Raw genomic sequence first — 57,671 nt, 5'->3', positions numbered from 1 at the left:
GCGGGGGTCATCGGGTCGTCGGCGAACTGGGTGCGGTACAGCTCGGCGTAGCGGCCGTCGGCGTTGAGGAGGTCGGCGTGGGTGCCGCGTTCGATGATGCGGCCGTCTTCCAGGACGAGGATCTGGTCGGCGGCGCGGATGGTCGAGAGGCGGTGGGCGATCACCAGGGCGGTGCGGCCGGTGAGGGCCTCGGTGAGGGCTTCCTGGACGGCGGCTTCGGAGGTGGAGTCCAGGGAGGCGGTCGCCTCGTCGAGGATCACCACGCGCGGCTGCTTGAGCAGCAGGCGGGCGATGGTGAGGCGTTGGCGTTCGCCGCCGGAGAGGCGGTAGCCGCGTTCGCCGACGACGGTGTCGAGGCCGTCGGTGAGCGAGTCGACCAGGTCGCCGAGGCGGGCGCGGTGCAGGGCGTCCCAGAGTTCGTCTTCGGTGGCCTCGGGGCGGGCGAGCAGCAGGTTGGCGCGGATGGTGTCGTGGAACAGGTGCCCGTCCTGGGTGACCAGGCCGACGGCGCGCTGGATCGACTCGGTGGTGAGCTCACGCACGTCGGTGCCGTTGAGCCGGACCGCTCCGGAGTCGACGTCGTAGAGTCGCGAAACCAGTTGGGCGATGGTCGATTTGCCCGCACCCGAGGAACCGACGAGCGCGACCAGCTGGCCGGGTTCGGCACGCAGCGACACATCGTGGAGCACCTCCACCCCGCCGCGGGTGTCGAGCGTGGCGACGTCCTCTAGCGAGGCGAGCGACACCTTGTCGGCCGACGGGTACCCGAAGTGCACGCCGTCCAGTTCCACCGAGACCGGGCCGTCGGGCACCGCGACGGCGCCGGGCGCGTCCTCGATCAGCGGCTTCAGATCCAGCACCTCGAACACGCGCTCGAAGCTCACCAGCGCCGACATGATCTCGAGCCGGGCACTCGCCAGCGCGGTGAGCGGGGTGTAAAGCCTGGTCAGCAGCAGCGACAGCGCGACGACCGACCCCGCGTCGAGGCTGCCTGCCAGCGCGTACCAACCGCCGAGACCGTAGACCAGGGCCAGCGCCAGCGCCGACACGAGCGTGAGCGAGGTGACGAACGTGGTCTGCAGCATCGCCGTGCGCACCCCGATATCGCGCACCCGGGTGGCCCGGACCGTGAATTCCGCCGATTCCTGCTGCGGCCTGCCGAACAGCTTCACCAGGGTGGCGCCGGGCGCGGAGAACCGCTCGGTCATCTGGGTGCTCATGGCCGCGTTGAGCTGGGCGGCCTCGCGCTGCATCTCCGCGAGCCGATTACCCGCGCGCCGGGCCGGGATGACGAACACCGGAAGCAGCACGAGCGCCAGCAGCGTGATCTGCCAGGAGATGCTGAGCATCACCGCGAGGGTGAGCAGCAGCGTCACCAGGTTGGTGATCACGCCGGACAAGGTGTCGCTGAACGCGCGCTGCGCCCCGATCACATCGGAGTTCAGCCTGCTCACCAGCGCACCGGTCCTGGTCCGGGTGAAGAACGCCACCGGCATCTTCTGCACATGGTCGAACACGGCGGTCCGCAGATCGAGGATCAGCCCCTCACCGATCCGCGCCGACAACCACCGGATCACCAACCCGAGCCCCGCGTCGACGATCGCCAACCCCGCGATGGCGAGCGCCAGAATCACCACCGTGCGCGGCGCCGACCCATTGACGATGTCGTTGACCACCTTGCCCGCCAGCACCGGCGTAGCGACACCGAGCACGGCGGCGACCACGCTGAGCAGCAGGAACGCCGAAATCCGGCGCCGATGCGCCTGCGCGAACCGCAGGATCCGGCGCGCGGTGGCCATGCTGAACGGCCGCTCCTCCTCCGGCGCGTTCATCCGCCGATACATCTGGCTGTAGGCCACGGACTCGATACTCATGTGTGCTCTCCCTCGGCTCCCCGCCCAGTCAACTCGTGCCCACCGACAGTAGAACCTCAAGTTAGGTTGAGAGCAAGCCGAAATTCGGGCCTGCCCACCTGGCCGGGTGGTGGCTTGTGGGCGGGTGGTCACCCGGGCCGAGGTGGGCACCGGGAATAGGCTGGACGGGTGACGAGGCGCGTGGATGCGGAGCGGGCGGCCGATGCCTTGCGAGCGCGGGTCGGCTGTGTGGTCGATGTGTCTTCGCGCAGACTGGCCGAGTACTCCTCCGACGCCTCCAACTATCGCGTCCGGCCCACCATGGTCGTTTTCCCGCGCGGCGACGACGATGTAGCGGCCACGCTCGAATTCGCGCGTGAGAACGGCCTGTCCGTGACCCCACGTGGGGCGGGCACCTCCGTCGCCGGAAACGCGATCGGCCCCGGGATCGTCGTCGATTTCAGCCGCCATATGAATGCTGTCCGTGCGGTCGACGTGGAGTCCGCAACCGCTCGGGTTCAACCGGGTCTCGTACTCTCCGACCTCCAAGCCCACCTGCGCCCGCACGGCCTGCGCTTCGGTCCCGATCCCTCCACCCAGGACCGCTGCACCCTCGGCGGCATGATCGGCAACAACGCCTGCGGCCCCCACGCCCTGGCCTGGGGCCGAACCTCCGACACGGTCCGTGGACTGCGCATTCTCGACGGAACGGCCACCGAGCGGCGCTTCGGCACCGTCCCTGCGCGGTCGCGCGCGGACGGCCGATTGCTCGACAGCGGCCTCCGAACAACTTCTCCGCCAGGTCTTTCCGCGATACCGGGCCTGGCGGAATTCACCCGCGACAACCTCGCAGTGCTGCGAACAGAACTCGGTCGGTTCGACAGGCAAGCCTCGGGATACAGCCTGGAACACCTCTTGCCGGAACGAGGTTCGTCGATAGCGAAGGCTTTCGTAGGCTCAGAAGGAACGTGCGGCGTGCTGCTCGAGGCCGAAGTCGCGCTTGCTCCCCTGCCGGATGCGACCGTCCTCACCGTGCTCGGCTACCCCGATATCGCCTCGGCAGCAGACGATATCGCGGCCGTCATGCAGTGCGCACCGATCGCGGTGGAGGGTATCGATGCCGGTCTGGTCGACGTCGTGCGCACCCACCGCGGCACGGTCCCCGACCTCCCACGCGGCCGCGGCTGGCTGTTCGTCGAAACAGCAGGCGCCACACCCGCCGAAGCCTTGGCGGTCGCCCGGCAGCTCGTCAGGGAAGCTCACGCCGACGACCACCGCATAATCACGGATGCCGCTGAGACGAAAGCACTCTGGCGAATTCGGGCCGACGGTGCGGGCCTCGCCGGCCGCTCCCCCGACGGCAAGCCGGCCTGGCCTGGTTGGGAGGACGCCGCAGTCCCGCCGGAAAATCTCGGCACCTACCTGCGCGAATTCGCGTCGCTCACCGCAGAATACGACGTATCCGGGCTCCTCTACGGCCACCTCGGCGACGGCTGCATCCACGTCCGCCTCGACTTCCCCATCGCCGACGCCCCACAGCGCTTCCGCTCGTTCCTCTTCGACGCGACGCATCTGGTTGTGCGCCACGGTGGTTCACTGTCCGGCGAACACGGTGACGGCCGCGCCCGCTCCGAACTGCTCGAGGTCATGTACACACCGGCCGCACGCAGAGCCTTCGCCGGCTTCAAATCCCTGTTCGACCCGGACGGCATCCTGAACCCGGGCGTGCTGGTCGCCCCACGCCCCGTCGACACCGACCTGCGCGTAGCCGGTCTGGTCCCGGTCCGGGCCCATGGCTTCGCCCTCCGCAACGACAACGGCGATTTATCCACAGCTGTGCACAGATGTGTAGGAATCGGCAAGTGCCGAGCCGACACCGGTGCATCGGGTGGCTTCATGTGCCCGTCGTACTTGGCGACCGGCGACGAAAAGGACACCACACGTGGCCGCGCTCGGGTCCTCCAAGAAGTGGTCCGTGGGGAACTGGACTGGCGCGCAAAGGAAGTCGAGGAATCCCTCGACCTGTGCCTGTCGTGCAAGGCCTGTTCCTCGGATTGCCCGGCAGGCGTCGACATGGCCACCTACAAATCCGAAACCCTCTACCGCCGCTACCGCCGCCGCCCGCGCCCTGTGGATCATTATGTGCTCGGCCAACTCCCTCGCTGGCTCACCCTGGCCCAACGTGCCCCGCGCATGGTCAACACCCTCGCAGGCGCAACCTTCCTGCGTCGAATCGGAATGCGTCTGTCCCGCATAGACACTCGCCGCGAGATGCCCACGCTGGCGCCGAAGTCGTTCCGTCGAATGTGGACGGCGCTCGGCGGAAACCAGCGCACCGAGCCACTATCGAGTGCGCACCTTCCCTTCGCACAGCTCGCGATCGACCGTGAACATGCCACTCAGCCGGGTGAACGCGGCACCGTCATGCTCTGGATCGACACCTTCACCGACACCTTCGACCCCGAAAACGCGCTGGCCGCAACAGAACTCCTCGAACGACTCGGCTACCGGGTCGTCATCCCCACCACCCGCGTCTGCTGTGGCCTCACCTGGATCAGCACCGGCCAGCTCGACGGCGCCCGCACCCGCCTGCGCGCCACCGTCGACGCCCTTGCCGCCCACGTGGCCGAGGGCGGCAAGGTGGTCGGGCTGGAACCGTCCTGCACCGCCACCCTGCGCGCCGACCTCCCCGAGTTGCTCCCCGAGGACCCACGCGCCGCCCGGGTGGCCGCATCGGTCCGCACGCTCGCCGAATTCCTCCTCGAGCACCCCGACTGGCGACCACCGGCCCGCGCGGACACGGTCGTCGTCCAGCCGCACTGCCACCAGCACGCCGTCGGCGGCTTCACCGCCGAACGGACCATCCTCGCGGCGATGGGCGTGACGGTCCGGGAACTGGCCGGTTGCTGCGGGCTCGCCGGAAACTTCGGCATGCAGCAAGGCCACTACGACGTCTCCGTAGCGGTCGCGAACAACGCTCTGCTCCCGGCGCTGGAAACCCTGGCACCGGACGCGGTCTTCCTGGCCGACGGCTTCTCCTGCCGCACCCAGGCCGCCCAGCTGGCCCGCAGACCCGGCCTGCATCTGGCCAGGTACCTGCTGGAACGGTGACCGGGCTCAGCTGCCGAAGGGCAGGGTCCCCGGCGGGATCTGATACCCGGAGCTGCCTGCGAAGATATTGCCCCATGCGGCGAGCAGCCAGTTGAGCGCGTCCGTGATCATCCGTTGCCTCCTGTGACGAGGGGATGCCGACTGTTTGCCGACGAGGGTTTCATCGTCGCGAATGTGGTCGGTATTACGAAATGGCGTCGCCGGGGGAGAAGGGCGCACAATGGGTCGGTGCGTGACCAGACCCTGAACCCGGACCTGGCCGGGCTGTCGCGGACGGTCCGGTCGAGCAGGCCCTTCGACGTGGGGCTCACGGTGGCGCCCCTGCGCCGGGGAATGGGCGATCCCTGCCATCGCACCGACCCGGACGGCTCGCACTGGCATGCCTCGCGCCTGCCCAGCGGCCCGGTCACCTACCGGCTCACCCAGGACGGCCGTGACGGCGTGCACGCACGCGCCTGGGGCCCCGGTGCCGAGGAGTTCCTCAGCGGCCTGGACCGCATGCTGTGCCTCGAGGAGAACGTCGAGGATTTCGCCCCCGAGCATCCCAAGCTGGTCGAGGCGCACCGCCGCGTCCCCGGCCTGCGGATGCTGCGCACCGGCCAGGTGCTCGAATCGCTGATCCCGGCGATTCTCGAACAGAAGGTGCACACCAAGTCCTCCTTCGCGGCGTACCGCACGCTGGTACGCGAGTTCGGCACCAAGGCCCCCGGTCCCGGTGACCTGATGATCGCGCCGGATGCCGACACCTGGCGGCGGATCCCTTCGTGGAAATTCCATCGCGCCAATGTGGGCCCACAGCGCGCGCAGACGATCGTGCGCGCCGCCCGCGTGGCCGACGCCATCGAACGCACCGCCTGCCTCGACCCGCGGGAAGCGGCGACCCGGCTGCGCAGCATCCCCGGCATCGGCGTGTGGACCGTCGCCGAGACCGCACAGCGCGCGTTCGGTGACGCCGACGCCCTCTCCGTCGGCGACTACCACCTGGCCGCCACCGTCGGCTGGAGCCTGCTCGGGCGCCCCATCGACGACGACGCCATGGTCGCCTACCTGGAACCTCTTCGCCCACACCGGTATCGGGCCGTGCGTCTGCTCATGCTCAGCGGCCAGGCCCACAAACCGAAATTCGGCCCGCGCACTCCGATCACCGATCACCGCGCCCGCTGATCGATCGGGCCCAATTCACTGCACGGAACCCACGGGAGAGTGCAGGATTCCCCACAGCGCGAATCGAAGGAGCACGGCTGTGGCCACTGCATCTAACCGAACTCCGGCGGCGTCTACGCTGCCGCGCCGTCAACTCGGCCGCCATCTGCGTGAATGGCGGACCAAGGCGGGCCTGACCATCGCCGAGGCGGCCAAACGCATGGAATGGGGCGCGAGCACCCTGCAACGCCTGGAAAAGGGCCACGCCGACCGCATCCGCACCATCGATATCAACGAACTCTGCCGCATCTACGGCGTTCCGCGCGAGGTCACCGACGGATTGGCCGGCCTGGCTCAGCAGGCCGCCGTCAAGAGTTGGTGGCACGCATACGGCGATCTCATTCCCGAGAACTTCGACATCTACATCGGATTGGAGGCCTCCGCCCGCACCCTGCGCACCTATCAATCCGAGCTCGTCCCCGGTCTGCTGCAGACCGCGAGCTATGTGCGCACACTGAATCAGCTTGCCTGCCCGAAAGATTCACCCGCCGAACTCGAACGGCGCGTGTCGCTGCGCATGCAACGCCAGACCTTGATCGGGCGCGAACACGAACCGGCCGAACTCGATGTCGTTGTGCACGAGTCGGTCTTGCATCGCGTCGTCGGTAATGCCAAGGTGATGGCTGCGCAGTTGCGCCATCTTGCCGATTTCGGTACCCGGGGCAATGTCGCACTGCGTATTCTGCCGTTTGCCGCCGGTGTTCCACTCGGAGTCTCCACCGGACCTTTCACGGTTCTCGAGTTCGGCACCGATGGCAGCGGTAAACCGGTCGAACCACCGGTGGTGTACGCCGAAGGCTTTACCGGCGACCTCTACCTGGAACGACGCACGGATGTCACACGGTACGACCGGGCTCACGAGTGCCTCCGGCGCCATGCGCTGGATTGTCAACCGAGTAGAGACCTGCTCCGGCGGGTCGCGAAGGAGTATGTGGCATGAGTTTCGATCTCGTCGACGCACACTGGTTCAAGAGCACCCGCAGCAGCGCGAACAAAGATTGCGTGGAAGTTGCCTTTCTGTTCGGCGGGCACGTCGGCGTGCGTGACAGCAAGAATCCGGCCGGGCCCGCGCTGGTCTTCGACGGACCGAGCTGGGACGCCTTCACCCGCAGCATCGACACCGGGGTACTGGCGTGAACACCAAACGCGATATCGATCTCACCGGGGCCACCTGGCAGCGCGCAGGCGACGGTGACGACGCGAGCGTCGAGGTGGCGATGCTCGACGAGGGCAACGTAGCCCTGCGTGACGGCAAGAACCCGGACGGCCCGGTGCTCATTTTCACCCCGAGCGAATGGGCGGCGTTCACGGCGGGCGTACACGACGGTGAGTTCGACCGCCCGTAACGTTTGCCGAATGCCCCCGGTGGGTAATCCTTCTCCATGGACCGAGGGTTGAAGAAAACTGCACCCCGGTACCGGAGGCTGGCGCCTGAGGACGGGGTGGAACGCCTGATCGTGATCCTGCTTTTCGCGGTATCGGCGATCGGAATCTACACACTCACCGGATCGTTGCTCGCGGCGCTGTTCATCGGATTACTGGTCGGATCGGTAGCGGTAGGGACCGTGGCTGTCTTGTAGCGGACAGCCACGGTCTCACCGCCGGAACAATTTATTGCCGAGCCAGACAATCGGATCGTATTTACGGTCGACCACCCGTTCCTTGAGCGGAATCAACGCATTGTCGGTGATCTTGATGTGTTCCGGGCACACCTCGGTGCAGCATTTGGTGATATTGCAATAGCCGAGACCCGCGTTCTCCTGGGCGAGTTCGCGCCGGTCGGCGGTGTCGAGCGGGTGCATCTCCAGTTCCGCGATGCGCATCAGGTAGCGCGGCCCGGCGAATTCCTGCTTGTTCTCCTCGTGGTCGCGCACCACGTGACAGGTGTTCTGGCACAGGAAACATTCAATGCACTTGCGGAACTCCTGCGAGCGCTCCACGTCGACCTGTTTCATCCGGTACTCGCCCGGCGCCAGCTCCGGCGGCGCGAAAGACGGTATCTCCCTGGCTTTCTCGTAGTTGAACGACACGTCGGTGACGAGATCCTTGACCACCGGGAAGGTGCGCATCGGGGTCACCGTGATGACCTCGTCGGGAGCGAACGTCGACATGCGGGTCATGCACAGCAGCCGTGGCCGCCCGTTCACCTCCGCCGAACACGAACCGCACTTGCCCGCCTTGCAATTCCAGCGCACCGCCAGGTCGGGGGTCTGAGTGGCCTGCAGGCGGTGGATGATGTCGAGCACCACCTCGCCCTCGTTCACCGCGACGGTGTAGTCCTGCAGGTCGCCGCCGTCGATGTCACCGCGCCAGACCCGGAAACGAGCGTCGTATCCCATGGTCACGCCTTTCCTTCGGCCGCCGGGTGGGCCGCCAATTCTTGCTCGGTGTAGTACTTTTCGAGCTCGGAGAATTCGAACAGGGCCAGCAGGTCCTCGCGCATGGGAGTCTGTTCCTTGCGGGTGACGGTGACGCCGGGAACCAGTCCGTCCGAGCGCGCCGGGTCGAGGGCGCAGACCAGCAGCGAATTGCGCCAGGTCGGATCCATGCCCGGGTGGTCGTCGCGGGTGTGTCCACCTCGGCTCTCGGTGCGCAACAGCGCCGCCTGGGCAACGCATTCGCTGACCAGCAGCATGTTGGCCAAGTCGAGCGCCAGGTGCCAGCCGGGGTTGAAGTGCCGGTTGCCCACCACGGTGACCCGCGCGTACCGGGCGCGCAGGTCGGCCAGTTTGTCGATGGCCTCGCGCACCTCGTGCTCCTTGCGGATGATGCCGACGAGGTCGTTCATCGTCTCCTGCAGCTCGGCGTGCAGGGTGTAGGGGTTTTCGCCTGCCCCGTCCGTCGGCGGATCGAACGGTGCGAGAGCGGTTTTCGCCGCCGACTCGACGTCGGCGTCGGTGGGTGTGGGGCGCTCGGTCAGCCCGCCGACGTAGGCCGCGGCGCCGAGACCGGCCCTTCTGCCGAACACCAGCAGGTCCGACAAGGAATTCCCGCCCAGTCGATTGGAACCGTGCATGCCGCCGGAACACTCACCGGCCGCGAACAATCCGGGCACCACGGCCGCACCGGTGTCTGGATCGACCTCGATGCCGCCCATCACGTAGTGGCAGGTCGGGCCGACCTCCATCGGTTCGGCGGTGATGTCCACATCGGCCAGTTCCTTGAACTGGTGATGCATCGACGGCAACCGCCGCACGATCTCCTCGGCGGGCATCCGGGACGCGATATCCAGGTACACCCCACCGTGCTCGGTGCCGCGCCCCGCCTTCACCTCTTCGTTGATCGCGCGTGCCACTTCGTCGCGGGGGAGCAGGTCGGGGGTGCGGCGCGCGGAGTCGTTGTCGCGCAACCACTGATCGGCCTCGTCCTCGGTCTCGGCGTATTGGCCCTTGAACACCGGCGGGATGTAGTCGAACATGAACCGCTTGCCCTCGGAGTTCTTCAGCACGCCACCGTCACCGCGCACACCCTCCGTGACGAGGATCCCCTTCACGCTCGGCGGCCACACCATGCCCGTCGGATGGAATTGCAGGAACTCCATATTGATCAGCGTGACACCTGCGCGCAGCGCGAGGGCGTGCCCGTCACCGGTGTACTCCCACGAGTTCGAGGTGACCTTGTAGGACTTGCCGATACCGCCGGTCGCGAGCACCACCGCGGGCGCCCGGAACAGCACGAATTGCCCCGACTCACGGTAGTAGCCGAACGCGCCGGCGATCTTTCCGTCCTCGGTGAGCAGCTCGGTGATCGTGCACTCGGCGAAGACCTTGATCCGCGCCTCGTAATCGCCGGTCGCCGCGTAGTCCTCCTGCTGCAGCGACACGATCTTCTGCTGCATGGTCCGGATCAGTTCCAGCCCCGTCCGGTCACCCACATGCGCCAGACGCGGGTAGGTGTGGCCGCCGAAGTTGCGCTGGGAGATGCGTCCGTCGGGTGTCCGATCGAACAGCGCCCCATAGGTTTCCAGCTCCCACACCCGGTCGGCTGCCTCGCGGGCGTGCAGCTCGGCCATCCGCCAGTTGTTGAGGAACTTGCCGCCGCGCATCGTGTCCTTGAAGTGGGTCTGCCAGTTGTCCTTCTCGTTGGCATTGCCCATCGAGGCCGCGCACCCGCCCTCGGCCATCACGGTGTGTGCCTTGCCGAACAGCGACTTACACACCACCGCCACCGAAAAGCCTTGCTCGCGTGCCTCGATCACGGCTCGCAGACCCGCGCCGCCCGCTCCGATCACCACGACGTCGTAGTCGTGCCGTTCCACCTCTGGCATCGAAATGAAGCTCCTCGCGTTGTCGCGGTTCAGTTCACGAACCGCAGATCCGAAATGGTCTGGCTTGCCACCAACATCACGTAGAAGTCGGTGAGGACGAGGGTGCCGAGCGTGGTCCAGGCCAGCGCCATGTGGCGGGTGTTGAGTTTGGACACCTGAGTCCAGAACCAGTACCGCACCGGGTGAGCCGAGAAATGCTTGAGCCTGCCGCCCGCGATATGCCTGCACGAATGGCACGACAGCGTGTACGCCCACAGCAGGACGACGTTTACCAGCAACACCACATTGCCCAGGCCGAAGCCGAAACCGCCGCCGCTGCCGTGGAACGCCGACAGTGCGTCGTAGGTGTTGATCAGTGAAACGACCAGCGCCACATAGAAGAAGTAGCGGTGCGCGTTCTGGATGATGAGCGGCAACCGCGTCTCGCCGCTGTAGCGCGCGTGCGGTTCGGCCACCGCGCACGCGGGCGGCGACATCCACATCGACCGGTAGTAGGCCTTGCGGTAGTAGTAGCAGGTGAGCCGGAACCCGAGCAGGAACGGCAGCACCACGAACCCGAGCGGAATCCACATCGGCAGCTCGGGAAACGGCGTACCGAAATGGCTCGAACCCGGTACACACGAATCGCTGAGGCAGGGGGAGTAGAACGGTGTCAGATAGTGGTACTCCGGCACCCAATAGGCCGTGCGCACAAATGATCTGACCGTCGCGTAGGCGACGAAGGCGGTCAGGCCGAGGGTGGTGAGCAGCGGCGGCAGCCACCAGCGGTCGGTGCGCAATGTGCGCGCGGCGATACGGGCCCTTGTTCGGCTGAAGACGCCGGTCCCCGCGGCGGGGGTGGTGGTCGGTGCGGCACTCACGGTCGATGCCTCGCTGCTCTGCAGGTGTGCGGCGGCATTCATTTCCCACCGCTGTGGACTGTGATGTGGAGCACCATACGCCTGTGTTCCGGCCGCTCGAGTCGGGTCGCACGCACTCACCTGCCTCGCATGGCGGTGATCTCCATCACAGCGTTGCGCCTGTGAAGGCGCGTCATGCCGGTGCAACAAACGTGTGGTGCCCTATGGCCATGAGAAGAGCCGCGATCGTGGCGCCGGTCCGCACCCCGAGCGGGGTGGAGGGCGGAGCGCTGTCGGGAATGCCCGCCGAGTGGCTGGCGACCACGGTCCTTTCGGCGGTGATCGAACGCTCCGGCATCGACCCGCTGCGCATCGAGGACGTCGCCATGGCCTGCGTCGACGGCGGCCTGGCGAACGTGCCTGCCGTCGGTGCGCTGGCCGCCCGGGGCGCCGGGCTGCCGTTCGCGGTGCCCGGCTTTCTCACCGACCGGCACGGCGGCAGCGGACTGCAGGCCGTGATCACCGCGGCCATGATGGTGCAGACCGGTGCCGCCGACGTAGTGGTCGCCGGGGGAGTGGAATGCGTGACCACCCCACCCGGACTACCCGGCGGCGTCGAGGGCCTGCACAATGCCGAAGGACTGGCGGGCTACTACGGGATCGACCGCGCCGCGGCCGACGAATTCGCCGTGGCCAGTCATCGCAAAGCCGCGCGGGCCTGGCGCCAGGGCGCGTTCGGCGCGGAAGTGGTTCCGGTGGATGTCGGCCCGGGACACGGTGGTCACCAGATCGGCCGTGACGAAGGCGTGCGTGACGACCTGTCCACGCACACCCTGGCCGGCCTGCGGCCCCTGCTGCCCGACGGCGTGGTGACGGTGGGGAACATGAGCAGCCACCGGCTCGGTGCGTCGGCCTGCCTGGTCGTCGCCGAGGACCGGCTGACCTCGCTCGGCCTGACCCCGATGGCCTTCCTCGCGGGCTGGGCCGCCGCGGGCTGTGACACCTCGGGGCCCGCGCTCGGCGCCGCACCGGCGGTCGCCAAACTGCTCGGCCGCACCGGTCACACGCTCGACGATGTCGACCTGCTCGAGATCAACGAGGGCTACGCGGTGGAGGTGCTGGCCCTGGCCACCGCCTGGGAACTCGACCCGCTCGACCGCCTCAATGTGAACGGTTCCGACATCGCGCTCGGTCACCCGGTCGGTGCCACCGGCCTGCGGATCATGACCACGATGCTGCACGAATTGGGCCGCACCGGCGGGCGATTCGGATTGGAAGCCATCGCGCTCGGCCACGACCACGGCATTGCTGCGCTGTTCGAATCCGCCGAATCCGACGAGCCGGTCGAGACCCCACGCGGCGCCCGATTCCACGGGGTACGCAGCAGTCGGCGATTGGGTAGACACCGCGCCTGACCGGTCGGCGGCACCGTGGGCCTGCGGCAGTGTGTCAGGCCCGTGCGCCGCTGACAGGGGTCGGCGCGGCAACCCGGAGGCCGCCGCGCCGAGGTCGTGCCTCTACTTTGTCCTCGGCCGCGAGTGGAAGCCGAGGCCCTCGTCCTGCGCACCCATCCAGGCCGCCTCGTCGGACTTGCTGTCGGGAACATAGATCGGTTCCGCCCGGCGCGGCACGGCCAGTTCCGGCGGGGGCGCCTGCTCGAAGTCCTCGGCGTCGATGACGAGCCGCTCGAGGTCGTTCTCCAGCCGGCGCACGGTGGCCGCGTCGCCGTAGTTGGAGCGCAGTGCGCCGATCGATTGCCGGAGTTGGCCGACCGCGTAGCGCAGTTCCGCGATATCGCTGCGTGTCATCGTTACCTCCTGGGTATATGGCGGGCATACCGACTCGCCGGATCACGGGCACGCCCGAAAAGCTCCCGGGCCGCGCTGCACCGAGCTGTGTGACTCACCACACAACGTGATCTCCACCACAGTAACTGATCTTTTCGGTTTACGCCCGAAGTTGCTGGGGATTCGGCGGTTGCCGTCGGATAACTGTTGGATGTCAGCCCGCGATGGCGTAGCGGTTGTGAACGCTCACACCGGCCCGCTCCACCAGCGCCGCGATGGCGTGGGCCACTTCCTCGGCGTGTTCGAGAATCACGCTGTGACCGGCGCCTTCGATCCGCACCAGCTCGGCACCGGCCAGTTCCGAGGCCAGCGCGATCGAATGGGTGAACGGCACCATCAGGTCGGCCGACCCGGCGAGTACCAGCGCGGGCAGGTCGCCGAAGCGGCGCAGGGTGTGCGCCTCGTCGAAAGTCAGCAGCGAGTTCAGGAAGCCTGCCATGGTGAGCAGCGCGGTCTCGTTGAGGATCGCCGTGGCGATCGCCGTCGTCCGGGTACGCTCACGTCCCTCGCGGATGAGCGGTCCGAACACCCAGCGTGACAGGCGCTTCGAGGCCTGCATCACGCGTGGCGCGAGGACCACCGCGCGCTGGAGGGAAGCGACGGCGTGCCGGTTGAGCAGTCTGCCGAGACCCAGCTCGGTGAGCCCGCCCGCCGCGCCCGCGATGAGGCCGACGCCGGTGACCCGCGTGCCGATGGTCTCGGGGTAGAGCCGGGCGTAGGCGAGCAGCACCATGGCGCCCATCGAGTGCCCGACCAGCACCACCGGACCGGCCGGCGCGATCGTGCGCAGCACCGCGTCGAGGTCGGCGGCGAGCTGGTCGATGGTGTAGGTGTCGTGGTGGGCGTGGCCGGATTCGCCGTGGCCGCGGTGGTCGTAGAAGACCATCTTGGTGTCCGAACTCCACCGGGTACGCAGCTGTTCGCGCAGGTGGGCCCACGATTCGGTGTGCAGGCAGTGGCCGTGCACGAAGACGACGGTCATCGGGGCATCGGGGGAGCCGTAAGTGCGGGTGGCGATCGGCGTGCCGTCGTCGGCGACGACGGTGCAGCGGCGGGCCTCGGCCGTTGTGATGTCCATGGGCTGGGCCTCCTGGTCGACTGCGTGCGCGGGCTGTGGTGGTGTTTCGACCTGGGTAGCCCTGGCGTTAACCGGGCATGCCTCGCGTTATTCAGCCGATGCGCAAAAGACTCCGGCGCGGCGGTTCCTGTGATCGCGGGACTCTCTAAAGGAATCTAAGGTTTCGTCTAGATACCTGAAGAGAAGTGTCGAGAGGGTGTTCGTCAGCCCTTTATGCCGATGTCTAGTAAAAGCGCTATGGAGCTGGATAGTTCTATACGCTGCGCAGATAGCGCCCGAAATGTGGAACCGTGAATCCGATGGTCCCGCGCTCGGCGGAGTAGATCAGGCCCTTCTTGATGAGCCCGTCGCGGGCAGGAGAGACCGAGGCGGGCTTACGGCCCAGCTCGGCGGCGACCGCGGCCGTGGCGACCGGGCCGTCGTCCCCGGCCAGATCGGCCATCGCCCGCATGTACTCGCGCTCCGCGGGTGTCGCGCGTTCGTAGCGCGAACCGAAGAAGCCGACAGCGAGTTCCTCCTCGGCGGCGGGGGAGGCCACGGCCACGTCCTCGGCCGTGATCGGGCTCTCGGGCGCCTGATCCCAGGCCGCCTTCCCGTACGCCTGCACGAAATACGGGTAACCGTCGGCCCTTTGATACAGCGAATCGAGCGCCTCGGAGGTGAACTTCACCTCCTCACGCTCGGCGGGCGCGATCAGCGCCTGATCCGCCGACTCCCGATCGAGCCGGTCGATGCGGTGATAGCTGAACAGACGCTCGGAATAGCTCTTCGATGCCGACAGCACCGCGGGCAGGTGCGGCAGGCCCGCGCCGACCACGATCAGCGGCGCGGCATCCTGGCTCAATTCGTGGCAGGCGCCGCAGATCGCCGACACATCGGCGGGCCCGAGATCTTGCATCTCGTCGATGAATATGCCGATGCCCACCCCGATCGCGGCGGCCAGCGCCGCGGCCTCCTTGAACAACTCGATCAGGTCGATCTCGATATCGCCGGAATCGGCCCGGCCGGTCACCGCGGGCACATCGATACCCGGCTGCCAGCGTTCGCGCATGCCCTTGTCGGCGGTGGCGCGCAACGCGAAAGCCTTGAGGATGCCGAGGAAGTCGTCGACCTGTTCCGGATTGCGATGCGCCATCGCGACCGCGCGCACCGCCATGTGCAGCGCCGAGGACAGCGGTCTGCGCAGATCCTGATCGGGCCGGGCCTCGATCTTGCCGGTACCCCAGCCGCGCGACACCGCGGCCGACCGAAGCTGATTGAGCAGCACGGTCTTTCCCACTCCGCGCAACCCGGTGAGCATCACGCTGCGCTCCGGCCGCCCGCGCGCCACCCGTTCCAGGACGATGTCGAAGGCGGCGAGTTGCTTGTCGCGCCCGGCCAATTCGGGCGGACGCTGACCGGCGCCGGGAGCATAGGGATTGCGCACGGGGTCCATGCCTGGCAACCGTAGCGCGTGTGCACGGCAGAATCTCGGTAACTCTGTGCCGTGTCCTAGATACTGCTAGCGAACCCGAGAAAGAACGGAGCCCGATGTTCGAGGAGCCAAGCTCGGAGCAACCATCGCGAGACGAGGACGCCACGTCGCCGATCTACCTGACGCCCGCTCAGGTCGTCGCCGGCTGGCGGGTGCCGCCCGGCGCGCACCGGGCCGACACCATCAAGCGTGGCGTGCTGGCCGCCCTCGCGGCGGGAACCGGCGACATGAACCCCGTGGAGGCCGTCGCCCACATCGCCATCGGTCCGGTCGTCGCGGCGCTGGGCCGGCTCGAGGTCGATCTCGCCGATGCCCGCAGCCGCATCGCCGAACTCGAACAAGCGCTGCGCGACCGCGACGGGCAGTGACATCGGGAGACCGGACCGTTATCCCTCTCGACACGCCGTGGCAGCGCGCTGAACAGGGCTTTGGCGGCAGCAAGAAAACAACTTGCGGGCACCGCTGGACACCGTGGATCACAGGCCGTAATCTTCTCGTGACTTAGTGGAGTCTGTCGCTTCGTCAGAGAAGCGGCGCCACGGGTCACCGCCGAATAGTCGTGTTTCCCAAGCGAACACGACAGCGCGGCGGGTGAGCAGCAAGATCGGAGACTCGTCTCGGTGGGTAAACACAGCTTGCAGCGGGATTCTCGTCTGCCGAATTCCGTCAAGGGTGCACTCGTCATGGGTGCGGTGGCCGCCACAACCGGTGCGATGCCAGCGATTTCGCAGGCCGCCACGATCAACATTCCGGGCCTCGGCAATTTCGATCTGCCGCCCGAACTCGAGCAGCCCGCCCAGCAGGTGGAAAAGCAGCTGCAGTCCATGGTCGCCCCGCAGGGCCAGGCCGCGCCGCAGCTGCCGAGCGTGCAGTTCGACAACCCCTTCGAGCAGCAGCAGCAGTCGGCGGGCAACATCGCCCTCGATGCCGCGCGCAGCAAGCTCGGTGCCTCCTACAACTGGGGCGCCGCGGGCCCGTCGAGCTTCGACTGCTCCGGTCTCGTGCAGTGGGCCTACCGCCAGGCCGGTGTCGAGCTGCCCCGCACCAGCTTCGAGCAGTCCCACGTGGGTGCGCCCGTGTCCTTCGACAACCTGCAGGCCGGTGACATCGTCATCACCAACGGTGGCGGCCACGTCGGCATCTACGCCGGCAACGGTCAGCTGCTGAACGCCGTGCAGTCGGGCACCCCGGTGTCCTACACCCAGCTCTCCGCCGACGACGTCGTAACGGCACGCCGTATCGTCTAGGGGGTGTCCCCAGCGGAACAACGATCACCCGACCAGGCCCGCGTCGACGCGTGGACCTGGTCGGTTCGTCTGTTCAAGACCCGGTCCGCGGCGGCCGATGCCTGCCGCGCCGGGCATGTGCGCGTCAACGGGGTGACGGTGAAACCCGCCCAGCCGGTGCGTCGCGGTGACGAGATCAGGATCCGGCACGCCGGGACTGAACGCATCGTCGTGGTCGAGCAGATCATCCACAAGCGCGTCGGCCCGCCCGTGGCCGCCCAGTGCCTGATCGACCGCAGTCCACCGCCCCCACCGAAGGAAGTCCTCGCCACCTTGCCACGCCGCGATCGTGGTGCGGGCAGGCCGACGAAACGCGAACGCCGCGAGACGGACCGGCTGATGGGACGCACCGACTGATAGCCCGGTATTCGCTGGATGTGGATGCGGAATCATTGCGGTGGTCGGTCGTCGCCGCCATCGCCTACGGTGGCACTCATGGGTGAGCACAGAGCTATGTTGACGACGCTTCTCACCTGTGGTGTCGCCGCGATCTCCTCGGGCCCACGGCTGCTGTGGCCGCGCGGCGCCGACACCCGCTTCCTCGCCGCCCTCGAGCAGGCGCCACTGCCACCGGCGCGCCACACCGTCTCGCTCGCCGCGCTCACCCAGGCCGAGTTGTCGGCACCGACCGCGGCGGTCGTCGAGGGCACACGGACGTTGCGCTGCACGCCGCTCACCATGTCGGCCTTCCTGATCCGTCACCCCGAGGCCACCTTCCTGGTCGACCCCGCCCTCTGTGCGGGCGTGCACCAGCGGGTGCTGCCCGAACTCCCCTTCCCCATCGCGCGCGTAGTCACCCTCGACGACCCCGTGCGCGGGCTGAGCGAGGCACTCGCCGACCACGCACTCACCGGCGCCGACATCGACTTCGTGCTGCCCACCCACCTGCACTGGGATCACGTCTCCGGGCTCTACGAGTTGCCCGGCTGGGTTCCTATCCGCGTGCCAGGAGCCGAATACCGTTGGGCCATGGGCGATTCCGGTGCGCCGTTCGCCGTGGCGCGTGGCCCGCTGCGTGGACGGGTGTTCGACCTGTACGACCTCGACGGCCCACCGGTACTCACCTTCCGTCGCAGCCACGACCTGTTCGGCGACGGCTCGGTTCTCATCGTCGACCTGGTCGGCCACACGCCGGGCAGCGTCGGCGTGCTCCTTGCCGTGGACGACGGCAGCCGCGTGCTGCTGGCGGGCGACGCGGTGTGGAGCAAGCGGCAGATCGAACTGATCCGCGAAAAGGCCCCGATCCCCGGCGATTTCGTCGACCACGACCGCACCGCCGCGTTCGAGACCATCCACCGCCTGCACGCCCTGCCACCGGAGATCGAAGTGATCCCCGCCCACGACCGCGCCGCCGTCAGCGCCCGCGTCGGCGCGTCCTGACCCGGCGAGCAGCTCAACCGGCCGCCAGTCCTTCGGCGACGCTGGAATATCTGGGCTGCCAACCCAATTCCGCGTGCGCGAGTTCGCTGGAGATCCGCATCGACGTATCACCCATCAACGCGGCGATATAGGGCACACCGAGCCGAACCAGCCACAGCGGCAACCGGATCGGCCGCGGCGCCTGCTTGCTGTGCCGCACCAGCCGGAAGAACTCACCCCAGGTGATCGGGGTGTCGTCGGCGAGGTTGTAGGCGCGACCGACGACCCCGCGTTCCAGCGCAGCCACCGTAGCGGCGGCGGCGTCTTCCACGTGCAGCCAGCTGTTCACCCCGCCCTCGCCGAGGGGCCCCACCGGCTGACGCTTGCGCATCATGTCGCCGAAAAGATCGCTGAACGCGCCCGGACCGTAGAACAGCCCATAGCGCAACGCGATCGCCTCGAGTCCCGGCGCCGCGAACGCCCGCTCCTCCGCCGACACGCACGCCCGCACGACTTCGTCGGCCACGCCGCAGTCGTACACGCCGAACGTGTCGCGCTCGGTGAGCGGAACCGTGCCGTGGTCGCGGTAGCCGTAGCCGAGGATCAGCGACTGGGTGAGAAAGCGCCGGGCGCCGACCAGCTCTGCCGCCTCGAGCAGATGTGCGGAGCCGACCGTGCGCAACAGGCCGGTCGGATCGTCGGCGGGGATGCGGCGCTGAGGCTTGGCATCGCGCAGCGCGGTGGCCTGATGGATTACCGCGTCGGCGCGCACGCCGTCCAGTGCGCTCAGCAGTCCCTCGCGGTCGAGGACATCGGCGGTGACGGGTTCGGCACCGAGTTCGCGAACCAGCCCGTGGTTGGCCGGGTTGCGCACAATGGCGGTGACGGCGTGCCCGTGGGCGGTGAGTGCGCGGATCAGAGGGCGCCCGATGGCACCGGTCGCCCCGGCGAGCAGAACCTGCATGATCGTTCCTTCCGGTGAGGTGGTTCCTTGCTTCCTGGACGGGACGCGGCGTCGTGATGTGATGGTCTGTGACCCGGTTCACGCTGGTCAAAGGCGACTACGAGATTGGGTGATGTCATGGCGGTTCCACGGCGTGTCGGTGTGTATCGTGCGGCTCATGCGAGTCGACGGGCGGGAGATCCCGGTCACGGGGAGTCTCCTGCAGCCGAGGATCAGGCGGACGAGTGACATCGTCCGGGTGGTCGCGGCGTCGTTGGGCGTCGGCGTCGTGGTGGCGGGTTCGCTCATCACCCGGCCCGAATGGCTGGCGCTGGAACGGTCCGTCGCCAAGATCGTCGACTTCCTCAGTCCCGAGCAGTCGACGCTGGTCTACCTGATCTACGGGATGCTCATCCTGGCGTTGCCGTTCGCCATCTTCATCGAACTCGTTGTGCGCCGACAGTGGAAACTGCTCTTCGGTTACGGCGCGGCGGGATTGCTCGCGGTGCTGGCCCTGTCGATCACCGGGGCGGGCATCTCCACGCCCAAATGGCATCTGCCCGTGCCCGACCGGTTCGACACGTTCCTTTCCCAGTTCCTCGACGATCCGCGCTGGATCGCCATGCTCGCCGCCATGCTCACCGTGTCGAGCCCGTGGTTGCCGGTGCGGCCGAGGCGCTGGATGTGGTTTCTGCTGCTGATGTTCGCGCCGATCCACCTGGTGGTGAGTTCGGTGGTGCCCGCGCGGGCGATGCTCGGTCTGGTCGTCGGCTGGCTGGTGGGCGCCGTGATCGTCTGGCTGGTCGGCACACCGGCACTCGAGGTGCCTCTCGACGCTGCCGTGCGCGTGCTGGCCGAACGTGGGTACACGGTGAACTCGTTCCGGGTGGTCCGCCCCGCCGGTCGCGGGCCGCTGCTGCTGGCCACCGCCGTCGACGGGCCCGAATCCGAACTCATCGTCGAGCTGTACGGCAAGAACCAGCGCAGTTTCGGCGCTATCCGCCAGCTGTGGCGCTGGCTCACCTTCCGCTCCAGCGAGACCGCGCCACTGCACGGCTCGCTGCACCGGGCGGTGGAACATCGCGCGCTGCTCGGTATCGCCATCGGTGATCTCGGTATGGCCTCGGCGCATCAGGTCGCGGTGGCGAGCCTGAACCGTGGCTGGATGCTGTACGCGCACACCGTCCCTCGCGGCACACCCTTGCGCAAGCTCTCCGCGCAGGTGCTGCCCGGGGTGTGGCGCTCGCTGGTCCGCCTGCACGACAACCAGATCAGCCACGGCGACCTGCGCCCCGATCATGTGCGAATGTGCCAGGGCGACACCCTGTTCAACGGTTTCGCCGCGGCCGAATTCGGTGCGTCGGACTCCCAGCGCCAAACCGACATCGCGCAGCTGCTCGTGTCGACCACCGCGCTGTTCGGCAAGCACGAGGCCGTGTCGGCGGCTGTCGGCGTACTCGGCGAGAGCGCCGTCGTCACCGCCGCGGGCAGGCTCACCAAATCGGCCATGCCGGCGGGCATCCGCAAGACGGTGCCGCAGTGGGCCAAGGTGATGGCCACCGCGCGGGAAGAGGTGCGGGAGCAGACCGGTCACGACCGCATCGGCTCCGAACAGCTCACCCGGTTCACCCGCAATCAGGTGATCCAGCTGGTGCTGCTCGTCGCGCTCGTCTACGTGGCCTACCCGTTCTTCAGCCAGGTGCCCACGTTCTTCAGCCAGCTGCGCACCCTCAACTGGTGGTGGGCGCTGCTCGGCCTGGTCATCACCGCATTCACCTATGTCGGTGCGGCGGCCGCGCTCGGTGCCTGTGCCGACGGGCTGGTCCGGGTCCGCGACCTGTTCCTCGAACAGTTCGCCAACACCTTCGTCGCCACCACCACCCCGGCCGGTGTCGGCGGACTGGCCCTGAGCGTGCGGTTCCTCGTGCAGGCAGGCATGTCGACCGCGCGCGCCACCGGAGCCGTCGCCTTGCAGCAGTCCATGCAGGTGCTCACCCACCTGGTGCTGCTCGTGGTGTTCAGTGTCGTCGCGGGCACCTCGACCAATCTCGCCCACATCGTGCCCGACGCCACCGTGCTGTACCTGGCAGCCGGGGTGGGCGTCGGGTTGATCGGCGCGTTCATGTTCGTGCCGAAACTGCGCCGCTGGGTGAACCATTCGGTGTGGCCGCAGATCCGGGAGGTGGTGGGCGAGGTCGTCGCGCTCGCCCGCAACCCGATGCGGTTCTCCGTGATCGTCGGTGGGTCGGCGGTGATCACGCTCGGCAAGGCGTTCGTGCTGTGGGTGAGCGTCGAGGCCTTCGGCGGCGGAACCGATTTCGTCGCCGTCACGATCGTCACCATGATCGGCGGCACCCTCGCCTCGGCCGCGCCGACTCCCGGCGGTGTCGGTGCGGTGGAAGCGGCCCTGATCGGTGGTCTTGCCGCCTTCGGGGTGCCCGCCGAGATCGCGGTGCCCGCCGTGCTGCTCTATCGCGTGCTCACCTGCTGGATCCCGGTGGCGCTCGGCTGGCCGATCATGCGCTGGATGGGCGAGAAGAACATGATCTAGTTCGCCCGCAGCGCGATGGTGAGCCCGTCCTTCTCGCAGATCGACGGGACGGCCGGGTCGGGCTGGGCGTGGCAGTCCCAGCCGTCGACGTCGAGTTCGTCGGACGGCTGGATCGTCGTCACGTAGGTGGAGGCGACATTGATCGCCTCGGTGCAGCCGGGTCGACCCTCCGGCGAGCCGACGGCGATCACCGTGCGGGTGCCGCCGACGGCGTCGGTGACCGGCCCGCAGTCCACGTCCTCGACGGGCTCGTCGGGGGCAGCGCTGGTGGTCCTCGACGCGGTGGAAGTCGCCCTTGTCGTACTCGATGCCGCTGCGCGGGTCGACTCGACGATCTCACTCGGCGGGGCGACCACCTGGGCCGATGTGGTCGACGCGACCGTGCTGCTCGGATGTGCGGACTGGTTGCCGGAGTCCTCACCACAGCCGGAGGCTCCGGCGATCACGGTGAGCGCGGCGACCGCACATACGACGAAATGAACCTGCTTCAACGCATCCTCCAGAGTCTGGGGTCCCGCCGATACGTGCGCATTCAATCACGATGCGGCGCAACGCTGTCTGATCCGCGCGCAGCAGAATCGGGAATTCTCGCTGCCCGAATCGCCGGTTGCCTGCCGGTCGCTGAACATGCCGGTCGGTCGGATCGGTTTGCTGATCGGCCGGGGTGGGGAATCACCGCGAGGATTGCCGACCGTGCCAAGCGTCGTGTCCAGCGCCTAAGCTGTCTGGGACGTAGCCGGATCATGACCGAGAGGTGTTTCTTCGATGGGATCCCGGACGGTGGTCGCCGACGTCGCCGACGAGCTGGCCCGCCGTGTCGCCACCGGCGAGTACCGGCCGGGCGAGCTGATGCCCTCGGTGCGCCAGGTCGCGGACGAATTCGGGATGAACCGGGCCACCGCCCAGCTCACCCTCGGCAGGCTCGAGTCCTACGGTTTCGTCGAGGCGCGCCGTGGCAAGGGCTTCACCATTCGCGATGTGCGCTCCGAAGGCGGGATGGACGCCTACCGGCACCTGTTCCGCTTCTCCCTGTCGGCGCCCGAGATCGCGGCGGAGATGTTCGCCGACATCGTCGAGGTGGAACGCGGCATCGTCCTCGAGGCGCTGCTCACCTACACCGGCGCGGCGAAAACGCTGGACCACCGCGAACTCGCCGCAACCGTCGACGAGCTCGAGGCGCTCGCCCGCCACACCGTGCCCGACTATCCGCGCATCATCGCCACCGAGATCGCCCTGATCCGGCGGGTGCTCGGTGCGCTCGGGATGAGCATGCAACGCGCGGTGCTCAATACGATCGGTGACATGGTCGCCGAGGTGCCCGAGGCGGTCACCGCCTACTTCGCCGTCGCCGCCGACCTGCACGTGCTCGTCTGGCGTGCGCTGCTCGCGGTGTGGGAGTCGGGCTCCGAGCCCACAGAGGCGCAATCGGCCCTGTTCGTCGACCTTTTCGCGCTCTACCACGAGAAGGTGATCGCCCGGTTCGACGATCTGCTCGGCATCACCGGCCCCGCGGCCGAGGCCGAATCAGCCTGAGCTGTCTGGGTCGCCGTGGCGGCGGGCCTCGGCGGCGTGCCGCGCGTCGGCCGTGTGATGCCACGGCAGGTGCGCTCTTGGCACGATCGAATCGAGGATCGGTCCGACGTGCGGCGGGTAGGAGGCCCGCAGGCCGGAACCGACCATCACGCCCAGCGCGATCGACATCACCGACAGCAATGCCGAGGCAATCACTTCCAGCCCGCCGCTCGCGGCTCCACCGTGGGTGCGCATCACCAGCTCCGAGATGCCCGTGAGGCTGATGCCGCCGGGCACGAGCATCCAGAACGCGGGCAGGAACGCCACCTGCGTCGGCGGTGCGTTCTTACGGTTCCGGATCAGATAGGCCGCGGGCACGGCGACGAGCCCGCCGAGAAACGTGCCGGTCAGCGGTCCCGACAGCGCCTTACCGGCGAACTGCGCGAGATAGGTGATGTAGAGGACGAGCAGCAGCCAGCCCACCGAATTCTGCGGCGCGCTCGACCGCCACGAATGCCCGTACCCGATCAGCAGCACCCCGAGCAGTGGTGCCCACCAACCCAATTGGGCCGAACTCACCGGAACCGTCTGCAACTGTCCGAGCAGACTGATGCCGACGAACAGCCCGAAGGCCAGCAGGAACAGCATGTTGATGCCGTAGACCAGCCGGCTGGCCCCCGCCACCATCGACCCGGTCGACAGCTCGATCGTGCCGTTGGTGAGCATCGCCCCGGGCAGCAGCGTCGCCACGGCGGGAATCAGCAACTGTTGCGGCTGACCACCGGCCAGCGCCCCGGGGAACCCGAACGACAGCATCGCGACCACGGCCGCCGCGACCACCGGCAGCGACGACTTCAGCAGCCGGAACCGGTCGGCCAGCTGGGTGAGCGACCCGACGATCAGCCCGAGCACCACGTACCCGACCAGTGCCCGCGCCCCGGGATTGAGCATCATGCCGATCCCGACCGTCAGCACCACATGACCGAGCAGGATCACCAACGGCGGACTGCCCGGTTTCGCCGACAGGATCTTGTCGAGGTCGGCCGATGCCTCGGCGGGTGGCGGCGCGTCCTGCTCGATCTTGTCGATGAGCTTGTAGAGCCCGGCGATCTGGTCGAGCGGCAGGGTGCCCACCCGCGCGTCGAGCATGTCGACCGCGGAGCCCTCGTGCGTGCGAACGCGCACGAACACCGCCGTGGGCAGCACTATGAAATGGATGTTGTCGGTGGCGTATCGCTTGGACAGCCGGTCGAGGATCTGCTGCACGCCCTGGGAGGTCTCGCCCGAGCCGACCAGCGCCACGCCGAGGCGGCACAGCAGGTTCAGCAGATCGGCCGGTACCGGTGGGTCGTCCACCGGCGCCGGCCGGCCGGGGTACTGCGCGCGGGTGGTCGCCACGGCCTCGGCGACCCGCTTGCGCGCCGCCGCCCACGTGCTGATCCTGTGTTCGGAAGCCATGTCACCGCCGTCCGCAACCGTTGGGCACTGTGCACCTGGGTGAGATACCGCGAGTCTAGGCGAGCAGTGCCGTCACGACGGTGTGGCGCCGGCAACCTACCGGCATCCGGACGGTCAGGAGTTGAGGGTGCTGAGCCGATCGCACGCGGTGACGTATTCGTTCACCAGTCGCTCGATCACGTCGGCGCTGCGCTCCACCTTGTTCATCATGCCGACCACCTGGCCCACCGGATTGAAGTTCACGTCCTTGGCGGCCTCGGGGTAGCGGTGTCCGCGCTTGACGCCGTCGAGGGCCACCATCATCTGCAGCGGCATCGGCAGCGGGTCGGGAGTGTCGGTCGACTCCCAGGCGTCGGTCCAGTCGTTGCGCAGCATGCGGCACGGCTTGCCCGTCCACGACCGCGAGCGGATGGTGGAGTGGCTGTCGGCCTCGAGGTAGGTCTCCATCTGCGCGGGCGGCACATTGGCCTCCTCGACGGTGAGCCACAGCGAGCCTGTCCACGCGCCCGCCGCGCCCATCGCCAGCGCCGCCGCGACCTGCGCGCCGTTGCCGATACCACCGGCGGCGAGCACCGGCGTGTCGCCGATCGCCTCGATCACCTGCGGCCACAGCACCAGCGAGGACACCTCGCCGCAGTGCCCGCCACCCTCGGTGCCCTGGCACACCACGAAGTCCAGGCCCGCGGCCTTGTGGTTCATCGCGTGCTTCACCGAACCGCACAGCGCGCCGATCACCCGGCCGGAGTCCTGGATGCGCTTGATGACATCGTCGGGCGGGGTGCCGAGTGCGTTGGCGACGAGCTTGGCCTTGGGATGGTTCAGGATGACGTCGACCTGCGGGCCCGCGGTGGTCGCGGTCCAGCCGAGCAGCTCGTTGTGGTGTTCGCCGTCGGGCAGCGGCGGCACGTTGTGGTCGGAGAGGATCTGCTGGGCGAAGTCGCGATGGCCCTGCGGAACCATCTGCGCCAGTTGCTTCTCCAGCTGTTCGGGAGTCAGGCCGTCGACACCCTTGCCCTCGTACTTCGAGGGGATCACCAGGTCGACGCCGTAGATGCCGTTGACGTGTTCATCGAGCCAAGCCAGCTCCACCTCGAGCTGTTCGGCGGTGAAGCCGACCGCGCCGAGCACCCCGAGTCCGCCCGCATTGCTCACCGCCGCCACGACGTCGCGGCAGTGGGTGAAGGCGAAGATCGGGAATTCGATGCCGAGCTGTTCGCAGAATTCGGTACGCATACCGAACTGTAACACGTTCTAGTTTGGTGGAGAATGCCCAATTTCTAGAGTGCCGCGTCCTCCAGCGCCGACAGCGAATCCTCCAGGTGGTCGAGCAATCGATGCAGGTCGGGCAGGGTGCGACGGCACCCGACCAGGCCGAAATCGAGGTTGTCGGCATTGGAGGTGAGGGTGATGTTCACGGCCTGGCTGTCCAGTGGGATGGAGAGCGGGAAGACCGCGTCCAGGCGCGCGCCGTTCCAGTACATCGATTCGCGCGGACCGGGCACATTGGAGATGACGATGTTGAACGGCGGCGCCGTCATCGACGCGAACCCCGGGAGCAGCATCGCCGCCATCGGGCTCACCACCGCACCCGACACGGCGAGCGTCTGCAGCGGGCCGAGCCCGTGATACACCTGCTTGTTGCGCCGCATCGAATCACTCACCACCCGAAGGCGTTCTGCCGGGTCCTCGATATCGGTACCGAGATTGCACAGCAGCGCAGCCACTTTCACGCCCTGTGTGTCGAGGTCGTCCTCGTCACGCAACGACACCGGAACCATCGCGATCAGCGGCTTGTCCGGTAAGGCGTTGTGCTCCAGCAGGTATGCGCGCAGCGCGCCCGCCGACATCGCGAGCACCACATCGTTGAGGGTGGTGCCGGTCGCCTTCTTCACCTGCTTGAGCCGGTCCATCGACCAGCTGCGCACCGCGCACTTGCGCGCGCCACCGATCGGCACGTTGAGCAGGGTGCGCGGCGCCTCGAACGGGAGAGTGAGCTGCTGCTCGAGCAGCCCGGTCCTGGTGGCTTTCAGCAGCGCGGCGGCCGATGAACTCGCCGACGACAGCGCGCCGAGCAGTCCCGTCTTCGGCTGCACGGTCCGCGGTGTGCGCTCCTTACGTGGCAGGTTCCATGGAACCGTCACATCGGTGGCGAACGGGTCGGTGGTGAGGGTGCGCTGCATGATCCGCTGTGCGGAGACGCCGTCGATCAGTGCGTGGTGCATCTTCGCGTACAGCGCGAAGCGGCCGTCGGCCAGACCCTCGATGAAATGCATCTCCCACATCGGGCGGTGCCGGTCGAGCAGCGCGCTGTGCAAGCTCGAGACGTGGTCGAGCAACTGGTCCATCCCGCCGGGCGCGGGCAGTGCGCTGTGCTGCACGTGGTAATCCAGGTCGACCTGGTCGTCCTGGGTCCACGCCAGCTGCGGAGCACCCAGCCAGGTGGCGGGCCGCCTGCTGAAGGTGGGCCGAACGGTGTTGTCGGCCAGTAAGGTTTCGCGCAGTTCGCGAAGATAGTCGGGCCCGGCATCCTCGGGCGGTTCGAACAGTTGCAGTGACCCGACGTGCATCGGGTGCTCCCGAGATTCCGCGAGCAAGAACAGCGCATCCAACGGCGCTATGAGATCCATGCGAGATCGCCCCCTGAGGACAGGTGATGGCAAAGACTTCAGAATCGACCACGCTGTCGGGTACGGCACCCCTGCGTGCCGTATATCCACGCTACCCGGTGGTCCGGGGTGCCGTCAGCCGAACGTCGCGACCATGCCGAACTCCACAGCGCACCACTGCTTCGCTTCGTCGTGGGAAACAGCGGTCCGGATGGGCAGGCCTGGGTTCCACCGAGCTGCGAAATCAGCGCGCCCGTCGGTCTCGCATGCGATCGAGGATCAGGCCCTGACCGTTTCGGCTTCGCGTGGGTCGATCGCGTCGCGCGGATCGTTGTCCGGGTTTTCGGCCGGGTGCTGTGATTCCGCGATCGCCTGAGTCTCGGGGGAGGGTTCAGGTTGGGACTGGGTGCCATCGGATTGCTGTGGCACGGACTGCAGTTGCTCCGTCACCTGCTCCGACTCGGGCTCCTCGGAATCTTCTGTCGGCGACGGGGTTTCGGCAACCACCCGAATCGGGGCCGGAGCCGGTTCCGCGCCTACGGTTTTCGAGGCGATCTCGATCCCGAGTTCGATCCGGGTGGTCTCCACCAGCGCCCGCTCCTGCTCGGCCGCATGACGCATCGCCTTCTGCCACAGCGACGCCATCTCCTCGAGCTCCTCCACCGTCGCCTCCACATCGATATGGAGCTTCAGGCGCTGCATGGTGATGTGCTGGGCGGCGGTGAGCGTGCGCAGCAGGTCTTCGCACTTGTTCGGGATGCGGCGATGGGCCACCACCCGCAACCGGGTGAGCATGGCGCTCGGGCGATCCCAGATCACCTTGTGGATCTGCGCGCCCACATTGTCGATCTCGTCGACGGTGAGCAGTTCCCAGTCTCCACAGCTGGCCAGATCGGCCCGCACCGACGCCGAGGTCTCCAGGATCGAAGCGACCGCGGCGAGCACGGCCTCGCGCCGCCACGCCTCGTGATCACGTTGGTCACCGACCATGTTCGACAGCTCGACGTGGCGTTGCGCGGCGTCGAGCGCCTGCCTGCCACGCTCGTCGGCCGCCGCGAGTGCATCGCGGTGGGTTCGGTTGTTGGCGATCACGCCGACCAGAACTGCGCCGGCGACGGGGAGCGAGCCGAGGAGTGGGAGCCACTGAGTCACCCGCCGATCATTGCACCGAGGCCCGTCACAGTCACCATGATCGGCGCGTCGGACCGCGATGTCGGTGCGTTCCCGGTGGGCGCGGACACGAAAAACCCGGTGCGACACGAGGTCACACCGGGTTCTTCGGCGTCGATCAGTTCGTCGCGGTGGTGGACGGCTCGACAGTGGTGGTCGGTGCGACCGTGGTGGTCGGCGCGACCGTTGTGCTCGGCGCGGGCGCCTGGGTGGTGGTTTCCGGGGCGGCGGCCTGGTTGGTCGCCGGCTCTTCGGTGGTGGTCGGCGGAACCGTCGTGGTGGACGGTGCGACGGTCGACGATTCGACGGTGGTCGTCGGCTTCGACGTGCTGGTCGCCGCCTTCGACGTGCTCGACGTGGGCTCGGGCGCCTTCGACGTGCTCGGCGCCGCCGAGGTGGTCGTGGTCGCGGGCTTGGTCGGCGCGGCGAGCGCGGCCGTCACATCGGAGTCCTCCGGAGCCGACTTCGCGTCCACCGTCTCGCCCGCCTGCGCCTGCTTGGCCAGGTGTGTCAGCCAGGCGGCGGCGTACTCCGCCGAGGTCAGCGGCTTACCGTTGGCCGCGTCGGAATCGCGCCAGTAGTCGAAGTGATGACCGGTGCCGTTGGGGCCGAGGGTGAGCTGGTACGGATCGCTCAGCGCGACCGGGATGGTGTTCTGGTTCGTGACGATCAGCCCGACGATCTCGTTGAACACCTTCTGCGGCAGGTACGCCAGCGGCGAGATCTTCTCGGCCGCAATAGTGTCCGCCTTCGCGGGCGCCTTCGTCTCACCCGGCTTGTAGTCCGGGTCCGACACCTTCAGCAGCACGTCGAGGAAGGTTTCGTCGCTGGCCATCCAATTGGGGTTGGCAGCGATATCGGAGAAGGCGGCCATCGCGATCCGGCCGAGGGTGAACGCCATGTCCTGGCCCGTCGCCGGGGTGAGACCGTCGCGCTGCAGATCGTCGACATTGATCTGCCTGCCCACGTTGGCGGCCAGTTGCAGCAGCGAAATGTTCTCCGGCGCGGCACAAGTCAGGTCGCCCTCGGAGCAGAACGAGGCGATCTTGCCGTTGAGGGCGCCGAAGTCGCCGCCCGTGGTCACGCCCTTGCCCGAGATCGGCTTCGTGCCGTCCTGGTACTTCTGGTCGAAACCGTCCGGGTTGGCGAACGGGTCCTCGGCGCCGATGAACGGGCCCTCACCCGCACCGCGGCCGGCATCGGCGAACATCACCACACCGAGCACGTCGTCGGGGTCGACCACTCCGTAGCCGTCCGCCGGGTCGTCGTTGCCGATGCCCTCGGCGACGCGGCGAACCACGTCGGCGCCCTCGCTGTAGCCGACGATGGAGAACTTGGTGTCCGGGCATGCCGCGGAGATCTCCCGCATCACGCGCTCGGTGTTGGCGACACCCGCGTTCACCGCGTCCTCGTAGGTCGACATGTCCGCCGGATAGGCGATGTACACCGCCGCGTACTGGCCTTCGGCCAGATCGTCACGTGGCGCGTTCACCACCGGGTCGACCCACACACTGCTGTGGTCGCCCGACAGCGCGGCGGGCAGCGGGTTGCCGTTGGCGTCGAGCAGCATGGCGGTGGTGCCCTCGACGGGGGTGTCGTTACGTCCGGCCACCGAGATGGTCACCATCTCGCGGCACTCGGTCACCGATGTGGTGAGGGTGTATTCGGGGGAGGCGGGCTTCGATGTCACCGCGAACGACGCGGCGACGATGGCCGCGACCCCCAACGCCGCAGGCGCGGCAACAGCAGAAGCGATGCGATGTTTCGCGAGAAACGCACGCAGATTCATATGTTGATCCCGTTCGAACGACCTACAGGTGGGCAGGCCCCCCGACGGGCCGCATGTCACGAACCATGTCGCCCCGACCTGCAAGATCGTTACTGTGGCGTACGGGACCGTATGCCCCCATTTCCGTGGTCATGTGGGCTCGCTATCGCGGTGAGGGTGATGGCGCGGGCCGGGTGATAGCGTCCGAATGGAACAATGACGACGTGAACCGACCCGTCATCCCCAGGTAGGACTATGACCTCGCACCTCCCGGCCGACACCGTGCACCTCGCGCTGCTGCCCGGCTTCCTCGACCCGGTGAACCTGCTCAACTCCTTCGGCACCTGGATGCTCGCCGGGCTGCTGCTGGTGGTGTTCATCGAGTCCGGATTGCTGTTCCCCCTGCTGCCCGGCGATTCCCTGCTGTTCACCGCCGGACTGATCGCGGCGTCGAAGTCGACCGAGATCGAACCGTTCGCGCCGATCGGGGTGCTGCTCGTGCTGATCCCCGTCGCCGCGATCCTCGGCGATCAGGTCGGGTATGTGATCGGTGCGCGCGGTGGGACCGCGTTGTTCAAGAGCAACGACGCCCGGTTCTTCAAGAAGCGCTACATCGACGAATCCCACGAATTCTTCGAAAAGCACGGCCCCATCACCATCGTGCTCGCCCGCTTCGTTCCGATCGTGCGCACCTTCGCGCCTGTCGTGGCAGGCGCGTCGGCCATGCGATACCGGACTTTCGCGCTCTACAACGTGATCGGCGGTGTGGCGTGGGGTTCGGGTGTCACCCTCCTCGGCTACCTGCTCGGCCAGATCGCCATCGTCCGCGACAATGTCGACCTGATCTTCCTGCTCATCGTCGCCGTCTCCGTGCTGCCGATCGTCGTCGAGGTCGTCAAGCGGATGCGTCGCAAGGGTTCTCCCGACGAAGACCCCACCGAGCGCGTCAACTCCTGACCGGCCCGGCCGGGAAGTTCGTCGCTTCCCGGCCCCGTCGGCGTCATCCGGCGATTTCGCGCACCGAATCCGCGATCGCCCGAAAATCCTTCCGCAGGATCGCACCGTGATTGCTCGGCACCTTCGCCCCGAGCTTGATGTTCTCGTTGCGGGCGACAGCCGAATCCAACCCCTTGCGGATCTTCTCCTGCTCGTCCTTCTTGCTGCCGAACGACGTCCCCGAAGCGATCACATACCGCACCGGAACTGTGATCGCGTCCAGCACCGGACCCAGCGCACTCTCCCGCGAGAGCTTCCCGAGCTCGATATTGCTTTCGGCCTGCTCGGCCGCTGACAACCGCGGCGTCAACCCCGTCGGCCGCAGCAACGGCATCACCCAGTTCAGCCGCTTGAACAGTTTCCGGATCCGCTGCTCCATCGCGTCGTCGAGCCAGTCGTACGGAAACGCGCCGTCCACGAGCACCGCCCCGATGGTCCGCTCCGGATTCCGTTGCGCCCAATGCGCTCCCACGACCGCGCCATAGGACCACGCCACGACAATGGCCCGCTCCACACCCCTGGCCGCGAGCACGGCATCCACATCCCGCACCGCCGCCTCGAACGAGTAATCCTTGGAAGTCTTGGACTTCCGCCCACGCCCCCGCTCGTCGAAGGTGATGTGCCGGAAGCCGTCACCCAGTTCGGCAATGGTCTTCTTCCAGTAGCCCTGGGTAGCGAACTGCCCGTTCAGGTAGATCACCGGAATACCGTCGCCACCGGTGTCGGTCACGGCCAACGCGGTGTCGTCCACCTCGACCATGCCGCTCCACGCATCAGCCCGATTAATTCCCTGAGCAGTCATCACTCACGCCTTCCAGTCGTTCTCGCCGTTACGAGAACCACTGTCACGCCGTCCCCTGATAGCGCCCTGACATCCCACCTACACGCCCGCTGACACGCACGGCGCATGACTAGGTCACCACAGCTGTCCAAGTCGGCTCCTAGTGCCTTCCAAACCTCGGGGAGCATCCTCGGAACACACGAGAAGTCCCAGGAAGGAAGCCGAAAATGCTTGTTACCACCGGCCAGATCATCGCCACCGTCGCCGTACTCGCCAATGCCGTCGTCTACGGCACCGATGTCTGCGGGGCGGTGATCATGCGCTCGGTCTACCGGAAGCTCGACGACGCGACGGTGACCGTGAGTGCGGGGTGGGGTCACTACTACGGCGACAAGCGCATGCCGGTCATCGGCGCCGGAGGCATAGTGACCGCGGTGCTCACCCTGCTGATCGCGCTGCTGGCCGGCCAGCCGGGCGCCGCCGTCGCCGCGGCAATCACGGTGGCTGCTCTATTCACCTGGCTCGCCCTCTACGTGCGCATCGCCAAGCCGATCAATTCCCAGCAGACCGCCGCCGCTCTATCGGGCATCATTCCGCCGGATGCCCGGGCGCTGCAAAACAAGTGGGACAGCATCCTGAAGTATCGAGTCACCCTGCAGTTCACCGCCATCGCAGGCTTGTGCGCCGCACTGATCCTGTTCTGATCCGTCAGCGAGGCGAAGGCCGCGAATGTATCGCTCCGAAACCGATCAGCCGCGGGCCATATCCACGAACCGGCTCAGATGCAGCTGGTGCGCAACGGTGATCGTGGCTGTCGGACCGTTACGGTGCTTGCCGACGATGAGGTCGGCCTCGCCGCCGCGTGGGTCGTCACGTTCGAACGCGTCCGGGCGGTGCAGTAGGATGACCATGTCGGCGTCCTGCTCGAGCGAGCCGGACTCGCGGAGGTCGGACACCATGGGGCGCTTGTCGGTTCGCTGTTCCGGACCACGGTTCAGCTGGGAGATCGCGATCACGGGAACTTCGAGTTCCTTCGCGAGCAGCTTGAGGTGACGCGAGAATTCCGAGACTTCCTGCTGTCGGGACTCGACCTTCTTGCCCGAGCTCATCAGCTGCAGATAGTCCACCACAACGAGTTTCAGGTCATGACGCTGCTTGAGCCGCCGCGCCTTCGCCCGAATCTCCATCATGGTCAAGTTCGGCGAATCATCCACGAACAGCGGCGCCTCACTGATCTCACTCATCCGCCGCGCGAGCTTCGTCCAGTCGTCATCACTCATCCGGCCCGACCGCATATCGCCCAGCTTGATCTTCGCCTCGGCCGAGAGCAGACGCATCACAATCTCGGTCCGGCTCATTTCGAGCGAGAAAATAACGCTGGCCATGCCGTGCTTGATCGAGCAACTACGCATGAAATCCATGCCGAGCGTCGAGTTGTGCGTCGGAACCATGGAGCGACCGGCCAGGTAGAGATGGTCGGCATTGTCGACTTCAACGCATCGGACCGGAACAGAATCGATGCGCCGCACATCGACGATATAGCGGGAATTCGAGCGGGCAGTGTTGCGAGCCGCACGACGTTCCTTGTGGAGCAATGCTTTCCGATGCAGTCCGAAGACCTCGTCGTCGGTCGCGAAAGTGAGGATGAAGCACGTCGACGACTCTTCCGACCGTCCGCGAACCCGCCTGGTCGCCACACCACAGCGGTAGCCCAGGCCGACGACGAGTTCCTGCACATCGCGAAACAGTCGTTCACTGGTGACCGCGAACTGCACCGAACCACCATGCGTGACGGTGCCGTCGGTATCGAGCAGACCGGCCAGCAGAGCTCGGCGCTGGCTTTCCGACGCACGCAGATAGGACATCGGAATGTGCTTGTCGCCCAGGACGCCGAGTGTTCGCAGGCGCGCTTGCACACTACCGACGGTATTGCGGCACGACTGGCACAAACGCAGACCGATGGAGGGGCCACCGCAGTTCGCACAGGCGGGCGCCGGAACGGGCGCGGAGATGAAGCGCGCCTTGCCACCGCAGGAGCGTCCGCAGGTGCGAACTTCACTGGTGAACGGGACGAATTCGGTGCCACACACCACGCACTCGCGCGGCGCGACGGGCTCGTCCGCGGGCAACGTCAACTGGAAGCGCCAGCGCGCCGACTGGGACGGCACCGCGACGATGCCCTCGGCTTCGATGCGCGCGACGATTTCGGGGTCGACGGTGGTGATCTGCGCGGCAGCCGCGGTTCCGTCGCCCAACCATGCCCCGAGGGTGTACGGCGGGACGAGCAGGTCTCTCGTGGGGAGCTGCAGGGGTGCGGCGTTGGTGACTGAGTGGTTGATCCACCGGTCCGCGGTGTCACAGCGCAGCGTTCGCGCGATGTCGGCTGTGGTGCGGACCGCGGCGAAGGTCCGCTTGGTGCTGCCCCGGGCTGCCTCCTGCGCGGAACGCCGTGACGCACGGGTCTCGGTCAGCCACTGGTGCTGTTCGTCCGCGACGAGGACGGTGCCGTCGGAGAATTCGACCTCGTAGCAGGGCCGGTCGGTCATGACTTCGGTCGCCGCGACGACGCGTGTCGGATGCCCCTGCGCGTCGAGCAATTCGTCGCCCACGCGGACCTCACCCATCGTGGTCCACCCGCTGGGCGTCGGCAGCGGGGTGTCGAGCGCCAGCGCCTTACCCACGCCTGGTCGCGCGGCGACGATGATCATCTGACCCGGGTGCAGACCGTTGGTGAGTTCGTCCAGTTCGGTGAAGCCCGTGGGGACGCCGAGGGAGATTCCGCCTCGGGAGGCGATGGAGTCGATTTCGTCCATCGTCGGCTGGAGGAGTTCTTCGAGGGGGGTGAAGTCCTCGGTGGTGCGGCGTTCGGTGACCTCGTAGATCTCGGCCTGGGCGCGGTCGACGACCTCGGCGACGTCCTGGCCGTCGGCGCCCGCGTAGCCGAACTGGACGATGCGGGTGCCCGCTTCGACGAGGCGGCGCAGGATGGCCTTCTCGGCGACGATCTCGGCGTAGAAGCCGGCGTTGGCGGCGGTGGGGACGGTCTGGGTGAGCGTCACCAGATAGGCGGGGCCGCCGATGCGTTTGAGCTCGCCACGACGGTCGAGGCCGGCGGCGACGGTGACGGGGTCGGCGGGTTCGCCGCGACCGTACAGGTCGAGAATGGTGTCGTAGACGGCCTGGTGGGCGGGGCGGTAGAAGTCGCCGGGACGCAGCACCTCCACCACATCGGCGATGGCGTCCTTGCTGAGCAGCATGCCGCCGAGGACGGATTGTTCGGCAGCCATGTCGTGCGGGGGTTGACGGCCGAAGTCCTCGCCCGGGGGCTCGGGTGGAAACTCGGTATGCGCGCGGTCACCGGTGGTAGTCACCAGAATCGACCGTCCTCTCTGCCCGCAGAACCGGGGGTTTCACATCGATGTACTCGTTGTACTCCCGGGCACCGACACGAGTGCCAGCAATCGGTTCCCTGCACGATTCCCGGGGTCACGTGCGAGGCGATGCGATGAACCTAGGCGACGTTTTCGAGCCACGCCAAACCGACATGTGCACACAACTGTGGATAACTTGGGGGTAGTTCACCTGTTGTTGTGCAGCCCCTGTGGAAAACGTGGGGAAAACCCAGGTCAGTGCGGTAGAACGCCCTGATAGATCGCCCTTTACCAGACTTCGGCCCTGTGGATTAAAGAAGTTGCGGCGTGTCGGCGTACGTGAACAACCGGGCGTGTTGGGTAAACAGCGGGCGTTCACGTTATGACCGGAGTCACAATTCTGCCGGTCGGTTTCCTCGGTAATCCACAGGCTGAATAACAGGAGGTCAGGCAGTTGCCGACTGTGGGCCGGGTTACCCGACCACAACGAACCCGAATCTCGGCTACTCGCCAGCTATCGGAGAAGATCCCTCGACAAGGGCAGCAGAAACCACCCCCGTGACAACACGGGGGTGGTTTCCGGCGAAACTAGTTCGCAGTGACCTCGAGGTCGAACTTGGCAACCACATCGGGGTGCAGGTGCACCACGATGCCGTGCTTGCCGGTCGCCTTGATGTGCGACTTCGGCAGCTCGATGCTGCGCTTGTCGACCACGGGGCCACCGGCGGCCTTGATGGCCGAGGCCACGTCGGCGGTGGTGACCGAACCGAACAGCTTGCCGCTGTCGGCGGTCTTCACGGCCAGCGAGACACCCGTCAGGCCCTCGATGGCCTGCTTCAGCTCGTTGGCGTGATCCAGGTCGCGCACCTTGCGGGCGTCCTGGGCGCGGCGGATGCCGTCGACCTGCTTCTGGGCGCCACGGGTGGCCTGGATGGCCAGACCGCGGGGCAGCAGGAAGTTGCGGCCGTAGCCGTCCTTGACCTCGACAAGGTCGCCGGGGGCGCCGAGATTGTCGACATCAGCAGTGAGGATGAGCTTCATCTGTCCGACTCCCTTTCTCAGCGAGCAGTCGACACGTAAGGCAGCAGAGCCACCTCACGCGAGTTCTTGACGGCAACGGCGATGTCACGCTGGTGCTGCACGCAGTTGCCGGTGACGCGGCGGGCGCGGATCTTGCCGCGATCGCTGACGTACTTACGCAGCAGCGTGGTGTCCTTGTAATCGATATTGACGATTCCGGACTTGCTTTCCTTGCAGAAAGCGCAGGCCTTCTTCTTCAGTACCTTTTCGCGCGCGGGCGCTTTAGGCATGGTTTTCTCTCCGTACTATGAGTGCCGTTCGATCAGAACGGCGGTTCGTCATCCATGCGGCCGCCGCCCCCGAAGGAGCCGGCCGCGGGCGCGCTACCCCACGGGTCGTCGTCGCCGGCATTACCTGCCGGGCGTCCGCCACCACTGTTGGCGTTGTAGCCGCCTGCGCTTGCACCACCACCGGCATTACCGGAACCACCACCGAAGCCACCGCCTCCGCCACCACGACCGGCCTTGGAGACCTTCGCGGTCGCGTACCGCAGCGACGGGCCGACCTCGTCGACCTCGAGCTCGACGACCGTGCGCTTCTCACCCTCGCGGGTTTCGTAGGAGCGCTGCTTGAGCCGTCCGCTCACGATCACGCGAGCGCCTCGGGTCAGGCTTTCGGCGACGTTCTCCGCTGCTTCGCGCCAGATGTTGCAGCGCAGAAACAGTGCCTCGCCGTCTTTCCATTCGTTCGAATTGCGATCGAACACACGGGGAGTCGAAGCGACGGTGAAATTCGCCACCGCTGCGCCCGCGGGCGTGAAACGAAGCTCGGGGTCTGCCGTCAAGTTTCCGATGACGGTGATGACCGTGTCGCCTGCCATGGGGTTCCTCCTGCTCGGGGGTGCAGTCCACATCCTGGATTTGCGCTGAGCCTAAAGCCAGGCTCCGACACAAAGGAGGTGAACTACTTGTCGTTGCGCAGAACCTTGGTGCGCAGCACCGTCTCGTTCAGGCCCAGCTGGCGGTCGAGCTCGCTCACGGTGGCCGGGGTCGCGGTCAGGTTGACGATCGCGTAGATGCCTTCGGCCTGCTTGGCGATTTCGTAGGCGAGCCGACGGCGGCCCCAGATGTCGACCTTGTCGAGCTTGCCGCCCTCGGTCTTCACGACCGAGAACAGATTATCCAGGGACTGCCCGACGATGCGCTCGTCCAGGCTGGGGTCGAGGATGACCATCACTTCATATTGACGCACGGACCAATCACCTCCTGTGGACTGGTAAACGGCCACGGACTTTCCGTGGCAGGAGGGTTCGTTGCGTCAGCAACCCGCCAAGGCTACATGAGCAGGTAGTTGCCGACGAAATCGATCTTCGCGGCGGGTATGCGCCGGGCGCCGGGGCGACAGCCGCTTAATGTGGTCGACATGACCACGGCCGTACCGCAGCAGCATTCGGCACGCCGTGCGGCGACAGCCACGGCGTTGACCTTCCTGATCGTGCTGTTGTGCGGGCTCACCCTCGCCCTGGCGTATGCGAACAAGGCGCGGTGCGCGGGCGGCGCGATCGACGAATCGGGCCGCAGCCTGGTCTTCGAGGAGCGCAAGGACACCGCCGTCTGTTATTCGGATATCCAGTTCCTCTGGCTTGGCCGCGATATCGACAATCACGTTTTCCCGTACGTCGACGGCGCCATCACCGACGACGGCGCGCTCACCGGCGGTGCCGTCGAATACCCCGTGCTGAGCGGCCTGCTGATGTGGGCGGGCGCGATCGGCGCGACCAACGACGCCGACTTCCTGTGGCATTCGGCGCTGCTGCTCACCCCGTTCGCCCTGCTCACCGCTTGGATGCTGGCACGAATGGCCGGTCCGGCCGCACTGCTGTGGGCGATCGGCCCGCCGCTGGTGCTCTACGCCTTCCACAACTGGGAGCTGCCGGTGGTGTGCACGGCGGTGGCGGCGGTCTATGTGATGACGATGCTGACCGGTCTGTCCGTGCGGACCCGGGGAATCATCGCGGGGGTACTGCTCGCGCTCGGTTTCTGCCTCAAGATCTATCCCGGAATCTTCGTGCTGCCCTTGGCCTTCTACGTCCTCACCGAGGGTGCGCCGCGCGACGGGCGGCGGTTGCGTGAACTCGATGTGGCAGGCGCGTCGCAGACACTGCTCGCGGCGATGGCGACGGTGGTCGCGGTGAATCTGCCGTTCGTCCTGGCGGGGGTCGAGGGCTGGCGGGCCTCGATCACCTTCCAGCAGATGCGGCAGGCCGACATCACGACCAATTCGATCTGGTACTGGGGTCATCAGGCGATGTTCGGCCGGACCGCCGATACTTCGCAGAGCTGGCACACCATGGTCTCGGTGGTCTCGCCGATGCTGATCTTCGCGTCGTTCGCGCTGGCTCTGTGGCTCGGTTACCGCCGCTGGACGCCTGCGTCGGCCTTTCCCTGGGTGGGTGTGAGCGGCGCGATGCTCGCCGGTTTCCTGCTTTTCCACAAGGTGCACTCACCCCAATACACCCTGTGGATAATTCCGTTCCTCGTGCTGCTCGAGGTGCCGTGGACACTCGTCGCGGGCTATCTGCTCGCGGATATCGCGGTCGGCGTCGGCGTTTTCCGCTACTTCGCGGCACTGGGCGCCGGGGAGAACGTGCATCTCATGGAGGGCATCGTGCAGTTCGGCGTGTGGCTGCGCAGCGCCCTGTTGCTGGTGCTGTTCTTCCTGTTCGTGTGGACGCGGTCACGCACGCTCGGGCGCGCACAGCACGAGATTCGCGCACTGCAACCGGCCTAGCGAACGACAACGGCGGCGAGTCCCACAGGGGAAACGCCGCCGTCGAGGCAGAACCGATCAGCCGACCGGGGCCGCATCCTTGGTGAGATCCACGTTGTCGGGATCGCCGCCCTTGCGGTTGCGGATGATCGAGCTGATCAGCGCCGCGCCGATGAACGCCACACCGATCAGGCCGGTGATGAGCTCGTCGACGTGCACACCGATCGAGACCAGCAGGATCGTGGCCAGCGCGCCGATCGCCCAGTGGGCGCCGTGCTCGAGGTACACGTAGTCCGCCAGCGTGCCCTGGCGGACCAGGTACACCGTGATGGACCGGACGAACATCGCGCCGATCAGGCCGAGGCCAAGCGCGATGATGATCGGGTCGGAGGTGATGGCGAACGCGCCGATCACACCGTCGAACGAGAACGAGGCATCGAGTACCTCGAGGTAGAGGAACAGGAAGAACGCGGCCTTACCGGTGGCCTTGACCAGCGTGGACGGGCCGCCCTGCGGACCTTCCTCGAGCTCCTCGGTGTGGAACATCGAGCCGAGGCCGTCGACGAGGATATAGGTGATCATGCCGAGCAGGCCGGCGATGAGCACGGTCGAACGCTTGTCGTCGGCGGCGAGGAACTCCGCGACCAGCACCAGGCCGGTGCCCGCGACGACGACGGAGAGCATATCGAGCTTGCCCGCCTTCGCCAGCGGCTTCTCCAGCCAGCTCAGCCAGGTGATCTCGCGCTCTTCGAAGATGAAGTTCAGGAACAGCAGTGCGAGGAACATGCCGCCGAAGGCCGCGATCTGCGGATGCGCGTCGGTGAGCAGCTTCTCGTAGCTGGGGCTGCCGTCGGGGAAGGTGAGGGCATCGTTGGCCGGCGGGTTCAGTGCCAGGTCGAAGGCTTCGACCGGGTTCAGTCCGGCGGTCGCCCACACGATGGCGAGCGGGAACACCAGACGCATACCGAACACGGCGATCAGGATGCCGACGGTCAGGAAGATCCGCTGCCAGAATTCGCTCATCCGTTCCAGCACGGTGGCGTTGATGACGGCGTTGTCGAACGACAGCGACACCTCGAGGATGCCGAGGATCGCACACAGTGCGAGGGCGGTCAGACCACCGTAGAGGTAGGCCACGACCAGCGAGAGCACCGTGATGACGATGGACAGGCCGAAGATGCGCGTTATCACGCGGAGGGACCTTTCTGTGTCACACGAGCAGGGGGCCCGAAACCTGGAGCCCCCTGCTCATGATGATGACTAGACGTTGACGCCGTAGTCGCGGGCGATACCGGCCAGACCGGAGGCGTAGCCCTGACCGATGGCGCGGAACTTCCATTCGGCACCGTTACGGTACAGCTCACCGAAGACCATAGCCGTCTCGGTGGAAGCGTCCTCGGACAGGTCGTAGCGGGCCAGCTCGGTGCCGTTGGCGCGGTCGACAACGCGGATGTAGGCGTTGCGCACCTGGCCGAACGACTGCTGACGGGTCTCCGCGTCGTAGATCGAGACCGGGAAGAAGATGCTCTCGATGGTCGGCGGGGTGTTGGCCAGGTCGACGTTGATGACCTCGTCGTCGCCCTCGCCCTCACCGGTGGTGTTGTCGCCGGCGTGCTCGATGGCACCCTCGGGGGACTTCAGGTTGTTGAAGAACACGAAGTGCTTGTCGGACACGACCTTCTTGTCGGCGCCGGTCGCGATGGCGCTGGCGTCGAGGTCGAAGTCGGTGCCGGTGGTGGTGCGCACGTCCCAGCCGAGGCCGACCGCGACCGCGGTCAAGTTCGGGGCCTCTTTGGTCAGCGAGACATTGCCGCCCTTGGACAGACTGACACCCATGCGGGAATCCCTTCGGTTAGTCCGGTGTGTCGTTTCCCAGCATGTCCGAATCGCCGGGTACCGCTACGACAGTAATAGGTTTCGGCGAACTTGCGTAGGAACAACCGAGAGCCCTGGTAGCGAGGGGGAATCTCCTACGATCGGGTGAGCGGGCGGGTGACCGCTGCGTGGTTCGGAAAGGGGATACGCCGGTGACACCTCGCAGACGCGGATGGTTCAGGTCGGGGCCGGACAATGCCTGGATCAGTGGGGCGCGGGCCGCGACGGCCGCCGCCTTTCTCGATATGGATCGCAGGCAGACGGCAGCGGAGGCGGGTGTGGCGGCGAGCGAGCAGGTGTTCCCCGAGCGCCACATCGGCGCCGTCTGGGAACCGGTGCGCGCGCGGTGCTATGCCGCGTCGGGCGCCTACCTGAGTTTCACCGACGAACTCGACAGCGCCGAGGCCGCGGGGACGGCGATCGCCGACGGTCCGGCCAGGGCCGACGCGCTGGTGCGCGAGCTCGCCGCCGCCGCGCGCGGGGTCGACGAGTTCTATCACGCGCATCGGGCCGGCCTCGAGCACGCGGTGAGCGTGCGGGCGTCGGTGCCGCAGTTGCTCGCGCAGGTGCGGGCCGAGGCCGAGCGGGAACTCGCCGCGGCCGAATCATCGGAGTACGTCTCCTACCCTTCGGTGGCCGCGGGCGTGCGGAAATTGAGTGAGGCACTGGTCACAGCCTCTGGGGTCGATCCGGGTACCGCCGTCGCGGCCGCGCGGGAGGTCGCGACCGAGGTTCGCCAGGCGTGTGTGGAATTGCGGGAAGTGTTGGCGCAGGCACCATCTCGTGCCAACGCCGCGTCCAACGCGATCGCCTCGGTGACCACCCGGCTGGCGGCCGTGCGCAATCGGGCCGACGCGCTCGGCCCCGCGTACTCGGCGTTGTTGCGCGAGTTCAACGCTGCGAGTTCGGCGGATCTGACGAACAATGAACGCGAAAGCCGGCGCGGTATCGAGGCCGCGGACGCGGCGCTGGTACGCGCGCGTGTCGCGGCTGCCGATCGCGACCCGGAGACCGCCCTTGACCTGACAGCGACCGCGCGCGAACACCTCGCCGAGTCCGAACAGCTCGTCGACGCCGTCACCCGGCGGCTCGAACTGTTGCGCGAGGTACGTGCGGACCCCGAAGCGCAGCTACGCACCGTACGATTCCGGCTGCGGGACGCGCAGATGCTCGCCGTCGATCGAGGGCTGGTCGGCGAGTGGGGTTCGGTGCTCGACGCGCAAGCCGAACGCCTCGATCGCATGACGGCCGGACTGACCGGTCGTCATCCAGACTATTGGGCGTATGTTTCTGAACTGCGAACCGTCGCGGAGTTCATCGCCGGAGTGGTCGATCGCATGCGAAAAACCGTAGGAACCGACAGCACTTAGGACCGCACACGACATGACACGGGTCGACGAATGAGGTGGGGGGAATGACCGCAGGCTACGCCATCGCACCGGAGGTGAACCTGCGAAAGCAGGTGCCGCTGCGCCACTTCCACAATTTGCAGGGCCCGCGCAGCCGTGAGTTGTTCCTGGTGGAGCCGGAACCGATTCCGGGAACCGCCGACCGCGAACTGCTCGCCACCGCCCTCGGCGCCACCCTGTACGTGCCCGCGACCCGACCCGATCTGGCCGCGACGATCCTGCGTCGCGCCGCGCGCGGAGTGTGCTCGATGGTGATCGACCTCGAGGACGCCGTGGCCGACCATCAGGTCGACGCCGCGAAGGAACACGCGGTCGCCACCCTCGACCTGCTCGCCGGAGTCGCCGACCCGGTGCCGATGCTGTTCGTCCGGGTGCGCGACGTGCAGACCGTCACCGAATTGGCCGACCGGCTCGGGCCGGGTGCCGACATGCTCACCGGTTTCGTCTTCCCCAAGTTCGACGCCGTCACCGGGCCCGCCTACCTGGCCGCGCTCGACGCGGCCGGTGACCGCCTCGGCCGCCCCGTCTACGGCATGCCGGTGCTCGAATCGGCGAACCTCGTGCATCGCCAGACTCGCGACGAACAGCTCTCGCGCATCGCCGAGCTGCTCGCCGAGCATCGGGACCGGTTGCTCGCGGTGCGCATCGGCGCCACCGACATGTGCTCGACCTTCGGCATCCGCCGCGACCGCGACCTCACCATCTACGACGTGCGGGTGATCGCCGACGTGATCGCCGACATCGTCAACTACCTCGGCCGCGCCGACGGCACCGGTTTCATCATCACCGGCCCGGTGTGGGAGTACTTCGCCGACCACGAACGTATGTTCCGCCCGCTGCTGCGCACCGCCCCGTTCGAGGAATCCGACGCGGTGCCGTTCCGGCAGTACCTGGTGAGCCGCGACCTGGACGGGTTGCTGCGCGAGATCACCCTCGACCGCGCCAACGGCATCCAGGGCAAAACGGTGATCCACCCGTCGCACGTCGCCGCCGTGCACGCGCTGTCGGTGGTGACGCACGAGGAATACGCCGACGCGCTGCACATCATGGAGGCCGATGTCGGCGGAGTGGCGGCCTCCGAATACCGCAACAAGATGAACGAGATGCGCCCCCACCGCAGTTGGGCCCGCCAGACGCTGGTCCGGGCTCGCGCGTTCGGGGTGGCGAACAAGGGAGTGTCCTTCGTGGATCTGCTGACAGCGATGATCGCGGAATGAACGCCGTGAGCACGACCGACATGCCGTGGGCCACCGCGCATCTGGGAATTCGCCTGCACCACGGGCAGGCTTTCACCGCCTGCGGCGCCTCGGACGGTTCGTCGGCGGTGACCGCGATCGACCCCGCGCCGCAGAGGCGAGCAGTCTCGGCCGAGTTCTGGGGCGCGGGGCTCGCGCCTGTCGAGCCGGGCGCCGCATTGCCCGATGCGCTGTCGATCGGTGAACTGGTGCGTCCGGGCTTGCGCCGTAATCCGCGCCGCGCTCATCTGCTGGTTTCCACGGTGCTCGGCAAGCATCTGCCCACGGACCCGCGTGTGGTGATCGGCGCCGGTAACCGCCTGGCCGACCTGGTGCGCGACAAGCTCGGCGACCGAGAGGCGGTTGTTCTCGGATTCGCCGAGACCGCGACCGGTTTGGGGCACTGTGTGGCGGCGCGGCTCGAGGCCGGCTGCTACCTGCATTCCACCCGGAGGAGCGAGCCGAGGGCCACCACACTCACCGGTTTCGAGGAGGGGCACTCGCACGCCACCTCCCACCAGTTGCAGCCCGCGCCCGCCGGAATCTTCGCCAACGACCTGCCGCTGGTGCTTGTCGACGACGAGATCTCCACCGGCGATACGGCCATCGACGCTGTGCGCGCCTTGCACGAATTCGCGCCGCGTTCGCAGTACGTGCTGGCCTCGCTGGTCGACTTGCGGACCGCCGCCGACCGGGACAAGTTCGAGAAGTTCGCGGCCGAACTCGGGGCACGCATCGACACCGTTTGCCTGGCAACAGGTCTGGTCGACCTACCCGCCGGGCTCGTCGACGCGGTGGCGGCTTTGCCCGAGCCGCGACTCAATCCCCGATCGGTTCGGCCGGGTTCGTACAGCCACATCGAATTGCCTTGGCCGGTCGCTGTTCCCGAGGGTGGTCGGCACGGTGTTCTACGCACCGACGCCGCGGCTTTCGACGACGCCCTGGACGTTGTCGTCGACGAAGTGCGCGCACGTTTGGACGCCGAGTTCGCCGGTCGGCCGGTCATCGTGCTCGGCCACGAGGAGCTCATGTACCTGCCGGTGCGCCTGGCCGCCGGGCTGGCGGACGCGGGGATCCCTGCCCGCTTCCAAACCACTACCCGCTCACCGGCTTACGTCCTCGACGAGCCGGGCTATCCGCTGCGCCGAGGTTTCCGCTTCACCGCCCCCGAACCCGACCCGACCGCCCAGCGCTACCTCTACAACGCTCAGTGGGAGGGCGCGAACCCGGTCCTGCTGGTCGTCATCGACCCGCCCGCCGACACGCCCGAACTCGTCGCCCCCGGCGGTCTGGTCGATGTGCTCACCGCGTCGGGTGCCGATGTTCTGGTCGCCGTCGTCCCGGGCGCCGATCCCCGCGAGCTGCACGCCTCTCGCCTTGCGCAAGCGTCGGACGAGGGGGCGCCGCGCGATGCCCGGGGTCGGGAAGAGCTGGTGACTATTGATCAGCGGGTCGGAGAGTCGCGCGGTACCGGTGAGCTCGCTGTCGGGCCGAACGACTTCCCTGCTCCGCTGCACGGCCCGGACTTCGGCTCGTACGCGCGCGAGGATGTCTCATGGCTGCTCAAGGACCTGTCCGACGTCGACCTGGAAGCCGATGTGGCCGAACGCGAACGACGCATCCAGGCAGGTAAAGCCCATTACGCCGAGTCGCTGCCGGTGGAGTACCAGCCCGATGCCGCCTACCGCGAACTGTTCGACCGCGTGCTCGCCGAGAGTGCCGAGCGGCTCGCCCTGGCCGTGGCGACGGTTGCCGAACTGGTCGTCGCCGAACGCGGCGAGAACATCGTGCTCGTGTCGTTGGCCCGCGCCGGTACACCGATCGGTGTGCTGATGCGACGCTGGTTGGCCAGCGGTATCGGGCGCCCGGCTTTGGACGCGCCGCACTACGCCGTATCCATCGTCCGTGATCGTGGTATCGACTCGGTCGCCCTGGATTACCTTGCCCACCATCATGATCCGTCCACAATCGTGTTCGTCGACGGCTGGACCGGCAAGGGCGCCATCACCCACGAACTCACCGCCGCCCTGGACGCCTATCACGCGGCGGGCGGCGCCAGGTTCGACGACGAACTCGTCGTGCTGGCCGACCCGGCCAATTGTGTGCGAACCTTCGGCACCCGTGACGACTTCCTCATCGCTTCGGCCTGCCTGAATTCGACTGTTTCCGGCCTTGTTTCACGCACGGTCCTGAACGAGAACCTGATCGGTCCGCGTGACTTCCACGGAGCCAAGTTCTATCGCGATCTGGCCGCCGACGACGTGTCGAACAAACTGATCGACACCGTCACCGCCGCCTTCGAAGGCATTCGCGACAAGGTGCCCGCCGCCGTCGCCGCGATCCGGGATTCCGACCGAACACCCGACTGGTCGGGCTGGGCGTCGGTGGAGAAGGTGCGCGCCGAATACGGCATCAGCACAGTGAATTACGTGAAACCCGGCGTCGGCGAGACCACCCGGGTGCTGCTGCGTCGCGTTCCGTGGCGGGTGCTGGTGCGGGAAGCCGACGCACCCGAGCACGCCCACATCCGCCTGCTCGCCGCCGCACGCAATGTCCCGGTGGAGGTGGTGCCGGATCTGGCCTACTCCTGCATGGGCTTGATCAAGGAGCTATCGCAGTGACCGCCCTGTTCGCCACCGACCTGGATCGCACGATGATCTTCTCGCGCAACGCCTTCCACGGCGCGGAAAACGTCGAGAAGGAATGCGTCGAGTTCTACGAGGGCGAACCCCTGTCCTACATGACCACCACCGCGATCGCCCGTTTGCGTGAGCTGGCCGCGAACGCGCCGGTGATCCCGACCACCACCCGCACCATCGAACAGTTCCAGCGCATCGAATTACCCGGCGCGCCATGGCGTTTCGCTATCACGAGCAACGGCGGCAATATCCTCGTCGACGGCATTCCCGACCCGGCGTGGCGGTTGTCCATCGACGATCAGGTCAACGCGACCGGCGCGACCTTGGCTTCCGTCGGCGCCGAGTTACGTTCGCGGATCAGCGATTCCTGGGTCACGAAGTATCGCGAGGCCGACGCATTGTTCTGCTACCTGGTAGTCCGCCCCGACGCGGTCCCGGCGGGCTTCCTCGCCGAATGGGGCACCTGGTGTCGCGCCAACGGCTGGTCGGCCTCCCAGCAGGGCCGCAAGATCTACACCATGCCCGACGCGGTCTGCAAAAGCCTCGCCGTCGCCGAAGTCCGCCGCCGCCTCACCGAATCCGGTGAACTACCCGACGGCGCGCGACTGTTCGCCGCGGGCGACGGCGCCCTCGACGCGAGAATGCTCGAATCCGCCGACGCCGCCATCCGCCCCCGCCACGGCGAACTCGAAGAACTCGCCTACACCGCCCCCAACCTCACCGTCACCACCACCGCCGGCATCCTGGCCGGCGCGGAAATCCTCGACTGGTTCCACGCCGCCCTCCCCGTCGCGGATCCGGTCTGACCTTCCTACGCGCTCACCGCGGCAACGCCCGGAAGGTCACCGAATTTGGCCTTCACATCGAGGGATACGACAGTCCGGCCGGATTCCGCCGCATGCGCTGCGATGATCAGATCGTGTGCGCCCCTCGGCCTTCCGGTCCGGCGTACATGCGCGAGCAGTTGCGCGTGCCGGGTGGCTGTTTGTTCTGTGTATTCGAGGATGTCGAGATCGGCAAGGAGAACAGAGAGCCGACGGGATCGCTGGGCTGCTCGTTCGGCTGTGTCTGCCAACTCGATACCGACCCGGAATTCGGCGACTGTCACCGCTGCGATCGCCAGTTCGTCGTCGTCGAAGACTCGACGATCGATCGTCCCGCGCTCGTAGGCGATGAGGAGGCCGGTGTCGAGGATCAGTTGCCGCCCCATGGGTCCTCCTGATCGTCGGTGATCAGGGCGAGTGCGGCGTTGATGTCATCGGCGAAGTCGTCATCGAAAGGGGTGGTGTCGGAGGTCTCCAGCGCGCGCCGCAACGCGGAGCCGGTGCTTGTCGTCGGCGGCGAGACGGTCGCGACCGTCCGCCCGTGTCGGACGATACGGATGGTCTCGCCGTGCTCGGCGCGGCGTAGTACAGCCGAGAAGTTCCGAGATGCCTCGGCCGCAGACATCGTGGTCATGAATTCAGATTATCTGAATACTGGTGATTCGACCAGGACAGACCGTGGTTTGTCCAGCTCAGTACTGCTGCTGACCGGCGAGTTTCTGGGTGACGACGGCCTGGATGCGTTGCAGGCCGCCCACGCTCACGCCGCTCTGCAACTGACCTTCGATGGTGCGGACCAGGGCGTTGTCGCTCATCACCTTCTCGGAAGACTGGATGAGGACGGTGCCCGCGCCGGTGAAGTCGAACTGGCGTTCCTCGCCGGAGGTAGCGCCCATCGCGGCCGCGCCCGCCGACAGGAAACCGGTGATCCAGCCCTGGTCGTAATGGTGGCTCGGGGACGGGCAGTCGGCCCAGCCGACCAGCGCTTCGGGATCCACCCGCAGCGGTGGTTCGGCGAACATCACCGGTCCGTTGGACGAGGCGAGGAACTTGCCGGTGCCGATGAGGGTGAGGAAGCCGGGCACGATCGACTGTTTCAGCGCGAGGCCCGGCTCGAACGCGAGCAGGTTGGCGCCGCGGATCGTGAGGTTGCCGTCCTCGAGATCGTAGGAATTGATGTCGTAGCCGCGGTCGCCGATGATGAGCTTGCCGTGGCCCTCGGCCACCACGTACTCACCGGCGAACAGCGGCGCCGAGAACTGGCTGCTCACCATGTGGGTGAGATGGCCCTGCAGACCGTGCGTGAGCAGCTGGAAATTGATCTGCCCGTAGTAGGCGATCATGGCGCCCTTGCGCATGAACCACGGCCCGGTCAGGTCGATGCAATAGGCGTAGCTGTTTCCCGGAATATTGTCGCTGGCACCGAGATTCATGGGGGACAGGATTTCGCTCATGACTCACAACTTCTCTTCGGAGGCCTGCACATACACGACACCCTGACCGTGGCAATGCAATTGCATCGCCTCGCCCGATCCGCGACCCACCGCGTCGCGCCAGCTCATCGCCGCCTTCAATTCGGTCTGCACGTTTCCGTACGCCGCGACGAATGCCTGCGGGTCGACGACCACCGGATTCGACCCGCCCACTTGCAATTCCAGGAATCCGCCGTGCGCCAGCAGCACCGCCGAACCCTGACCGCTCAGTTGCGTGGTGAACATGCCCTGCCCGGTCGCCACACCCGCGGCGGCCCCGCGCAGCGCACCCATCAGGCCGCCACCGCCACCACCACCGGAACTGGCCACCGAGACCACCGAGGCCTGCAACCCGGCGGTGTTCGCCAGCAGCCGCGAGGCCTCCACCCGCAGCACCGCACCGGGCTGCATCTGCACCACGTGCACCTCGAGCCCGGCGAATCCGTAATGAACGGAGCCGTGTCCGCGCGCGAGCATCGTTCGCTCGTGTTCGCCCGCCATCATGGCGCCCGCCATGCGCATCAGCCCACCACCGCCGCCCATGCCGCCACCCGCACCGGGAATCTGGTGTGGGGAAAACTGCACCTGGCCGGTGTAGAACAGCATCGCGCCGGTGCGCCCGACCACCCCGCCCGCCTGGGCGACGTCGACCTTGACGACCTTGCTGTTGACCTTCTCGAACATCGTCGCTTCCCTTACCGTTCCGCGGGCTGGATCAGCACAACGCCCTGGCCGTCCCACCGCAGCGAGAACGCCTCGCCCGCGTCCTGGCCGACCATCGTGCGCCAGGAGACGTCGGTGACGAACGACTGGTTGAGATTGCCGCGCGCCGCGACGAACGCGTCGGGGTCCACGATCAGCGGGTACTGCGGCGACACCTCGAGGTGGATCAGCGGCCCTCCGGCCGACAGCAGCGCCACCTGACCCTGACCGCTCACCGTTGTAGTGAAAAGACCACTGCCCGAAGACATTCCACCCACACCGGCGAACCGCACGTCGGTGCGCAGATTGCCCGCGAAGGCCAGCAACTGCTGCGACTCGACCTGCAACGTGTCGTTGTTCAGGTTCACCACGGTGACGTTCTGGCCGTTGACCGCGAAGAACACCCGGCCGTTGCCGGTGCACTCCATCAGCGACAGCTTCTCGCCGGTGGCGCGGCGCTTGAGACCGTTGAGCACGCCCTCGCCGCCGCCGAAGCCGGCCGATTTGAACTGCACATTGCCCTCGTAGGCAACCATCGAGCCCGCGATCGCGCGGATACTGGTCCCCGCGAGATGTGCCTCGATCACTTTCTTCGATTGTTCGAACAACTGCGCCATTCCTGGCCCCTTTGTAAGGCGGGTGCGACGCCCCGTTCCGACAGCGACGTCACCCTAACCGATCGGGAGGCTGAACGCCCGGGCCCGGTTTCTCGTACAGTGACAACAAGACCGCACCGACAAGCGAAGGGTCGAACTTGTCTGCAACACTCGCCAAAGGCCAGAACGGTCCACTGGCCGTCAGTGACGTGGTGATCTCACTCCAGCTCACGGCACCGGCCGATCTGTCCGCGCTGCTCGTCACCGAGCAGGGCAAGGTCCGCACCGACGCCGATTTCGTGTTCTACAACCAGCCGAGCGGTCCGGGTGTGGACCTGCGACCCGGTCCGGCCGGTCAGCCCGCCTCGCTCGCGGTGTCGCTGCCCGCCGTGCCCGCCGAGATCGACCAGATCCGCGCGGTCATCACCCTCGACGACGCGACCAGCAATTTCGGTCGTTTCGCCCCGCCGACCGCGATCATCTCCGACGCCGCGGGCAACCAGCTGTACTCGTACCTCATCGAGGGTCTCAACGCCGAGTCGATCGTGATCGCGTTGGAGCTGTACCGCCGTCAAGGTGGCTGGAAGGTGCGCGCCGTCGGCCAGGGGTACGCCGGTGGCTTCGCCGCGCTGGTCACCGATCACGGTGTGCAGGTGGATGATTCGCCCGCGCAGCCCGCCGCCGCACCGCAGCAGGCCGCACCGCCGCCGCCCCCGGCGCCGAGTTACCAGCAGCCCGCGCCCGCCTACGCGCCGCCCGGTGGGGGTTACCCGCCTCCCGCGCCGCCGCAGCAGCCCCCCGTGGGCGGTGGCTATCCGCCGCCGCAGCAGGGTGGTTACCCGCCGCCGCCCGGTGGGGGTTACCCGCCCGCCGCCTCGCCTGCCGCGCCGCCGCAGCCGACCGGGGAGATCAGCCTGAGCAAGGACCGGCCGGTCAGCCTGCAGAAGGGTCAGCGGGTCACCCTGCGCAAGGAAGGCGCCGCGCTCACCTTCGTGAAGATGGGTCTGGGCTGGGACCCGGTGCGCACCCGTGGCATGTTCGGCAACCGCACCGTCGACATCGACCTCGACGCCTCGGTGTGCCTGTTCGCCGACCAGAACCTGGTCGACGTGGCCTACTACGGTCAGCTCTCGTCCAAGGACGGCTCGGTCCGCCATCAGGGCGACAACCTCACCGGTGAGGGCGAAGGCGACGACGAGATGATCCTCGTCGACCTCACCCGCATCCCCGCCCACATCTCCACGTTGCTGTTCATCGTCACCTCCTACAAGGGGCACACCTTCGAACAGGTGCAGAACGCGTTCTGCCGCCTGATCGACGGCACGACCAACGGCGAACTCGCCCGCTACACCCTCGCGGGCGGCATGCCGTTCACCGCGATGGCGATGGCGAAGGTGTACCGCTCCGGTGGTGACTGGAAGATGCAGGCGCTCGGCGAGGGTTTCCAGGCCAAGCACCCCGGCGAGGCCGTCCCGCAGCTCGGCCGTTTCCTCGGCCGCGACTGACCTTCCGCACCACACAGCAAGGCAAACACCGTGATTCACCTGAAGGCAGGGCAGAACACCGCACTGACCGCCGACTCCGTGCGTTTCACCGCGCAGACCACGGGCACCGTCGAACTCGGCGCGCTCGTGGTCGGCGAGGACCTGCGGGTGCGCGACGAACACGATCATGTGTGCGCGTCGCGTCCCTCGGCTCCCGGTGTGCGATTCGGTGGCAGTTCGGTGGAACTGACCCTGTCCCAGGTGCGTTCGGACGCGCACGCCGTGCTGCTGTTCGTCGCCGCCGGGCACGTACTCGGGCCGGTGACCGCGTCCTTCGCCGAGAACGGCGTTCCCGCAGCGGAATTCGTCATCTCGCCGACGGCGGGAGAGAGTTCGCTGATCTGTCTCGAAGTGTATCGGCGGGGGTCGGGCTGGAAGTTGCGTGCGCTCGGCCAGGGTTACGCCGGTGGTGTGGCTCAGTTGTTGAGCACGCATGGTGTTTCCGGCCAAAGTGCTTCGGGTACCGCATCTTTCGGACACAACGTGGTAGATGGCGTGCCGTCGGCGCCCGGTGGTTTCGGGTCGGGCGCGCAGGGCGATTCGTTCAGCGGTAGTGCCCACGGTGGCGTACCTGGCGGTGCTGCCTTCGGCGGTGTGCCTGGCGGTGCTGCGCAGGGCGGTCACGTTCCGGATGGGACGGTGCCCGTGGCGCCGGTTCATGGAGCAGGCGCGTCGGCGGGACCAGCTTCGGGCCATGCAGCTGCCTCGACCGAATCGCTCGCCCAACCGACGCCCGCCCCCGGCATCCCCCTCGAAGTCGACCACGGCCTACAGCGCATGTGGATGATCTTCGAGGACGCCGCACGCTCCGCCGCAGCCCTCGTCTCGGCGCGCGACTACGCCGCCAAGCGCCTGGATCAGGAACTGTCGGAAGCGGTTTCGAATCCGGCAACGCGAAACACCCCCGCCGCCGACGCCGCCCGCCACGCCGCGCAACGCCGTCACGACGAGCTGGTCGGTCGCGCCGATGCCGACCACCGCCGCGACAGCGACATGCTCGCCCGCGAGATCGCCGAAGCCGACTCCGTGATGCCCGCGGCCCTGGCCTCCTGGCTGGCCCCCGCGTGGACCACCCGCGCCGCCGCCAGCGATGGCATCCGTCTCGGCGAGCTCTACGCACCCGATCGCGGCGACCTGCGTATCCCGTATTGCGTTCCGGTGCCGCTGAATCGGCCGCTGTGGGTCGACACGGAGTCCAGCGCGGCCGCCTCCCGCGTGGTCGGCGCCCTGCTGGCCCGCCTCGTCGCCGCCATCCCCGACCGGCCCACCCGCATCGACCTGATCGACCTCACCGGTGGCCTACGCGGCCTCGCCACACCCCTGTCCCCGTTGCTCGCGGGTCCGGTGATCGCCGACCACCTCGACATCTCCCCGCGCCTGGCCGAACTGGCCAACGCCGCCGAACTGGCCGAAATCGCCTACCACGCAGGCGAAGCGGCGCCCCCGAAGGACCACCGCATTCTGGTAGCGGCCGACTTCCCCCACGGCTACCAAGCCGCCGACGTAGTCCGCCTCGGCCAGCTCATGGTCCGCGGCGACCTCATCGGCCTCTCCCTTCTCATCGTCGGCACCGCCACCCCCGACGCCGCCGACGCCCCCGCCACCCTCCTCTCCCAATCCTGCCGCCACCTCCCCACCCTCCCCGGCACCCCCCTCTTCGACCCCTGGACCGGCAACGCCTGGGAACTAGACCTCGACATGCTCCCCCTCGAACCCGAACTCCAGGCCCGCTACCTGCGGATGTAGGACCGCTCAGTAGACGCGGGACGGTCCCGCGTCTACTCGGACGGCGTCCGGATGCGCGGGGTCGGTCCAACTCCTCCGTGGTTGAAGGAAGTGGGGGAGCCAGGGGAGGAGTGGGTCCGGGGAGCGGTCGAGGATGCCGCCTGCGGGGTCGTCTACGTGGTCGCGGCGGACCAGGTCGGCTTCGGGGCGCAGGATTTGGTAGATGATCATGGCGCACAGGCCGACGACAGCCAGGTCGCGCAGCACCACCGTGGCGGTGAACCATTGTTCGGGGAGGCCCTTGTTGTCCTCGCCGAGGTAATAGAACATGCGCGGCACCCAGACCAGGGCGTCGATTGTCATCCAGGCCAACAGGATTCGGCGGTGGGGGAGCGCGAGGACGGCGAGGGGGACCAACCACAGGGAGTACTGCGGGCTCCACACCTTGTTGGTGAGCAGGAACGCGGCGACCACCAGGAAGCACAGTTGGGCGAGGCGGGGACGGCGGTTCGCGGTGAGTGCCAGGTAGGCGATGCCCGCGCAGGCCAGGACGAACAGCAGGAGCGAGACCGTGTTCAGGATGGTCGGGGGCTCACCGTGCGACAGCGGACCGTCGAAACCCTCCCAGCCGGTGAACGAGGCGATCACGTTGTAGATGGAGTCGGGGTCGGCGTGACGGGTGGTGTTGAGGCGGAAGAACTCTCGCCACCCGTTCGGGAACAGCACCGCGATCGGCAGGTTCACCGCACCCCACGTACCGAGGGCCGCCGCCACGGCGAGCGTGGCCGAACCGAGCGGACGCTGCGCGAAAACCTGTGTCCGCGTGGGGGTTGCTCGCAGCCAGGCGCGCGCCGCGGCGAGGCTGTCGATATCGCGTAATCGCACGCCGACCTGGGCGGCGGGCAGACGTTGCATCGGATCGGTGCGCAGACACAGCACGATGATCGGTCCGAGCAACAGCAGCGGATACAACTTCGCCGCACCGCCCAGACCGAGCAGCACCCCGGCGAGCACCGGCCGCCGCCGCGCCCACGCCAGCAGACCAGTCGCCGCGAAAGCCGTTGCGAAAGCGTCGAAATTGGTGAAGATGTGCACGATCACCAGTGGCGACACCGCGATCAACGCGGCATCCCAGACCCGTCGCCCGGCTAGTCGCGACGACGCCCACACCGTGATCAGCCACCCAACGGCCAACCCGAGCGCGACCACATTGAAGTACACGACAACCGACAGCGCACCGGGCAGCGGCAGGTGATCCCACACATTGCCGATCTGCATGGCCGCGTACTGGTAGAGCCCCGAAAGCACCGGGTACTCCATGTATCTGACCTCGGTGCCGCCGTCGGGTGTCGACTCGATCCAGTACTTCTTGTACGGGAACGCGCCCTCGTTGAGCCGCTCGGCACCGTAGAGCGGCACCGTGTCGGAGTAGCACATGGCCGTGTACTGGCGGCCGTTGTTCCAGTCGAGCATCAGCCCGCCCGCGCCGTCGTCGGTCTGCTGGATACAGCCCGCCTTCGTCGCCCAGCCCAGCGCGAGGAAGACGACGGTGAAGGCGAACAGCACCCGCAGCGGCGTCCAGAACCGGACCCGCCCGATCAGCGCGTGCGCGCCGACCGGGCCGCCGATCACCGTCGACAGTTGCGAGGTGAGGGAATCGTTGCGGCTCGGGCGGTCTCGCGCGTCGATCGAACGCAGGTCCGGTGCCAGTGGCGCGGGCGACACGTACCGCGGCTCGCGGCCGGGCCAGGTGTCGTTCGGCGCCGGCTGGTCCGCGAGTTGCTGATCGGTCACGACATCCGAGGCTACCGGTGGCTATCGGGAACGCGTCGGTGTGGCTCCCGCGCCGCCGCTCTCCTCGTCGTCGTTGCCGCCACCACCAGGCCTGCCGTTGCCGTTGCCGTTGCCGGGCGACTCACCCGGCGTCGCGGTCGGCTGACCGGGCAGCGGGCCGGTGGTCGGCTCGGCCTGCTGCGGCGCCTGCACGGCGGGCTGCTGCACACCGGGCACGGGGATGCGGATGCCGGGCAGGATCTCCACCTGCGACGGCACGATCACCGGCGGCGCGACGGTCGGCGCGGTGGTCTCCGGCGCCGTGTAGGGCGCCGACCATTCCGGCACACCGGCTTGGCCCTTGATCGCGGCGGGCTTGGGGAACGTCTCGGTGGGGGTGCCCGCCAGGGCGCCGTCCATCGTGGCCTTCCAGATGTCGGACGGCAGGCCGGAACCGTAGATGTGCGAACCGCCGTAGTTCTTCAGCGGGTCACCCTGTTCGGTACCGACCCACACCGCGGTCGACAGCGACGGCGTGTAGCCGACCATCCAGGCGTCGCGGTTGTTGCCGGTGTCGCCGAGCTGGTGGGTACCGGTCTTGGCGGCCGATTCCCGGCCACCGGCCAGGTTGTGGTTGTTAGAGTAGGCCGCGATCGGCTTCATCGCCGCGGTGACATTGTCGGCGACGGCCGCGCTCACCCGCTGCTCACCGGCCGGTTCGCCGCGATCGAGCAGCACCTGCCCGTCGGCGGTGACGACGCGCTGCACGAAATGCGGCGCGTGGTACATGCCGGAGGCGGCCAGCGTGGCGTAGGCCGAGGCCATGTCGAGCGGACGTGACTGGTACTGGCCGAGGATGATGCCGTTGTTGGGGCCCGCGCCGTCGGGTTCGGTGAGCGTGGGGCCCACGCCCGGCAGTTCCTTGGCGATGCCGAGCTTGTGACCCATGTCGGCGATCTTCTGCGGACCGTTCTGCATGTCGAGCTGCATCCGGTAGAAGCTGGTGTTCAGCGAACGCTTCAGCGACTCGGCGATCGTGCACATACCGCACGACTGGCCTTCGACATTGTTGATCTCGATGCCGTTGACCTTCAGCGGCGAGCTGTCGTACATCTGCGACAGCGGAATGCCCTGCTCGAGGTTGGCGGCGAGACCGATCACCTTGAACGACGAACCGGTCGGCAGACCCGCGTTGGCGAAGTCGTAGCCCTGACCGTCCTCACCGCCGTAGTAGGCGCGGACAGCACCGGTGCGCGGGTCGATGGACACCACCGCGGTGCGCAGATTCTCGGGTTCGCCGTCGAGCTTGTTGCGCGCGGCGTTCACCGCGGCTTCCTGCGCCTTCGGGTCGATGGTCGTGGTGATCTGCAGGCCCTCGGTGTTGAGCTGCTGCTCGCTGATCCCCGCGGCCGAAAGCTCCTCGAGCACCCGGTTCTTCACGTGCCCCTCGGGCCCGGAGTCCAGGCTGTTCTCGCCGAGCGATGCGATGGGCACCACGGCCGGATACTGCATCGACTGACGTTCGGCCGCCGACAGGTTGCCGCCGGAGACCATGCCGTCGAGCACGTAGTTCCAGCGCGACTTCGCGCCGGTGGGGTTCTTCTCCGGGTCCAGCAGCGAGGGCAGCTGGATGGTCGCGGCGAGGACGGCGCCCTCGGACACGGACAGCTCCTGCACCGGCTTGCCGAAGTAGGCCTTGGCGGCGGCGTCGATGCCGTACGCGCCACGACCGAAGTAGATGGTGTTCAGGTAGGCGGCAAGGATCTCCTCCTTGCTCCACTGGCGGGCCATCTTGGCCGAGATCACCAGCTCGTGCATCTTTCGGGTCATCGAGCGCTCGTCACCGACCAGCGCGTTCTTCACGTACTGCTGGGTGATGGTCGAACCACCACCGGCGCTTTCCTTGCCGAGGATGTTGTCGCGGGCGGCACGGGCGAAGCCCGACACCGAGAAGCCCGGGTTGGTGTAGAAGTCGCGGTCCTCGGCGGCGATCACGGCATTGCGCACATGCGGCGGGATCTGGTCGATGGAGACCTCGGTGCGGTTGCCCTGCGGCGGAACCACCTTGCTGATCACGCTCGTGCCGTCGGAGGCGTAGATCATGGCGACCTGATTGGTCTCCAGATCCTCCGGCTTGGGCACAGAGACGGTGGTGTAGGCGACGAGGAAAACGGCACTAGGCACGACGATGGCCAAGGCCATCAGGACATACATTGTCCGGCGCACGGCACGCCACGGCGATTTCTTGGTCACCGAACCATCCCTACCCGAGCCGTCGTCGCCCCCGCCACCATCGCGGCGATTGCGTGGCCCGACCGGCGGCGGTGTGCCGCCGGTTCCGGTGGCGCGGCGTTCACCGGTGGTCGGTCCGCCCGGGCGACGACCCGCGCCGGGCCGCGCGGCGACGGGCGTGCCACCGGTACGCGGACGACCCGCCTCCTCGCGCACGGTCCGTGACGGATGACTCGCCCGCACCGTCGACTCGTCGACACCGGGACGGGGAAGTTTCTGAGTGGCGCCGGCAGCTCCTGCGGCGGGCGCGGCCGGGCGACCCGGGGCGGGCCTGCCCTGCGGCGCACCGGGACGCTCCTGCGGCGCGCCGGGACGCTGCGGCG

51 protein-coding genes (1 of these 51 running past the window's edge) are annotated in these 57,671 nt (G+C 67.4%); 22 read left to right on the top strand and 29 right to left on the bottom strand.

The genetic code is table 11. The features are described 5' to 3' along the window. Window positions 1-1,874: the 5' portion of an ABC transporter ATP-binding protein gene (locus tag NI2_RS29070; protein WP_067497285.1), read on the bottom strand. The gene continues 10 nt to the left of window position 1, outside the view; the window shows 1,874 of its 1,884 coding nt (coding positions 1-1,874); it begins with the start codon at window positions 1,872-1,874; its stop codon lies off the left edge, out of view. A gap of 168 nt (window positions 1,875-2,042) precedes the next feature. Between NI2_RS29070 and NI2_RS29065 the strand changes: the two genes are divergently transcribed. From NI2_RS29065 to NI2_RS29040, 6 genes are all read left to right on the top strand, one after another. Beyond that, window positions 2,043-4,964 (top strand): FAD-binding and (Fe-S)-binding domain-containing protein, encoded by a 2,922-nt coding sequence (locus NI2_RS29065; RefSeq protein ID WP_243749794.1) that lies wholly within the window; start codon window positions 2,043-2,045, stop codon window positions 4,962-4,964. 228 nt (window positions 4,965-5,192) lie between these two features. Next, window positions 5,193-6,128 (top strand): DNA-3-methyladenine glycosylase family protein, encoded by a 936-nt coding sequence (locus NI2_RS29060; RefSeq protein ID WP_084476934.1) that lies wholly within the window; start codon window positions 5,193-5,195, stop codon window positions 6,126-6,128. Between the two features lie 79 nt (window positions 6,129-6,207). Next, on the top strand, window positions 6,208-7,107 hold the full coding sequence (locus NI2_RS29055; RefSeq protein ID WP_067497281.1) for a helix-turn-helix domain-containing protein: 900 nt from the start codon (window positions 6,208-6,210) through the stop codon (window positions 7,105-7,107). After that, window positions 7,104-7,304: a DUF397 domain-containing protein gene (locus NI2_RS29050; RefSeq protein WP_067497279.1), complete on the top strand. Its 201-nt coding sequence runs from the start codon at window positions 7,104-7,106 to the stop codon at window positions 7,302-7,304. Before NI2_RS29055 ends, NI2_RS29050 begins: the two co-directional genes overlap by 4 nt. Further along, window positions 7,301-7,513 carry a DUF397 domain-containing protein gene (locus NI2_RS29045; protein ID WP_067497277.1) on the top strand — a complete coding sequence of 71 codons (213 nt, stop codon included), beginning with the start codon at window positions 7,301-7,303 and terminating at the stop codon, window positions 7,511-7,513. The genes NI2_RS29050 and NI2_RS29045 overlap by 4 nt, the downstream gene beginning before the upstream one ends. A gap of 96 nt (window positions 7,514-7,609) precedes the next feature. Continuing rightward, window positions 7,610-7,747 carry a hypothetical protein gene (locus tag NI2_RS29040; RefSeq protein WP_243749793.1) on the top strand — a complete coding sequence of 46 codons (138 nt, stop codon included), beginning with the start codon at window positions 7,610-7,612 and terminating at the stop codon, window positions 7,745-7,747. 15 nt (window positions 7,748-7,762) lie between these two features. Here the strand turns inward: NI2_RS29040 and NI2_RS29035 are convergent, their stop codons facing one another. Genes NI2_RS29035 through sdhC form a run of 3 tightly spaced genes read right to left on the bottom strand, consistent with a single transcriptional unit; the run spans window position 7,763 to window position 11,336 of the window. Then, the gene (locus tag NI2_RS29035) at window positions 7,763-8,506 is read right to left on the bottom strand and encodes a succinate dehydrogenase/fumarate reductase iron-sulfur subunit (RefSeq protein WP_067497274.1); all 744 of its coding nucleotides are present in this window, start codon (window positions 8,504-8,506) and stop codon (window positions 7,763-7,765) included. A 2-nt stretch (window positions 8,507-8,508) separates the two neighbouring features. Then, window positions 8,509-10,434 carry a fumarate reductase/succinate dehydrogenase flavoprotein subunit gene (locus NI2_RS29030; protein ID WP_067497272.1) on the bottom strand — a complete coding sequence of 642 codons (1,926 nt, stop codon included), beginning with the start codon at window positions 10,432-10,434 and terminating at the stop codon, window positions 8,509-8,511. Between the two features lie 29 nt (window positions 10,435-10,463). Beyond that, entirely contained in the window at window positions 10,464-11,336 is an 873-nt protein-coding gene (sdhC, locus tag NI2_RS29025) for a succinate dehydrogenase subunit SdhC (protein ID WP_371852021.1), read from the bottom strand. A gap of 167 nt (window positions 11,337-11,503) precedes the next feature. Between sdhC and NI2_RS29020 the strand changes: the two genes are divergently transcribed. Continuing rightward, window positions 11,504-12,688: a thiolase family protein gene (locus tag NI2_RS29020; protein ID WP_084476942.1), complete on the top strand. Its 1,185-nt coding sequence runs from the start codon at window positions 11,504-11,506 to the stop codon at window positions 12,686-12,688. 102 nt (window positions 12,689-12,790) lie between these two features. On the opposite strand, the gene NI2_RS29015 is transcribed toward NI2_RS29020, so the two are convergent. The 3 genes from NI2_RS29015 to NI2_RS29005 form a co-directional block, all read right to left on the bottom strand. Then, a complete protein-coding gene (locus tag NI2_RS29015; RefSeq protein ID WP_067497270.1) occupies window positions 12,791-13,081 on the bottom strand; it encodes an Rv0250c family protein in 291 nt (96 codons plus the stop codon). Between the two features lie 193 nt (window positions 13,082-13,274). Beyond that, window positions 13,275-14,198: an alpha/beta fold hydrolase gene (locus tag NI2_RS29010; RefSeq protein WP_067497268.1), complete on the bottom strand. Its 924-nt coding sequence runs from the start codon at window positions 14,196-14,198 to the stop codon at window positions 13,275-13,277. Window positions 14,199-14,451: 253 nt separating this feature from the next. Then, window positions 14,452-15,633 (bottom strand): DUF8462 domain-containing protein, encoded by a 1,182-nt coding sequence (locus NI2_RS29005; protein ID WP_067497266.1) that lies wholly within the window; start codon window positions 15,631-15,633, stop codon window positions 14,452-14,454. A gap of 95 nt (window positions 15,634-15,728) precedes the next feature. Between NI2_RS29005 and NI2_RS29000 the strand changes: the two genes are divergently transcribed. The 4 genes from NI2_RS29000 (at window position 15,729) to NI2_RS28985 (ending at window position 18,338) form a co-directional block, all read left to right on the top strand. Next, on the top strand, window positions 15,729-16,040 hold the full coding sequence (locus NI2_RS29000) for a hypothetical protein (protein WP_243749792.1): 312 nt from the start codon (window positions 15,729-15,731) through the stop codon (window positions 16,038-16,040). A 315-nt stretch (window positions 16,041-16,355) separates the two neighbouring features. Then, complete coding sequence (locus NI2_RS28995) at window positions 16,356-16,919, top strand: C40 family peptidase (RefSeq protein WP_067497265.1); 564 nt, start codon at window positions 16,356-16,358, stop codon at window positions 16,917-16,919. A gap of 3 nt (window positions 16,920-16,922) precedes the next feature. Continuing rightward, window positions 16,923-17,315: an RNA-binding S4 domain-containing protein gene (locus NI2_RS28990; RefSeq protein WP_067497264.1), complete on the top strand. Its 393-nt coding sequence runs from the start codon at window positions 16,923-16,925 to the stop codon at window positions 17,313-17,315. A gap of 78 nt (window positions 17,316-17,393) precedes the next feature. Continuing rightward, window positions 17,394-18,338 carry an MBL fold metallo-hydrolase gene (locus tag NI2_RS28985; RefSeq protein ID WP_243749791.1) on the top strand — a complete coding sequence of 315 codons (945 nt, stop codon included), beginning with the start codon at window positions 17,394-17,396 and terminating at the stop codon, window positions 18,336-18,338. Window positions 18,339-18,351: 13 nt separating this feature from the next. On the opposite strand, the gene NI2_RS28980 is transcribed toward NI2_RS28985, so the two are convergent. Continuing rightward, window positions 18,352-19,281, bottom strand: coding sequence for an NAD-dependent epimerase/dehydratase family protein (locus tag NI2_RS28980; protein ID WP_067497262.1), 930 nt, complete (start codon window positions 19,279-19,281; stop codon window positions 18,352-18,354). 157 nt (window positions 19,282-19,438) lie between these two features. Between NI2_RS28980 and NI2_RS28975 the strand changes: the two genes are divergently transcribed. Then, a complete protein-coding gene (locus NI2_RS28975; protein ID WP_067497261.1) occupies window positions 19,439-21,811 on the top strand; it encodes a lysylphosphatidylglycerol synthase transmembrane domain-containing protein in 2,373 nt (790 codons plus the stop codon). On the opposite strand, the gene NI2_RS34190 is transcribed toward NI2_RS28975, so the two are convergent. Then, window positions 21,808-22,302, bottom strand: coding sequence for a hypothetical protein (locus tag NI2_RS34190; RefSeq protein WP_133733885.1), 495 nt, complete (start codon window positions 22,300-22,302; stop codon window positions 21,808-21,810). The genes NI2_RS28975 and NI2_RS34190 overlap by 4 nt on opposite strands. A gap of 274 nt (window positions 22,303-22,576) precedes the next feature. Here NI2_RS34190 and NI2_RS28960 point away from each other — a divergent pair, with 274 nt between their 5' ends. Further along, a complete protein-coding gene (locus NI2_RS28960; RefSeq protein ID WP_067497255.1) occupies window positions 22,577-23,344 on the top strand; it encodes a GntR family transcriptional regulator in 768 nt (255 codons plus the stop codon). Here the strand turns inward: NI2_RS28960 and NI2_RS28955 are convergent. From NI2_RS28955 to NI2_RS28935, 5 genes are all read right to left on the bottom strand, one after another. Next, a complete protein-coding gene (locus NI2_RS28955; RefSeq protein ID WP_067497253.1) occupies window positions 23,336-24,781 on the bottom strand; it encodes a threonine/serine exporter family protein in 1,446 nt (481 codons plus the stop codon). The two genes, NI2_RS28960 and NI2_RS28955, sit on opposite strands and share 9 nt — an antisense overlap. A 114-nt stretch (window positions 24,782-24,895) precedes the next feature. After that, entirely contained in the window at window positions 24,896-26,014 is a 1,119-nt protein-coding gene (locus NI2_RS28950) for an NAD(P)H-dependent flavin oxidoreductase (protein ID WP_067497251.1), read from the bottom strand. 44 nt (window positions 26,015-26,058) lie between these two features. Continuing rightward, on the bottom strand, window positions 26,059-27,408 hold the full coding sequence (locus NI2_RS28945) for a WS/DGAT/MGAT family O-acyltransferase (protein ID WP_067497249.1): 1,350 nt from the start codon (window positions 27,406-27,408) through the stop codon (window positions 26,059-26,061). 258 nt (window positions 27,409-27,666) lie between these two features. After that, window positions 27,667-28,539: a hypothetical protein gene (locus NI2_RS28940; protein ID WP_067497247.1), complete on the bottom strand. Its 873-nt coding sequence runs from the start codon at window positions 28,537-28,539 to the stop codon at window positions 27,667-27,669. A gap of 136 nt (window positions 28,540-28,675) precedes the next feature. After that, the gene (locus NI2_RS28935; protein ID WP_067497246.1) at window positions 28,676-30,346 is read right to left on the bottom strand and encodes a cutinase family protein; all 1,671 of its coding nucleotides are present in this window, start codon (window positions 30,344-30,346) and stop codon (window positions 28,676-28,678) included. Between the two features lie 234 nt (window positions 30,347-30,580). On the opposite strand from NI2_RS28935, the gene NI2_RS28930 reads away from it, so the two are divergent. Continuing rightward, window positions 30,581-31,282, top strand: a complete 702-nt coding sequence (locus NI2_RS28930; protein WP_067497245.1) for a VTT domain-containing protein — start codon at window positions 30,581-30,583, stop codon at window positions 31,280-31,282. A 43-nt stretch (window positions 31,283-31,325) separates the two neighbouring features. On the opposite strand, the gene NI2_RS28925 is transcribed toward NI2_RS28930, so the two are convergent. Further along, complete coding sequence (locus tag NI2_RS28925) at window positions 31,326-32,123, bottom strand: alpha/beta fold hydrolase (RefSeq protein ID WP_067497244.1); 798 nt, start codon at window positions 32,121-32,123, stop codon at window positions 31,326-31,328. A 206-nt stretch (window positions 32,124-32,329) separates the two neighbouring features. On the opposite strand from NI2_RS28925, the gene NI2_RS28920 reads away from it, so the two are divergent. After that, entirely contained in the window at window positions 32,330-32,806 is a 477-nt protein-coding gene (locus NI2_RS28920) for a hypothetical protein (RefSeq protein WP_067497242.1), read from the top strand. A 45-nt stretch (window positions 32,807-32,851) separates the two neighbouring features. Here the strand turns inward: NI2_RS28920 and dnaB are convergent, their stop codons facing one another. The 5 genes from dnaB to rpsF form a co-directional block, all read right to left on the bottom strand. Next, window positions 32,852-35,473 (bottom strand): replicative DNA helicase, encoded by a 2,622-nt coding sequence (gene dnaB, locus NI2_RS28915; protein WP_067497240.1) that lies wholly within the window; start codon window positions 35,471-35,473, stop codon window positions 32,852-32,854. Between the two features lie 588 nt (window positions 35,474-36,061). After that, window positions 36,062-36,514 carry a 50S ribosomal protein L9 gene (gene rplI / locus NI2_RS28910; RefSeq protein ID WP_067497239.1) on the bottom strand — a complete coding sequence of 151 codons (453 nt, stop codon included), beginning with the start codon at window positions 36,512-36,514 and terminating at the stop codon, window positions 36,062-36,064. A 17-nt stretch (window positions 36,515-36,531) separates the two neighbouring features. Continuing rightward, entirely contained in the window at window positions 36,532-36,783 is a 252-nt protein-coding gene (rpsR, locus tag NI2_RS28905; protein ID WP_067497238.1) for a 30S ribosomal protein S18, read from the bottom strand. Between the two features lie 32 nt (window positions 36,784-36,815). Beyond that, entirely contained in the window at window positions 36,816-37,373 is a 558-nt protein-coding gene (locus tag NI2_RS28900) for a single-stranded DNA-binding protein (protein ID WP_067497236.1), read from the bottom strand. Window positions 37,374-37,456: 83 nt separating this feature from the next. Continuing rightward, on the bottom strand, window positions 37,457-37,744 hold the full coding sequence (rpsF, locus tag NI2_RS28895) for a 30S ribosomal protein S6 (protein WP_067497234.1): 288 nt from the start codon (window positions 37,742-37,744) through the stop codon (window positions 37,457-37,459). Window positions 37,745-37,915: 171 nt separating this feature from the next. On the opposite strand from rpsF, the gene NI2_RS28890 reads away from it, so the two are divergent. Then, window positions 37,916-39,283 carry a glycosyltransferase family 87 protein gene (locus NI2_RS28890; protein WP_133733884.1) on the top strand — a complete coding sequence of 456 codons (1,368 nt, stop codon included), beginning with the start codon at window positions 37,916-37,918 and terminating at the stop codon, window positions 39,281-39,283. Between the two features lie 57 nt (window positions 39,284-39,340). Here NI2_RS28890 and NI2_RS28885 read toward each other — a convergent pair whose 3' ends face one another. Both NI2_RS28885 and NI2_RS28880 read right to left on the bottom strand, forming a co-directional pair. After that, window positions 39,341-40,453 (bottom strand): DUF475 domain-containing protein, encoded by a 1,113-nt coding sequence (locus NI2_RS28885; protein WP_067497232.1) that lies wholly within the window; start codon window positions 40,451-40,453, stop codon window positions 39,341-39,343. A gap of 69 nt (window positions 40,454-40,522) precedes the next feature. After that, entirely contained in the window at window positions 40,523-41,098 is a 576-nt protein-coding gene (locus NI2_RS28880) for a TerD family protein (protein ID WP_067497229.1), read from the bottom strand. 191 nt (window positions 41,099-41,289) lie between these two features. On the opposite strand from NI2_RS28880, the gene NI2_RS28875 reads away from it, so the two are divergent. From NI2_RS28875 to NI2_RS28860, 4 genes are read left to right on the top strand one after another with little or no spacing between them, the layout of a single operon-like run. Then, a complete protein-coding gene (locus NI2_RS28875) occupies window positions 41,290-42,507 on the top strand; it encodes a hypothetical protein (protein ID WP_243749790.1) in 1,218 nt (405 codons plus the stop codon). A 44-nt stretch (window positions 42,508-42,551) separates the two neighbouring features. Beyond that, complete coding sequence (locus NI2_RS28870) at window positions 42,552-43,763, top strand: HpcH/HpaI aldolase/citrate lyase family protein (protein WP_174550367.1); 1,212 nt, start codon at window positions 42,552-42,554, stop codon at window positions 43,761-43,763. Continuing rightward, on the top strand, window positions 43,760-46,402 hold the full coding sequence (locus tag NI2_RS28865) for a phosphoribosyltransferase (protein ID WP_243749789.1): 2,643 nt from the start codon (window positions 43,760-43,762) through the stop codon (window positions 46,400-46,402). The genes NI2_RS28870 and NI2_RS28865 overlap by 4 nt, the downstream gene beginning before the upstream one ends. Beyond that, window positions 46,399-47,226, top strand: a complete 828-nt coding sequence (locus NI2_RS28860; RefSeq protein WP_067497225.1) for an HAD family hydrolase — start codon at window positions 46,399-46,401, stop codon at window positions 47,224-47,226. The genes NI2_RS28865 and NI2_RS28860 overlap by 4 nt, the downstream gene beginning before the upstream one ends. A 5-nt stretch (window positions 47,227-47,231) precedes the next feature. Here NI2_RS28860 and NI2_RS28855 read toward each other — a convergent pair whose 3' ends face one another. Genes NI2_RS28855 through NI2_RS28835 form a run of 5 tightly spaced genes read right to left on the bottom strand, consistent with a single transcriptional unit; the run spans window position 47,232 to window position 50,035 of the window. Beyond that, entirely contained in the window at window positions 47,232-47,630 is a 399-nt protein-coding gene (locus NI2_RS28855; RefSeq protein WP_067497223.1) for a PIN domain-containing protein, read from the bottom strand. Next, complete coding sequence (locus NI2_RS28850; protein WP_067497221.1) at window positions 47,615-47,878, bottom strand: type II toxin-antitoxin system Phd/YefM family antitoxin; 264 nt, start codon at window positions 47,876-47,878, stop codon at window positions 47,615-47,617. Before NI2_RS28850 ends, NI2_RS28855 begins: the two co-directional genes overlap by 16 nt. Window positions 47,879-47,936: 58 nt before the next feature. Beyond that, entirely contained in the window at window positions 47,937-48,698 is a 762-nt protein-coding gene (locus NI2_RS28845) for an AIM24 family protein (protein ID WP_067497219.1), read from the bottom strand. Window positions 48,699-48,701: 3 nt separating this feature from the next. Continuing rightward, a complete protein-coding gene (locus NI2_RS28840; protein WP_067497218.1) occupies window positions 48,702-49,400 on the bottom strand; it encodes an AIM24 family protein in 699 nt (232 codons plus the stop codon). An 11-nt stretch (window positions 49,401-49,411) separates the two neighbouring features. Continuing rightward, complete coding sequence (locus NI2_RS28835) at window positions 49,412-50,035, bottom strand: AIM24 family protein (protein ID WP_067497217.1); 624 nt, start codon at window positions 50,033-50,035, stop codon at window positions 49,412-49,414. 137 nt (window positions 50,036-50,172) lie between these two features. On the opposite strand from NI2_RS28835, the gene NI2_RS28830 reads away from it, so the two are divergent. Next, window positions 50,173-51,519, top strand: coding sequence for a TerD family protein (locus NI2_RS28830; protein ID WP_067497214.1), 1,347 nt, complete (start codon window positions 50,173-50,175; stop codon window positions 51,517-51,519). 30 nt (window positions 51,520-51,549) lie between these two features. Beyond that, on the top strand, window positions 51,550-53,304 hold the full coding sequence (locus NI2_RS28825; RefSeq protein WP_067497212.1) for a TerD family protein: 1,755 nt from the start codon (window positions 51,550-51,552) through the stop codon (window positions 53,302-53,304). A gap of 6 nt (window positions 53,305-53,310) precedes the next feature. Here the strand turns inward: NI2_RS28825 and NI2_RS28820 are convergent, their stop codons facing one another. Continuing rightward, window positions 53,311-55,008 carry a glycosyltransferase family 87 protein gene (locus NI2_RS28820; RefSeq protein WP_067497289.1) on the bottom strand — a complete coding sequence of 566 codons (1,698 nt, stop codon included), beginning with the start codon at window positions 55,006-55,008 and terminating at the stop codon, window positions 53,311-53,313. Window positions 55,009-55,098: 90 nt separating this feature from the next. Then, the coding region (locus NI2_RS28815) for a transglycosylase domain-containing protein (protein WP_067497287.1) at window positions 55,099-57,671 on the bottom strand (2,573 nt) is incomplete at its 5' end.

The organism is Nocardia ignorata NBRC 108230 (genome assembly GCF_001612905.1).
GTDB classification, from domain to species: Bacteria; Actinomycetota; Actinomycetes; order Mycobacteriales; family Mycobacteriaceae; genus Nocardia; species Nocardia ignorata.
The sequence above is the reverse complement of the archived record's forward strand: the minus strand, read 5'-3'. Positions and strand labels throughout refer to the sequence as shown.

Coding starts and splice junctions, on each gene's coding strand:
- NI2_RS28835 (WP_067497217.1), bottom strand. CDS start 50,035: ATGGCGCAGTTGTTCGAACAATCGAAGAAAGTGATCGAGGCACATCTC.
- rpsR (WP_067497238.1), bottom strand. CDS start 36,783: ATGCCTAAAGCGCCCGCGCGCGAAAAGGTACTGAAGAAGAAGGCCTGC.
- sdhC (WP_371852021.1), bottom strand. CDS start 11,336: ATGAATGCCGCCGCACACCTGCAGAGCAGCGAGGCATCGACCGTGAGT.
- NI2_RS28900 (WP_067497236.1), bottom strand. CDS start 37,373: ATGGCAGGCGACACGGTCATCACCGTCATCGGAAACTTGACGGCAGAC.
- NI2_RS28870 (WP_174550367.1), top strand. CDS start 42,552: ATGACCGCAGGCTACGCCATCGCACCGGAGGTGAACCTGCGAAAGCAG.
- NI2_RS29000 (WP_243749792.1), top strand. CDS start 15,729: ATGTTCGAGGAGCCAAGCTCGGAGCAACCATCGCGAGACGAGGACGCC.
- NI2_RS29015 (WP_067497270.1), bottom strand. CDS start 13,081: ATGACACGCAGCGATATCGCGGAACTGCGCTACGCGGTCGGCCAACTC.
- NI2_RS28960 (WP_067497255.1), top strand. CDS start 22,577: ATGGGATCCCGGACGGTGGTCGCCGACGTCGCCGACGAGCTGGCCCGC.
- NI2_RS29010 (WP_067497268.1), bottom strand. CDS start 14,198: ATGGACATCACAACGGCCGAGGCCCGCCGCTGCACCGTCGTCGCCGAC.
- NI2_RS29050 (WP_067497279.1), top strand. CDS start 7,104: ATGAGTTTCGATCTCGTCGACGCACACTGGTTCAAGAGCACCCGCAGC.
- NI2_RS28930 (WP_067497245.1), top strand. CDS start 30,581: ATGACCTCGCACCTCCCGGCCGACACCGTGCACCTCGCGCTGCTGCCC.
- rplI (WP_067497239.1), bottom strand. CDS start 36,514: ATGAAGCTCATCCTCACTGCTGATGTCGACAATCTCGGCGCCCCCGGC.
- NI2_RS29020 (WP_084476942.1), top strand. CDS start 11,504: ATGAGAAGAGCCGCGATCGTGGCGCCGGTCCGCACCCCGAGCGGGGTG.
- NI2_RS28995 (WP_067497265.1), top strand. CDS start 16,356: ATGGGTGCGGTGGCCGCCACAACCGGTGCGATGCCAGCGATTTCGCAG.
- NI2_RS28975 (WP_067497261.1), top strand. CDS start 19,439: ATGCGAGTCGACGGGCGGGAGATCCCGGTCACGGGGAGTCTCCTGCAG.
- NI2_RS29030 (WP_067497272.1), bottom strand. CDS start 10,434: ATGCCAGAGGTGGAACGGCACGACTACGACGTCGTGGTGATCGGAGCG.
- NI2_RS28855 (WP_067497223.1), bottom strand. CDS start 47,630: ATGGGGCGGCAACTGATCCTCGACACCGGCCTCCTCATCGCCTACGAG.
- NI2_RS28865 (WP_243749789.1), top strand. CDS start 43,760: ATGAACGCCGTGAGCACGACCGACATGCCGTGGGCCACCGCGCATCTG.
- NI2_RS28880 (WP_067497229.1), bottom strand. CDS start 41,098: ATGGGTGTCAGTCTGTCCAAGGGCGGCAATGTCTCGCTGACCAAAGAG.
- NI2_RS28985 (WP_243749791.1), top strand. CDS start 17,394: ATGGGTGAGCACAGAGCTATGTTGACGACGCTTCTCACCTGTGGTGTC.
- NI2_RS28920 (WP_067497242.1), top strand. CDS start 32,330: ATGCTTGTTACCACCGGCCAGATCATCGCCACCGTCGCCGTACTCGCC.
- NI2_RS28845 (WP_067497219.1), bottom strand. CDS start 48,698: ATGAGCGAAATCCTGTCCCCCATGAATCTCGGTGCCAGCGACAATATT.
- NI2_RS28945 (WP_067497249.1), bottom strand. CDS start 27,408: ATGGATCTCATAGCGCCGTTGGATGCGCTGTTCTTGCTCGCGGAATCT.
- NI2_RS29035 (WP_067497274.1), bottom strand. CDS start 8,506: ATGGGATACGACGCTCGTTTCCGGGTCTGGCGCGGTGACATCGACGGC.
- NI2_RS28955 (WP_067497253.1), bottom strand. CDS start 24,781: ATGGCTTCCGAACACAGGATCAGCACGTGGGCGGCGGCGCGCAAGCGG.
- NI2_RS28980 (WP_067497262.1), bottom strand. CDS start 19,281: ATGCAGGTTCTGCTCGCCGGGGCGACCGGTGCCATCGGGCGCCCTCTG.
- NI2_RS28950 (WP_067497251.1), bottom strand. CDS start 26,014: ATGCGTACCGAATTCTGCGAACAGCTCGGCATCGAATTCCCGATCTTC.
- NI2_RS28890 (WP_133733884.1), top strand. CDS start 37,916: ATGACCACGGCCGTACCGCAGCAGCATTCGGCACGCCGTGCGGCGACA.
- NI2_RS29005 (WP_067497266.1), bottom strand. CDS start 15,633: ATGGACCCCGTGCGCAATCCCTATGCTCCCGGCGCCGGTCAGCGTCCG.
- NI2_RS28925 (WP_067497244.1), bottom strand. CDS start 32,123: ATGACTGCTCAGGGAATTAATCGGGCTGATGCGTGGAGCGGCATGGTC.
- NI2_RS28840 (WP_067497218.1), bottom strand. CDS start 49,400: ATGTTCGAGAAGGTCAACAGCAAGGTCGTCAAGGTCGACGTCGCCCAG.
- NI2_RS28850 (WP_067497221.1), bottom strand. CDS start 47,878: ATGACCACGATGTCTGCGGCCGAGGCATCTCGGAACTTCTCGGCTGTA.
- NI2_RS28935 (WP_067497246.1), bottom strand. CDS start 30,346: ATGAATCTGCGTGCGTTTCTCGCGAAACATCGCATCGCTTCTGCTGTT.